This window comes from Bradyrhizobium sp. WSM4873, from assembly GCF_055811355.1.
This window is the reverse complement of sequence record NZ_JBVVPS010000039.1, coordinates 1-56,352: the sequence shown is the minus strand read 5'-3', so window position 1 is coordinate 56,352 and position 56,352 is coordinate 1. Positions and strand designations below refer to the sequence as shown.

The window sequence follows — 56,352 nt, the reverse complement described above, 5'->3', positions numbered from 1 at the left end:
TGCTCGTTCATCGAGTACAGGATGCGGCGATGCACCGGCTTCAGACCGTCGCGGGCGTCAGGCAGCGCCCGCGCCACGATCACACTCATGGCGTAGTCGAGATAGGACTTCTTCATCTCCTCGAAGATGGAGACGGGGCGAATATCCGAGGGTTGCGCCGGCTGGTCGCCGGGCTTGTCGTCGTCGTCAGCCAAGGGGAAATCCGGTGAGGTTTTATCTGGGAATCATATAGCGCATCGAGCCTCTGATAACCACCCTCGCGGGGTTCTTGGAAGCGCTTTTTCCGCCTATTTTTCCAACAACTTAAGCCCTTGCGAGCGATGTCTCGGACGGCCCCCGCATCGGCCTTGCAAAATCGCCCGCTGCGCGCGGAAAACCGCGCGACGGGCTTGCCCCGTCAGCGCGTTTGCCAAAGCCGCAATCCGAGCTCACCCCAAACATGAAGCGGGCCCGGAAACCCCGAGCCCGTCCTGCCGATTAGTGGGATTTTCTGACACGAGATGAGAAGCGCCGCTCATCCGGCCGGCGCCTCCGCATCGAGACGCCGCGTTCTCAGAACGCGGTCGCTCAGAACGGGATATCGTCGTCCATGTCGCTGTTGCGGCCACCGCCGCCAGCGGCAACGGGGCGCCGCGGCGCGCTGCTGACCGGACCGGAGGACCCGAAATCGCCACCCGGCTCGTCGCCGAAGCTGCCGCCTCCGCCACCGCCGCTACGACCGTCCAGCATCGTCAGGGTCGAGTTGAAGCCCTGCAGCACGACTTCGGTCGAGTACTTTTCGACACCGCTCTGGTCGGTCCATTTGCGGGTCTGGAGCGCACCCTCGACGTAAATCTTGGCGCCCTTCTTCAGATACTGTTCGGCGACCTTGCAGAGCCCTTCATTGAAGATCACGACGCGGTGCCACTCGGTCTTTTCCTTGCGCTCGCCGGTTGCCTTGTCGCGCCACGTCTCCGAGGTGGCGACGCTCAGATTGGCGATCGGACGCCCGTCCTGGGTGCGGCGGATTTCAGGATCCTTGCCGAGATTTCCAACCAGAATGACCTTGTTGACGCTTCCCGCCATCTCCGCTCTCCGCTCCGAATGCCATTGAATTCAAGAAGGCCGGTCCGCTCCCCGCGTTCCGCCGTGCCTGTTGAGGCGACCCTATACGCTCGCCGAACGCTTGCGGACGCCGATCAGTCCGTCACCCCTCCGGTTATCCCCACATATAGCATCGACCTCCGGCTCGTTCCAGATTTGTTCTTGGCGAACGACAGCACTGAAGGTGTGAGATCGATCGGCCGATGTGCTGCGGGAAGGCACGGGTAGATTGGAACCTTTGTAGGTTCCCTGAAACGGGAGAAAGAACTTAACATTCAGCAGGTTATGGGTACTCGCACTGCCCCGTTCTTGTTGCATTTCGGAGACGGACTCTGCCGCTCCGCAGAGTTACCGTTGCCTCGGACTTAGTTCATATGGGCCCTCGCGCCTGATCAGCCGCTTCGGGGACATAAGAAGCGGACGAACCTGGGGAGACTGGCAATGAATAAGCTTCTTATTGGTGCAATAGGTGCAGTGGCGATGGGCCTGTCGGCTCCCGCAAGCGCGGCGGATCTGGCTGCGCGTCCCTATACCAAGGCCCCCGCGCCGGCGATTGCCACCATCTACGATTGGAGCGGCTTCTACATCGGCATCAACGGCGGCGGGGGCTCGAGCCGCAATTGCTGGAGTTTCCTGGATGCGACCGGCGCGGTGACCGGGGTCCCAGGTGCTCTGGCCAGCGAAGGCTGTCACAATGCGACGGGGGGCACCGTCGGTGGCCAGATCGGCTATCGGTGGCAATCCACCAATTGGGTGTTCGGCCTTGAAGGCCAAGGCAACTGGGCCGACTTCCGGGGCGACAACGTGAGCACCCTCTTCCCTGGCACCGCTCTGGTGACGGGTGATCGCAACCGTTCTCGCATCGACGCTTTCGGCCTCATCACCGGGCAAGTCGGTTACGCCTGGAATAACGTGCTGTTCTACGTGAAGGGCGGCGCCGCCGTCGTCGGCGACAAGTACGACGTCTACGCTGCTGCGGGCACGCCCGGCGCGGGCACCCTGTTGGCTTCCGCCCGTGAAACTCGCTGGGGTGGCACGGTCGGGGCCGGTCTGGAGTTCGGCTTCGCACCAAACTGGTCGCTGGGCCTCGAGTACGACCACATCTTCCTCGGCAATCGCACGATCGGCTTCACAACGCCCGCGGGTGCGGTCTTCGGCAGTGACCGGATCGGCCAGGACGTCGACATGGGACTCGTCCGCTTGAACTATCGCTGGGGCGGTCCGGTCATCGCAAAGTACTGATCGAACTGACATTCATCAATCAAGGCCGGCCTCGTGCCGGCCTTTTTTGTTGCTGGTCCCATGGAGGACCATAGGTCAGTAACTGCGCCATTTTCAGGCCGCTGTGGCTTTCCAGTGACACAACTTGCAGCTTCAATGGTGTAAGTAAGGCCTCACTTGGGCAAGTGAGTCCGATGCCCTTCCCTATCGTGGAAGGCACAATCAAAAACTGGGACTGGGATTAGTTTAAAATGAAAAAGGTTTTGTTGGCTTCGGCCTGTTTGTTCGCTCTCGCTGCCCCGGCTTCGGCCGCTGATCTCGCGGCGCGCCCCTACACCAAGGCCCCGGTGGCCATGGCTTCGGTCTACAACTGGACCGGCTTCTACATCGGTGCAAACGCCGGTGGCGGCTCAAGCCACAATTGCTGGGATCTCACCGCGGTTGGCGTAGCCGCAATTCCCGTCACAGCCGAGGGTTGCCATAATGCGACCGGCGCGCTCGTCGGTGGCCAGATCGGCTATCGCTGGCAGTCCACCAACTGGGTGTTCGGACTCGAAGCCCAGGGCGATTGGGCTGATCTGAAGGGGTCGAACGTTAGCTCGCCCGCCGCGCTCAGCCCGCTGGTGAACAATACCAAGATCGACGCCCTCGGCCTCTTCACCGGCCAGGTGGGTTATGCCTGGAACAACGTGCTCTGGTACGTGAAGGGCGGCGCGGCCGTCACTCACAACAAGTACAGCGGCTCTTTCGCTGGCGTTACGATCGACACCGCGAACGAAACGCGTTGGGGCGGCGCCGTCGGCACCGGCATCGAATTCGGCTTCGCTCCGAATTGGTCGGTCAGCGTCGAATACAACCACCTGTTCATGGGCAAGCACACCGACACCTTCACCTTCCTCGGCGTTAACACCCGCACCGACAGCATCAAGCAGGACGTGGATATGGCCACGGTCCGCCTGAACTACACCTTCGGTGGCCCGGTGGTCGCTAAGTACTGAGTTCAGTACTTAGCTCCAACGCCATCCGCGTTACGAAAGGCCGGCCTTGCGCCGGCCTTTCTGTTTGACCGGCCGCTCCTGCGCAGTTCCGCAAGGCCCTGCTCCTGCCAGATGCCGCCAGCGCGCCAACAATCGGTTGACGATTCGCAAGTCCCACTGGAAATCTGTCCTCGTTCTTCCTACGTTCGCTCACAACCCCATCGGCGCCGATCCCGGTTCCGGGCGAAGCGCGCCTATTCAGTTGGCGCGATCGCGCGCTTTTGGATTCCCTGAGGACCACCAGGATGGATGAAGTGATCAAGGCGAAGCGCCAACAACAGAACGTGGGATCAAACCTGCGCGCAATTACGATCCGTGGCGCGCGCGAGCACAACCTCAAGAACGTCGACGTCGAGATTCCCCGCGACAAGCTGGTGGTGTTCACGGGGCTGTCAGGCTCCGGCAAGTCCTCGCTCGCCTTCGACACCATCTACGCCGAGGGCCAGCGCCGCTACGTCGAATCGCTGTCGGCCTATGCCCGCCAGTTCCTGGAGATGATGCAGAAGCCCGACGTCGACCAGATCGACGGCCTGTCGCCGGCGATCTCGATCGAGCAGAAGACGACGTCGAAGAACCCGCGCTCCACTGTCGGCACGGTAACCGAAATTTACGACTACATGCGCCTGCTGTGGGCGCGCGTCGGCGTGCCCTATTCGCCCGCCACCGGCCTGCCGATCGAGAGCCAGACCGTCTCGCAGATGGTCGATCGCGTGCTGGCGCTGCCGGAGGGCTCGCGGCTCTATCTGCTCGCGCCGGTCGTGCGCGGCCGCAAGGGCGAGTACCGCAAAGAGCTCGCCGAATGGCTCAAGAAGGGCTTTCAGCGCGTCAAGATCGACGGCGTCTTCCACGAGCTCGCGGAAGCCCCTGTGCTCGACAAGAAATTCCCGCATGACATCGACGTCGTCGTCGACCGCATCGTGGTGCGCGCCGACATCGGCCAGCGCCTCGCCGAAAGCTTCGAGACCGCGCTGAAGCTTGCCGAGGGCCTCGCCGTCATCGAATTCGCCGATGCGCCGGCTGCGACAGCACCCGCGGAAGAGAAAAAGAAGACCGCAAAGATCCACGACAAGAGCGGACCCGAGCGCATGCTGTTCTCGGAAAAGTTCGCCTGCCCGGTGTCCGGCTTCACCATCCCCGAGATCGAGCCCCGCCTGTTCTCGTTCAACAATCCCTATGGTGCCTGCCCCGCCTGCGGCGGCCTCGGCGTCGAGCAGCATGTTGACGAAGACCTCGTCATTCCCGACAAGGAGCTCGCCATCGGCAAGGGCGCGATCGCGCCCTGGGCCAAGTCCTCGTCGCCCTATTACATTCAGACGCTGACTGCGCTCGGCAAGCACTACAAGTTCACGCTGACCACCAAATGGAAGGATCTGCCGAAGAAGACGCAGAACGCGATCCTGCATGGCTCCGGCGAGGACGAGATCAAGTTCTCCTACGAGGACGGCGTCCGCTCCTACGACACCAAGAAGCCGTTCGAGGGAGTCATCACCAACATCAACCGCCGCTATCGCGAGACCGAGAGCGAGTGGGCGCGCGAGGAGCTTGCGAAGTATTTCCACGACGTGCCCTGCGAGGCGTGCCACGGCTTTCGGCTCAAGCCCGAGGCGCTCTGCGTCAAGATCGGCGGCAAGCATATCGGCGACATCTCAGAGATGTCCGTGAAAGGCGCCGGCGCGTGGTTCGAGACCGTCCCGGAGGCGCTGAACACCCAGCAGAACGAGATCGCCGGCCGCATCCTCAAGGAGATCCGCGAGCGCCTCACCTTCCTGCTCGACGTCGGCCTCAACTACCTCACGCTCTCCCGCTCCTCCGGCACGCTCTCCGGCGGCGAGAGCCAGCGCATCCGCCTGGCCTCGCAGATCGGCTCGGGGCTAACAGGCGTGCTCTATGTGCTCGACGAGCCCTCGATCGGCTTGCACCAGCGCGACAATGCGCGCCTGCTCGACACCCTCAAGAGACTTCGTGACCTCGGCAACACCGTGATCGTGGTCGAGCATGACGAGGACGCGATCCTGCTCGCCGACCACGTGCTCGACATCGGCCCCGGCGCCGGCATGCATGGCGGCAACATCATCGCCGAAGGCACGCCCGCCGAGATCATGCGCAACCCCAACTCGCTCACCGGCAAATATCTCACGGGCGAGCTCGAGGTCGAGGTGCCGGAGCGGCGCCCGCCGAACCATCGTCGCACCATCAAAGTGGTCAACGCGCGCGGCAATAATCTCAAGAACGTCACGGCCGAAATTCCGCTCGGCCTGTTCACCTGCGTCACCGGCGTCTCCGGCGGCGGCAAGTCGACGCTGCTGATCGACACGCTCTACAAGGCGATCGCCCGCAAGCTGAACAATGCCAGCGAGGGCGCCGCCCCGCACGACCGCATCGAGGGCCTCGAGCACATCGACAAGATCATCGACATCGACCAGTCGCCGATCGGCCGCACGCCACGTTCGAACCCCGCGACCTATACCGGCGCCTTTACGCCGATCCGCGAATGGTTCGCAGGCCTGCCGGAATCGAAGGCGCGCGGCTACGAGCCCGGCCGCTTCTCCTTCAACGTCAAGGGCGGCCGCTGCGAGGCCTGCCAGGGCGACGGCGTCATCAAGATCGAAATGCACTTTTTGCCCGACGTCTACGTCACCTGCGACGTCTGCAAGGGCAAGCGCTACAACCGCGAGACGCTCGAGGTGCTGTTCAAGGGCAAGAGCATCGCCGATGTGCTCGACATGACCGTCGAGGAAGCCGCCGAGTTCTTCAAGGCGGTCCCGCGCGTGCGCGAGACGTTCCAGACGCTGCATCGCGTCGGCCTCGACTACATCCATGTCGGCCAGCAGGCCACGACCCTGTCGGGCGGCGAAGCCCAGCGCGTCAAGCTGGCAAAGGAGCTGTCCAAGCGCGCTACCGGCCGCACGCTCTACATCCTGGACGAGCCGACCACCGGCCTGCATTTTCACGACGTCAAGAAGCTGCTTGAGGTGCTGCACGAGCTGGTCGCGCAGGGCAACACGGTCGTCGTCATCGAGCACAATCTCGAAGTCATCAAGACCGCCGACTGGGTCATCGACCTCGGCCCCGAAGGCGGCGACGGCGGCGGCGAAATCGTCGCCTGGGGCCCGCCCGAGGACATTGCGAAAGCGCCGCGGAGCTATACGGGCAAGTTCCTGGCGCCGGTGCTGGCGAAGGCGCGGAAGCCGAAGCGGCGACGCGCAGCGAGCGAGGCGGCGGAGTAGCCCACCTGGAATGAGCAGAAGCATTTGTCTGAGGGAGGATCGCGTTTGCCTGCAGGACTTGTGCAAACCTATCGTGCGTTCGCCCCTGGGCGAACCATCGGCTTCTCACCGCTTGCGCGACGCTGTCTCAGGCCGACTTCGAAGCCGCACGAACCGGCTTCTTTCCGAGCCTGCAGCGCACGCTCAACCACATCCGTGTCATAGACCTCTTCTATGTCGATGCGCTGGAGGGCGGGTGGCTGGGACCGGCGGCTTGGAAGAACGAAGTGCCGCATCCCTCCCTTGCCGCGCTGAAGGCTGCGCAGGCTGCGATCGACAAGCGCTTGATTGCCGTCTGCGATGCGCTGACGCCCGAGCTTCTCGACGGCATTGTGCGGATCAACCGCGACATGCGGGTCCAGACCGAACGCCGTGACCGGCTACTCATGCATCTGTTCCAGCATCAAATTCATCATCGCGGACAGGCCCACGCGATGCTGTCCGAAACGCACATTGCCCCGCCTCAGCCCGACGAATTCTTCGCCGAGGGAGAAGCACCGCTCCGGGCTACCGAGTTCGCCGATCTTGGTTGGACCGAGGGGACCGTGTGGAAATCCTAGTCAAGGTGGAGGCGCGCGTGCGCGAGACGCTGCATCGCGCCGGCCTCGACTACATTCATGTCGGCCAGCAGACCACGACCTGTCCGGCGGCGAAGCCCAGCGCGTCAAGCTGGCGAAAGAGCTATCCAAGCGCGCCACTGGCCGCACGCTCTACATCCTGGACGAGCCGACCACCGGCCTGCACTTCCACGACGTCGTCATCGAGCATAACCTCGAACTGATCAAGACCGCCTGGGTCATCGACCTCGGCTCCGAAGGCGGCGACGGCGGCGGGATCGTCGTCTGGGGCCCGCCGGAAGACATCGCGAAGGCGCCAAGGAGCTACACGGGGAAGTTTCTGGCGCCGGTGCCGGCGAAGGCGCGGAAGCCGAAGCGGAGGCGCGCGGCGAGCGAGGCGGCGGAGTGAGGGCCGCTTTCTCTGCTACAGTCCCATTGAAGTCTTTAAGGCTGCGACCGCGAGGCCTACCCCAATCTTTTCGGCTATCGCGAGTGCCCAATTCCCCGCCGTTTTAAGATGCTGCAGCGCAGCTGAGCCATCACCTTCCGCTGCCGCTTTTTCGGCAGCAGCAACGCCACCGATAGCCACATCATGATCAGCGGTCGAAGCTTCACCCTTGAGCGCAATTCGGAGCATCCCCAATTGTTTAGATAGCTCCTGCGGGTCAATCTGCCCCTTCGAGAGCTGAATCATCGTGACGTTGTTAGCGGTGGCACCCGGCCCCATCGCGGCCACCTGATTTCCCGTGAAGCTCGATTTACCCATAATCATCTCCCTTCTAACCTGCAGACATGCCACCACAGAGTGTGCAAACATTCAAGGTTGTCTGCATCGCCGAGGAGGGACCAATGGATGAGTCGTCGATCGACCTGGAACGCCGCGTTGCTCACTTTCGTGGAGACGTCTCACGCGAGGAACGCCCTGAAAGCGTTACAAGCTACTTAGATGATAATTTGGGGTTCAGGCCGGTGATTGCCGACCTTAATTCTACGGATATTGAAACTCGCACTCCAACTCCTACGGTATATTCCGAAAATCAATCACTTTGGACCGACCTAAACACCCGACGTGTCCGGGAGGGCCATCGATTGTTGTTATCAGAATTCTGTGTCACCGAGTGGAGCCCACTCGCTCCCGGCAGATACTTCACCCCTGAAGCAGCAACAGCCAGAGATCGTGCAGCCGAATTCTTCTCATGGACCAATAACGAATATTATCCCGCTGGAAAGGCAGAAATGGTTCTGGGTGGTATCGGCTGTGTCCGCCTCCAATCGTTCAGTATCGAACGACAAGTCTTTTACCTACTAGGGGCATCTTCGAACGGAATAGCTCATCAAGGCATCATTATTGCGCTCCCTGAATACCTGTATGATCGCATCGGTACAGAAATAGAGAGACGCGGCTCTTGTGTTGCGAGCATTGCTGGTCGCCTACGTGTTCCACCTAAGCACACTCAACTAATCATCAGCGATCGCTGTGTCCCAAAATACTATCTGTTCGCAGACGCAATATCTTTTATCGGGAGCCCATCCACCAAGTTGATCGCGACGGCATCCGTGATGTTTGCCGGAAGCTATTATAAAAACGAAGACAGCCGTGGAGCGAGAGGACCATCGAGAGTTTCATTAGATGGATACGAAACAGATCTTAGAAAGCAATGGACATTCTGCTCGTTCGACCCAAGTCGTGGGAGCGACGGATTGGCTGAGGCAACGGATTGGCTTGAAAACTATGCAGGGCGATATTCAGACAGCAAACGGCCGATTTTGACCGACTTCGATGAGCATATGAATCACTTTTCGAATCCTGTTGAATTCCCCCTCAAGCAAATAATGGGAGGAAACATTTCGATCGAGAGACTAAACATTTATGGTGATTTCTATGGTTTTCAAATTAACGCCCAAGCGATTTCAGTAGCCGGAGACAGCTATTCGGCGCGCCAAGCGGTAGCACTTGGCAAGGGCGCGACGGTGGAGCACGCGACCTTGACGCAAATCCAGACAATTGGGAAGCCACCAAAAAAGCGTCCACCGTCGAAAAGCAAGCGTCGATCTGAGGAGTGATTGCGTCGGCGCGTCGTAAGCCAGCTGCCGGAACGCCGGCGTTTCCAATCTCTCAAAATGATTTCCGCAACTGTGAGAGTTGCGGACGCCGCGGAATCCATGCCCTACTCCCTCGCCATCTTCGATCTCGACGGCACGCTGGCCGACAGCTTCCCGTGGTTCCTGCGGACCATCAACGATGTCGCCGACCGCTTCGGCTTTCGCCGTGTTGCGGATGAGGACGTCGAAGGGCTGCGGCATGCTTCGTCGCGCGAGATTCTCAGCCGGCTTGAGGTGCCCCTGTGGAAGCTGCCGGCGATCGCGCGGCATGCGCGGCGGCTGAAGGCGGAGGCGGCGGCGGAGATTGCGCTGTTCGCCGGGGTCGAAACGATGCTGCGGACGCTGGCGGAGAACGGCGTGCAGCTCGCGCTGGTGACGTCGGACAGCGAGGCCAATGCGCGCGAGAAGCTCGGCGATTGTGCGGCACTGTTCGCCCATTTCGATTGCGCGGCGTCGCTGTTCGGCAAGCCGTCAAAATTTCGACGGGTCATGCGGCGCGCCGGCGTGGCGCCGGGCAAGGTCATTGCGATCGGCGACGAGGTGCGTGACATCGAAGCGGCGCGGGCCGTGGGGATTGCCTGCGGCGCGGTGGGCTGGGGCTATGCGGCGCCGGCGGCGCTGCGGGCGCTGGCGCCAGATCACATGTTTGAACGGATGGACGAGATTGCGCGCGCATTGCGCCCGGCGTCGTAGCCCGGATGGAGCAACGCGCAATCCGGGAAAGTGTCCCCGCATTCCGCTTCGCTCCATGCAGGCTACAATCCCCTACTCCGTCCTGCGCAAGAACGCCCCGAACGCGCGCGGGCCGTCGCCGGTCTTGACCTCGCCGATCAGCTTCAGCTCGGCGGCATCGATGATGTCGAGCGTATTGCTTTCCCAGCAGGCGACGATGATGCGCTTGCCGTCGGCGGTCGCGGCGATGCCTTCGGGATAATCGCCGACATTGATGCGCTTGATCGGCTTCAAGGTCGCCAGATCGAACACGCTGACAGTGCCACCATACTGGTCGGTGACGAAGCCGCGGTCCTGAGCCAGCGCCACCGCATAAGGCCGCATCCCGACCGGCACGCGCCCGATCTCGCGCGCCTCTGCGATGTCGATCACCGAGACATCGTCGGAGCCGACATTGGCGGTGTAGGCGCGCTTGCCCTCGGCATCGATTGTGACGCCGAACGGACGGGTGCCGACCTTGATGGTCGCCCTGCGCTGGCGTGTCGCCGTGTCCACCACCGAGACGCTGTCGTCGTCGCGGTCGGCCGAGAGCAGCAGCTTGCCGTCCGGCGTCACCGCGAGGCCCGACGGCGAGGCGCCGACCGCAATGCTGGCCGTGACGCTGCGGCTCGCCGCGTCGATCACCCGCACGGCGGCTGCGTACCAGTCCGCGACATAGACGGTGCGGCCATCCGGCGCGACGGCAATGCCGAGCGGCCCGCCGCCGACCTCGATCCGTCCCGCAACCTGCCGCGTTGCCGCGTCCACCACCGTCACGGCCTTGGCATCCGGGCTCGTCACATAGGCAAAACGCCCGTCGGCGCTGACGGCGACGCCGGCCGGCTTGCCGCCGATCGGGATCGTCGCAACGCTGCGCGCGGTGGCGAGGTCCACGACCATCAGATCGTCGCTGAGCTGGTTGGTGACGAACGCCTCCTCAGCGGAGGCGTGCGCGATGCCGTCCAGGCAAAGGCTGACGGCGAGCGCCGCCAGGACCAGCGCCCGCACCGTCAGCTTCCGCTCTCGATCTTCTTCTTCAACGACTCGAGGCCGGCCTTGTAGAGCCCGCTCACCGCAGTCTTGGCCGCCTCGTCGCTCAGCTCCGGCGGCGGATCGTTGTTGGGAAAGCCGCGGTAGAACGCGCCTGCCCATTCCAGCGTCGCACCCTTGCCGTCGCCGTTCGGCGTCACCGTCAAGGTCGAGGAATAATTGGTCACCGGCAGCACCTTCACGTCCACATTGGTGATCCGGTAGGAATAGCTCATGGCGGCGGCGTCGAACTTGTAGAGCTCCTCGTCGACGGTCGCGCCTCCCGTCAGCGTCAGCTTCCGCGTGGCGCCGATCTCGTTGCCCTTCTCGCCCTCGGTCTTGGTAACCGGCGGCAGCCAGCTCATGTCCTGGAAATTGCCCATTGCGGCCCACACCTTGGCCGGAGCGGCGTTGATCTCGATGGATTCGCGCACCTTCTGCCGGGTCGGCCCGTGGGCCCAGGCCGACGTCAAAACCGGGCCAAACGCCGCCGTCAGAGCCGCCGCGCCCGCGGCCGTCAGCACCGCGGCCAGGACCGTGCGCCGTCCAATCGTCACCCTCATCTCGTTTCCTCATGCGTCTCATTGATCATGCGCGACTTGATGCGCGCTGGGATCATGGTAGCGCATTTTGCGGCCGGGGGGAGACCCGTTCGTGGCCGCGTTGCGGCGGCCGTCCGCGCGCCCCACAACCCCTTGCCGCCCGGCGGGGCAAAACACCCAAGCAGAGGGTCAATCATGGTGCGTAAAAATATTTCTCTTTATCCGTATTTCGGATTATCATATAGAGAGCCATCCCAACCCGGCCGAGGGGCAGATCGCGATCGTCACGAACGCGGGATGGGACGTGGTGGACGCAGGCGGCGTCGGCGCGAAGGGCTTTGCAGGGCGGGCAACCGTGAGCGAAGGCGTCGCGCACACGACCGGTGCAGCCCGCGTACGGCAAAATCGTGTGGTCCTGGCGCCCGGGGTCTGTGCGCCAAGTGTTGCGGTGATGTGGCGGCCCGACCGGGCAGGCGCATCAGCCATCCGCAAGGCGACGGGGGCAATAGTGCATCGCTCCCCGGGGAGAGCTCGGCATAAGCCGTCAAACCACTGCGCAGGGAAGGCCGTGTGTTGGGCTTCACCTGTATGCCGCTGTGCAGCCTCTTGTAGCGCAACCTTCGCACAGTGGACCGTGGGTGCCAGCCGGCACCCGGTCTTCCCTGCGCCCTCGGCATTTTTGAGGGCAAAGAATTCCGCAAAGCTCGGGCCGCACAGGCCGCGAGAATGCGAAACTGCGCGGACTCTGTGGATTGAAATGCGAAGATGGATTTTGCGCGCGTGCCCCGGACGCGGCGCAGCGCCCCTTCGGCGGGGCGCCGCAGAGCCGGGGCCCACGCAGCGGCAAATGCACGGTTTCTGGATCCCGGCTCTACGCCGCAACGCTTACGCGTTGCAGCTTGTCCGGGACACGAGCGTGGAACTCTATCTGGCGCGCTGGCGACAGCAACATGCCAAGTACGAAAGCCTCGCGAAAGCTGCATCTGGGAAACAGCTAGAAACAAACGGCAACAAAACCCGGTATCCGTCACTTGGACGCAAATTGTAACCTGAGAATGTGACCAGAATCGTCATGGGAAGACGCAGCTGAGATAGTTTCCTGGCATGAAGCCAGCCCCCACCTCGCGACCCCGCAATGATTGACGGACGTCCGGGACCGCAACAGCCGCGAGGAGTGCGCGATGGTATCAACGTATTTCAGTTACAGCTACATCACGCGCAATCTCAAGCAGTCCCTGACGCGGGTCGAACAGCAACAGGACGTGGCGCGAGAGGCCGCCTATTACAAGGCCCACATCGGCAAGGTAAAGTCCGTCGACGACTTCATGAAAGACTATCGCCTTTATCATTATGCAACGAAGGCATATGGCCTGGAAGACATGGCCTACGCCAAGGCCTTCATGAAAAAGGTGCTGGAGAGCGACCTCTCCGACGCAAACAGCTTCGTCAACAAGCTGGTCGACAAGCGCTATCGCGAGTTCGCCGCGGCATTTTCCTTCAATGGCAGCGCCACGCCGGTTGCGCAATCGGAGAACCAGACCGATGAGATGATCGGTCTGTACACGGCCACCAGGAAGAGCCAGGTCGATGCACTTGCCAGCGACTCGAATTACTACAGCGCCGAAATCGGCAACATCAGCAGTGCAGACCAGCTCCTGAACAACGACCGACTTCGCAATTATGTCTATTCAGCGTACGGGATCGATCAAGGCAAGTGGTCGCGTGACACGATAAGCCAGGTCTTGCGCAGCGATCCGTCCGATCCCAACAGCTACGTCAACACCACTTTCGCTTCTCAGTTGAGTGGCCTCAACGCCGACCTTGCCCAAGCCCGATCGGATGTCACCGCGGCCAATTCAAGGATAGCCGACTACACCACCCAATTATCGCAACCGGGCGCGAACGTGACCCAGTTGAACGTCCAGATCCTGGTCGAAAAGTATCACCTGGAATCATATGCGAGCAGCATTTCCAGCCTCAGCGACCAGATAGGGACGATTGGCGGCTTCGTCGACCTGGCCGGTGCGTTCGAGTTTTCCTCCGACGGGTCGCTTCCGTCAGGTGTGTCGGCGCAGACTGCAGCAAATGTCACGATCACGAAACAGAAGTTCGACGACAGCAAGTCCGACGTCTATTCGGCGGCAAGCCCGTTGAACGAAGCCTTTGCAATCAGGCAATTCAGAACAGCCATCCTCAAGATCGATTCAGTCGAGGCGTTCGTATCGACACCGGGCGTGTACAATTTTGCGCTGGGAGCCGTCGGCCTCGATCCCGCAAACGTCTCGCCGGCGGCTGTCAAGGCTGTGCTCGAAAGCGACCTCAACGACCCCAAGAGCTACGTCTATACCCTCAAGGACAATCGATATTTGGGACTGGCCCGCGCCTTCAACTTCGACGCAAAAGGCAATCTGACGACCCCCTTGGTAGCTCAGGACTCGGCTGAAGTCCTCCAGATCGCGAAGGACTACGTCATTGGAGCGGTGAAGAGCGCAAGCACGGCAACTCCCCAGCAACAGGCCGCGGTTCGGGCGCAGGCCACGAAGGATGCGTCGGAATATCAGCAAGCGATCGCCGGCATCGACGGCGTTTCCGATCTTCTCGCAAACAGGCCGATGGTCGATTTCATTCTCCTGGCCAAGGGTCTGGATCCCAAGAAGGTCAGCACCGAATTTCTCAAGAAGATCTTCAGCTCCGATCTGAACGATCCAAAGAGCTTCGCGAACACCCAGAGCGATCCTCGCTTTGCCGAAATCGTGGCGTCGTTCAATTTCGACAGCAAAGGCAACGTCGCGCGTCTTCCGATGATGGGTCCGCAGAAGCGGGATCAGTTTCGGGAGACACAAGCGAACTATGTCGAGCAAAGCCTGGAGCAGCAGCAAGGGAATGCGAATCCCGGCGTGCGCCTGGCGCTCTATTTCCAGCGAAAGGCGGGGGACATCACGTCCGCGTACGACATCCTTGCCGACAAGGCTCTTTCGGAGGTGTTCAGGACCACCTTCGATCTGCCTGACTCGATGGCGGCGATGCCGATCGATCAGCAGGCCAAGTTCGTGGACAGATTCATGAAGATCAAGGATCTGTCGGATCCCGCGAAGGTTACGAAGCTTTTGAACCGTTTCTCCGCCATGTATGACATCAGAAACAGTCAGAGCACCGGCCAGGGTCAATCCCCCCTGCTCAACCTGTTTCAGGGATCCGGTTCGGGGATCAGCGACTCCACATACTTGGCCATTGCCAAGCTACGCACCCACTGATGATCGCTCGCCGGGACTAGTCCAACACCTCGAGCACCAGCTCCATGGTCATCAGCACGGGATTGTCGCCACGGATCAGGCGGCCCTCCGCTATGCCGCCGGTGTAGTCGATCAGGGCGACGTCGAGCGCGGCTTCGAGCGCGCCGGAGGAGCCGGCCGCAATCGTGCCGCCGGTTACCGCAAGCTCAGTCGCGAAGGGCTCGGTCACGCCGCCATCGGTGAAGCGCGCCCCAATGGTCGAACCGACGCCGCCATGGATCCTGGCGCGCGCGATGCCGTGCGCGCGGCAGAAGTCTTCGAGACAGAAGGCGAAATCCTGATTGGGGCGCAGCCGCAACGCGAAAGCGCGGCTGATCGTGCGTGCGCCGGTGCTCGCAGCCGCCATCGGCCCGAACAGCTTGAAATTGGTCTCGGGATCTGGCTCCGCGGCAAACATCGCTCCATCAATACCGAAGGCCTCGACCTCGAACGGCTCGGCGACATCAGTCTCGTCCGGCAGCATGTGGCCGCCACTGGTGCGGCCATCGGCCTCCGTCCACAGTCCATGGCAATGAAAGAACGGCGCGCCATCGCGCATGCCCAAAGTCATGCTGCCGAGCCTGGTGCGCGTCACGCCGCTGGGCCGGAATGTGTCGCTATAGAACGCGGCGTTCTCACTCGTTTTCGACAGCGCCGGCATGACATAGCCGAACGGCCCGAGCGCGCCGTGCCCGAAGCTGAGCACACCGCCGGCAAATCCCTCCGCGGCAAAACCGCGGCGCGCGGCTTCCAGCAGCGGCAGACCTGCTTGAAGCGTGAAGGAGAAGGCGCGTCCCCTCGCCTCCACCCATTGGATGCGTTCGGCGACCGGCGCGCCGGGCTGCTTGATGCTGCGCATGACCTTCGCTCAGCCTGCCCGTGTCTTGTCGAGATCGAGCAGCCCGCGCGCCTCGAGCTCGTCGCGAACCATCCGCTTGGGAACCTTGCCGTAGCCGGATTTCGGCAAGGCCTCCCAGAAGAAGAACCGCTTCGGCATCTTGTAGCGCGGCACCTTGGGGCTGAGGAACGCCGCCATCTCCGCTTCGCTCACCGGCTTGGCGCCCTCGCGCGCGACGCAGACGGCAACCCCGACCTCGCCCCAGGTCGCATCGGGGACGCCGAGCACCGCGACCTCGCCGACGCAAGGATGGGTCAATATTTTCTCCTCGATCTCGCGCGGATAGATGTTGGAGCCGCCGGAGATGTACATGTCGGAGGCTCGTCCCGTGATGTAGACGAACCCCTCCTCGTCCATGTGGCCGAGATCGCCAGTGCGGAACCAGCCATTGCGGAACGCCTTCGCATTGGCTTCGGGATTGTCGTAGTAGCCGGCAAGCACGGCGGGGCCGATCACGCAGATCTCGCCGCTCTGGTTGGCGCCGAGTTCGCGGCCCTCGTCGTCCTGGATCGAGACCTGCATGCCGGTACGCTCGAAGCCACAGGTGCCGATCTTCGCGTGCGGCCCGTCCTCGGGATCATGCAGCGCCGCCGGCAGCACGGTGATGTTGCCGGTCACCTCGCCGAGGCCGAAATACTGCACGATGACCTTGCCGAGCTTCCTGAGCGCAGCCTTCTGGTCCTCGCGATACATCGGCGCACCCGCATAGATCACCTGGCGCAGCGAGGAATGATCGTATTTGTCGGCGGCGGGATGCTCAACCATCATCTTCAGAATGGTCGGCACTACGAAGAGATTGCTGACCCGATGCGCCTCGATCAGGCGGAACGCCTCGTCGATGTCGAATTTCTCCGTCGGCAGCAGCACCGTGCGCACGCCGCGCGCGGTCTGAACCAGCTGATGCACGCCGGCGCCATGCGAAAGCGGCGCCACCACCAGCGAGGCATCCGCTTCGGTGACGCCGGGGGTGAGATCGGCGAGATGGTTGGTGACGACAAAACCCATCTGGCCGTGGGTGAGCACCGCAGCCTTGGACCGGCCGGTGGTCCCCGACGTGAAAAAGAACCAGCAGGGATCGTCGTGCTCGACCGCGACGTTGTCGACCACCGTGCCGGCACGCGACGCGACGGAATCCGCAACCGACGTCTCAGCAAAGGGCGCCCGACCGTCGATGCTCCAGGTGAATTCCAGCGCTCCACCCGTCACGGCCGCGGCGTGCTCGGGAAAATCGGCATGGCATAGAAAGGCCTTCGCGCCGGAGGCCTGTGCGAGATAGGCGACCTCGTCCGGCATCAGTCGGAAATTGGTCGGTACCCAGACCGCGCCGAGCCGAAACGCGGCGAACATCGAGAAGAACATCTCGTCGCCGTTCTTGGAATGGACGAGGATGCGGTCGCCCTTCGCGATGCCGCGCGCGGCCAGTGCTGCCGCCAGCGCCGAGACCTGCGCATCGATCTCCCGCCAGGTCCAGGATCTATCGCCCCAGACGAAACCGGGACGCGCCCCATGCCGCCGCGCATTCTGGGTCAGCATGTGAGCGAGATTCATGACGCGACGGGACATGCGCAAGGGCTGCATCGGGCTTCCTCTTCGGCGGCGGACGGCACGCGAGCCCCCCGCTCATTGCAGCCCATTTATCGCCATCGCCAGTGCCCCTGCAAGGCCACCGCCCGCGAAGCTGCCCTAAGGCTGCTTGAACGCGAACGGCGCCACCGAGATGGCCCTCTCCTTGACGCAGGCCTGCGCACCAAAGCCGCCGCAATAGCTGCCATGCAGATCGAAACGGATGGTGCGCCCCGCACCCCGCTTCGTTGGCTTCGGCTTGATCTCGTAGCTGCGGACATGGCCATCGAAGACGGGTTGCACACTGCCGTCCGGCAACGTGACCAGGATGTTCATGATGCAGCCGCCGGTTCCGCAATAGGTCGTCTCGCGATCGCCGCATCTGGTGTCGCTGAAATCGACGATGTAGTCGTCGCGACCGTCGCCGGTCAGATCGATCCTGCGCACCGTATCGGGCGCAAAAGTCACCGCGCCACCGCCCTGGCTCTCGCATTCCTCGTTCGCGTAGCGCACGGCCTTCTGCACGCCGGGCGGATAGTCGGCGGGATTGAACGGCTTTGCGTTCTCGGCGCGCGCAGCGGTTGCGAACAGGACGAGCAGGAGGATCAGATATCGCATTGGCATTGGTCGTCAGCGCAGCCGCGATCGTTCAGGAAATTTTAAACATGATCGGCGCAACCTTCGTCAGTTGTCGCGTACAGAGTGCCGCATCATGGTCAAAGCGCCCGCCCTCCTCGTCTTGTCGCTGGCGCTTGCCGGATGCGCCGCGGGCCCACAAGCGCACCTCGCCTCCGATCCCGCCTTCACGCCTGCGCGCTATGCCTGGGACGGCGCCGGCGAGAATCCCAATCACCCGCGCGCTGGCTCAGAATCAACACGGACCGTCGCGCGATCCGAGCGCAACAGGTCGCAAGCCGGGCTTCAGCCCTATTCGAAGGAATGGTGGCAGGCGCAGGACGGAATCGAGGCTGAACAGGACGCCAGGGTCAACCGTTCCCTCGTCATCTGCCAGGGATGCCTGCGCCCGCAGGCGCAGCCGGAGGATTCCAGGCTCGCCAAGGCGACCGATTGAAGTATCCGGCCTATCAGGACCTGGAGGAAGTCCAACCCCGTCGTCGCGAGAAGCAACCGAGAGCTACAGCGCCCCGAGCTTCCGCAATGACTCCTGTGCTGTCTGGAGGCCCGGCTTCAATTCCAGCGCCTTCCTGAAATCGGCAATCGCGCCCTGTTTGTCGCCGAGCCGCAGCTTAGCCTGTCCGCGGTTGTTCCACGAGAACACGTCGGAGGGATCGTATTGCAGCGCCTTGTCGTAATCGGAAACGCCGCCCTTGCTGTCGCCCTGATAGAGCCGGATCATGCCGCGATTGCGCCAACCGCGCGCGTCGGTCGGCGCAACACGGATCGCCTCGCCATAATCGGCGGCGGCGCGATCGAGCTGCTCGCTGTCGCGATACACGTTGCCGCGGTCGATATAGGCGAGCAGATCTGGCGCAAGCTTGATCCGCGTGGTGTAATCGGCGATGGCGTGCGCCATGTCGTGCCTGCGGTAATACACCAACGCGCGATTGGCGTAGGCCATCGCGTATTTGGGATCGCGCTTGATCGCCGCGTCAAAGTCGGCAAACGCACCGTCGAGATCGCCCTTGTTGAAACGCGACTCGCCGCGATTGCTGTAGGCCAGCGCCAGCGACGGATCGAGCTTGATGGCCTTGTCGTAATCGGCGATGGCGCGATCATAGTCGCGCTTGAAACTGTAGACACGGCCGCGATTGTTGTAGGCGCAGGCATAACCGGGGTCGAGCCTGACCGCCTCGTCGAGATCGGACAACGCCGCCTCGAGCTCGCGCTTCTCGGTGAGGCCATGACCGCGATTGCAATAAGCGCCGGCGAGCCGAGGTCCGCTCTCGCTTTTCGTTTCGATCACGGTCGAGCAAGCCTTGATCCGCTCGTCCGGCGTGCTGGTCAATCCGACGCAAGCCTCCCAAGCCGGACCGCCTGCCGCCGCAGCCGGCGCCGGCGCCGGCGAGATCAGCGCGGCGAGCAGCGCCAGGCGGCTGAGCGGGACACGCATTTTCCGGATATCTCCCCTGCGGCAACCTCTCTTGGTCGCACCTTGGCAAGGGCTGGTTCAGGCGCCTAGATCAGAGGCAAGCAGTACGTCGGAAGGATTTTGCATGGCGCCATCGGTACGGGACAACAAGGACAGAAGCCGCTTCGAGCTCGATGTCGGCAGCGAGATCGCCTTCGCCAATTACCGGCTGACGCCGTCGGCGGTGATCATCACCCACACCGAGACGCCGCGTGCGCTGCGCGGCCGGGGCATCGGCTCCGAGCTGGTCAAGGGCGCGCTGGAATTGATCCGTCGCGACGGCAGGAAGGTGATCGCCGGTTGCGGCTTCGTCGTCGACTATCTCGACAGACATCCGGAAGATGCGGATCTCGTCGCCTGAATGCAAAAGGGCCCGCCCGATCGCGGGCCCTTGGATTGCGAGCGGGCGATCGGTCAGTGCTTGATCTCCGGCGGCAGCTTGCCGCCATTCGCCGCGAGCTTGGACATCACCTGCTTGTGCAGCCAGACGTTCATGCTTGCGGAATCGTTGGTGTCGCCGCTGTAGCCGAGCTCTTTGGCGAGGTCCTTGCGCGCGGCGAGGCTGGAATCGATGTCGAGCGCCTTCATGAGGTCGACGATCGAGGTGCGCCATTCCAGCTTTTCGCCCTTGTGCGCGGCGACCGCGGCGTCGACGATTGAGGCAACGTCCACCGTCGCCGCAGGCGCCGATCCGCCCGGCGCGGCCCCTGCGGGCGCGCTGCCCGACGGTGCGCTGCCTGCGGGCGCGGCGGAAGCTGGATGGCTACCGAAGATCGCGCCCATAATTTTCCCGAAAATGCTCATGTCTGCTCCCCGAAAAGGACCCGTGGAAGGGCCTTGAGTGGCCCTTATAGACCAAGATGCGTCGTTGCGCCCGCGAAGTTCCGCGAACCAACACGCAGCATCAGCTTATCTGCGGCGGAATGACGACCGAATGACATCGTCGAGGTTGCGCTGCGGCATCGAATCTCACCCAAGCGTGAGGGACAGGACTCGCAAATGGGCGTACGCTTGATGTTCAGTTCGCGACGCCATCCGGAATTCGCGTCTGGTCGGGATCGCGAAACTCAGAATAGCGGCCACTTGCGCCGTTGCTGGCGCCAGATGCGGCCGCATGGCAAGGGAGCTAGCGACCATGGCCACACTCTACCAGGGCAATGTCCCAACTATGGGCCAGACCGCCGAAGCGGCTGGACCGGTGATCCGAACCATCCAACTCTCCGATCTGCACGATGCGCTCAAGCGCGGCTGGGACGATTTCAAGGCGGTGCCGAGCCACGCCATCATCCTCTGCGTGATCTATCCCGTGCTGGGCCTCGTGCTCGCCCGCGTGGTGATGGGCTATTCAGTGCTGCCGTTGTTGTTTCCGTTGGCCGCTGGCTTCGCCCTGATCGGCCCGTTCGCCGCTCTCGGTCTCTACGAGCTCTCCAGCCGGCGGGAGCGTTATGAAGAGGCCAGCGCCTGGGATGCCATGGAGGTGCTGCGTTCGCCCTCCTTCGGCGCCATGCTCGGCCTCGGCGCGCTGCTGCTGGCCCTGTTCGTGACCTGGGTTGCGACCGCGCAGGCGATCTACGTCGCTGCTTTCGGCTATGAAGGCGCGTCCGGGATCTCGGATTTTCTGACGCGCGTGCTCACGAGCCGGCAAGGCTGGTGGCTGATCGTGGTCGGCTGCGGCACCGGCTTCCTGTTCGCCCTTGCGGCGCTCTGCATCAGCGCCGTCTCGTTCCCGCTGATGCTCGACCGCCATGCCGGCGCGTTCGAGGCCATGGTGACGTCGTTGCGCGTCGTCGCGAAGAACCCGGTGCCGATGGCCGCCTGGGGCCTGATCGTGGCCGTCCTGCTGGCGCTGGGCACGATTCCCGCCTTCCTCGGGCTTGCCGTGGTGGTCCCCGTGCTCGGCCATGCCACCTGGCATCTCTACCGGAAAGTGATCGCCGCCGATCCGGGCGCGCGTCCGGTGCCGCCTCCGCCGCATCGTCCACGCAAGCCGGCCGCCGACTTCCCCGTCAACCTCTTCCCCTGGCGCAATCGGACCGACGCCTGACGATATCGTGAGATGCGATCCTGCCCCGGTGCGGGCAGGATCGCTGACTGTCATACGCCTTGCTTTGGCCGCGGTTTCCATCGAGATTGCGTGCGCTGGTCAGATCACTTCACGGAATTTATTTGCTCGAATGACCCCGACGATTTCTCGTCTCGCCCTCGCCGCCTTAGCCATCACCGCATCCATCCTATCCGCTCAGCCCGCGCTCGCCGCGGTTGCCTGCGGCTCGGGCAATTTCGACGCGTGGCTTGCAGACTTCAAAACCGACGCCGCGGCCAAAGGCGTCTCGCAACAGGCCATTTCCGCCGGGCTCGCCGGTGTGACGCTCGATCAGAACGTGCTCAACCGCGACCGCTCGCAGAAGGTCTTCAGCCAGACCTTCGAGGAGTTTTCCGGCCGCATGGTGCCGCCGCGCCTGACGCGCGGCTCCAACATGATGAAGCAATACGGCTCGGTGCTGTCGCGCATCGAGCAGACCTACGGCGTGCCCGGCGAGGTGCTGGTCGCGATCTGGGGTCTCGAGACCGATTTCGGCGTCAATACCGGCAAGTTCGCGACCATCCGCTCGCTGGCGACGCTGGCCTATGACTGCCGGCGCTCCGAGCAGTTTCGCGCCGAGCTGTTGGATGCGCTCCGCATCGTCCAGCGCGGCGACCTCGCACCGGCCGACATGAAGGGCGCCTGGGCCGGCGAGCTCGGACAGACCCAGTTCATGCCGTCGTCATGGATGAAATACGCCGTCGATTTCGACGGCAATGGCAAGCGCGATCTCCTGCACAACGCCCCCGACGTGCTCGCTTCCACGGCGAACTATCTTGCCGGTTATGGCTGGCAGAAGGGCAAGGATTGGCAGCCGGGCAGCCCGAACTTCGCGGTGCTGCAGCAGTGGAACAAGAGCGAGGTCTACTCCAAGACCATCGCTTATTTCGCCACCCAGCTCGCGCGCGCCCCCTAGCAGCCCCATAGTTCGGCGTGTGTGCCACTGCACCAGCGTCCTCGTCATGTCGATCCGCGGGTCCAATCGCACCGCTGCCTACAGCTGGCAAAGGGTACGCGACTGCCGGTAATTGAATTATGATTCAGTTCTATTACTCCGCTATCATGCGATTCGCGCATGCAAGACTTGGGTATAGAGGCTAGTCAACCAGCTTGCTGACGACCGAAAAGCAGCCTATTCGCATGCGAATGGAACCGGCTGATCTGCGATAAATCCGTGAATTGACGGGCATTTCCAGCACCTTTTTTCCCATTCCGCCCACCCTTTGGGCGGGAGTGCTCCTGGGTTAATCGTCCGTTACCGATGCCATGCATCCAACGCTTAGCTGCATCGCAACATCGGAACTTTCGCACTGCACCACTCTCATCTATATTCATTTCAACGATGAGGCTCGGGCAAGAGCTGAATCGAACTACAGGAGACTACCAATGCTGCTCTCGCTCATCCGCATGATCCAGGCTTTCCGGGACTATCAGCGCAATGTTGCCGAGCTGTCCCAGCTCAGCGATCGCGAGCTGGCCGATATCGGCCTCGATCGCTCGGACATCCCGCGCGTTGCCGCCGGTCAGTATCAGGGCTGATATCGTTCAGCCCTTAACCGGACGAACCGATAGCGCCCGCCTCGTGCGGGCGTTGTCGCATCCGGAGGCAGAAAACTCGATCTCGGCGATTCCACTGACCGCCGAAAAGCGCTACCTGTCCGCCCATGACAGGACCCCAATCAAATACTGTGCACGTGATCGGCGCAGGCCTTGCCGGCTCCGAAGCCGCCTGGCAGGTGGCCAAATCCGGCGTGCCCGTGGTGCTCCACGAAATGCGGCCGACCCGCATGACCGAGGCACACCGCACCGATGGGCTTGCCGAGCTCGTCTGCTCCAATTCGTTCCGCTCGGACGATGCCGCCAACAACGCCGTCGGCCTGCTGCATGCCGAGATGCGGCGCCTCGATTCGCTGATCATGCGCGCAGCCGACGCCAACCAGGTGCCCGCCGGCGGCGCGCTTGCGGTAGACCGCGACGGCTTCTCAGCGGCCGTCACCAAGGCGCTGAACGATCATCCCCTGATCGAGATCGCCCGCGGCGAGGTCGCAGGCCTGCCGCCGGCCGAGTGGAGTAACGTCATCGTTGCGACCGGCCCCCTCACTTCGGCGCCGCTGGCCGACGCGATCCGCGAGCTGACCGACGAGAACGCCCTCGCCTTCTTCGACGCGATCGCACCGATCGTGCACCGCGAAACCATCGACATGTCGGTGGCCTGGTTCCAGTCGCGCTACGACAAGGTCGGTCCCGGCGGCACCGGTGCCGACTACATCAACTGCCCGATGACGAAGGAGCAGTATGACGGCTTCGTCGCAGCGCTGGTTGCCGGCGAGAAGACCGAGTTCAAGGAATGGGAGACCAACACGCCCTATTTCGACGGCTGCCTGCCGATCGAGGTCATGGCGGAACGCGGCCCCGAGACTCTCCGCCACGGGCCGATGAAGCCGGTCGGCCTCACCAATCCGCACGATCCCACCACAAAGGCCTACGCGATCGTGCAGCTGCGCCAGGACAACAAGCTCGGCACGCTCTACAACATCGTCGGCTTCCAGACGAAGCTGAAATACGGCGAGCAGCAACGCATTTTCCGCACCATTCCGGGGCTGGAGAAGGCCGAATTTGCCCGCCTCGGCGGCCTGCATCGCAACACCTTCCTCAACTCGCCAAAGCTGCTCGACGGCCAGTTGCGCCTGCGCGCACAACCACGACTGCGCTTTGCCGGCCAGATGACGGGCTGTGAGGGCTATGTGGAATCCGCCAGCGTCGGCCTGATTGCCGGCCTCTATGCGGCAGCGGACGTGCGCGGCGAGACGCTTGCGAGTCCGCCGGGCACGACCGCGCTCGGATCCCTGCTCGGCCACATCACCGGCGGCCATATCGAGACCATCGAGCCCGGCACGCGCTCGTTCCAGCCGATGAACATCAATTTCGGCCTGTTCCCGCCGCTCGCCAGCGCACCGACGAAAAAGCCCGACGGAAGCCGGCTGCGCGGCAACGAGAAGACGGTGGCCAAGAAGCAGGCGATGAGCGCCCTGGCGCTCGCCGATCTCGATCGCTGGATCGCCGATCACCTGCGCATTGCCGCCGCGGCGTGAGTTTTCGATGAACCTTCCCAAAGACGACGCCGCAACACTCTCGGCGCGCTGGATCGAGGGCGTGCTGCTCAAGCGCGACGTGTTCTCGACCGTCGAGCGCGGCCGCTTCCGCGACGACGACGGCGAGGTCGACGCGGTGCTGCGCCGCCTCGACGAGGTGCCGTGGTGGTCATTCCTTTTGGCCCGCCATCTGTTCGCCCGCGAAAAGCATGCGCTGGTGCTCGCCAAAGGCCTCGATGTCGGCCCCGAGCTGCTGTGGGCCGGACGCCGCGCACTGGTGCGTGGCTTTGTCGACGGCGTCGCGCTGCATCTGGCGAAGCCGCATGGGGACCTCGCCTATTTTCGCTCGGCCAAGGCCGCGCTGCGCCGGCTGCGCCGCGCCGGCATCTGCCACAACGACCTTGCCAAGGAACAGAACTGGCTGGTCGGCCGCGACGGGCTCGCCTACGTGACCGACTTCCAGCTCGCGGCTTGCTTCAACCGACGCGGCCGGCTCTATCGCACCCTCGCCTATGAAGACTTGCGGCATCTGCTCAAGCACAAGCGCTCCTACGCGCCTGAAGCGCTGACGCCGCGTGAGCGCAAGATCCTGGCGAAGAAGTCCTTCGCCGCCAACCTGTGGCTCGCGACCGGCAAGAAGGTCTATCGGGCAATCACCCGCGGCTTGTTCAACTTCACCGACCGTGAAGGCGGCGGCCGCCGGCTCGTCAACGACGCGCCGGTGCTGGCGGAACTGATCCGCAAGAACCCCGCCGTGCGCGACACCGCCATCGTCGCCTTTGCCGACCGCCGCTCCGGTGTCGGGCTCTATGCCTTCGTCGAAGCCGATCAGGCCGCGCTCGAAGGCCAATTGCGGAACGAGCTTGGCGCCGCTAAGGGGCCGAAGCCGCCGGAACACATCCAGGTCGTGCACGCACTGCCACGCAACGCCGACGGCAAGCCGCGCACAGAGATCCTGCAACTGGTCGCCATGAACCAGCTCGACCTGATCGAGCCGATGATGAAGAACGACCAGGACCGCGCTTTCCTCAAGGACATCCTGGAGCAGCGCAAGAACCTGCGCGACCGCTTCAATTTCGAGGCCGATCTGCCGGCGGGCTAGCGTGGATCACGCCTTGAAGCGTCCACATTGGCGATAGAGAAGCGATCCGGTATTCGAGCTTGGCGGAGGGACTTGGCGGGGTCATGGGCACTCGGGGGACGATGATGCACCGTGTGGTTGGCGGCCTGATCGCCGGCCTTCTGCTGCTCGCCACCACGTCCGCGATGGCCGAGTCCCCGGCCGAGCTGATCTCGAGCTTCCGCCTCAAGCATGGTGAAGTCCGCGTCGTCCGCGATTCAACCCTCGACCGCATCGCCATGGACCAGGCGCGCGCGATGGCGACAAAGGACGACCTCAGTCACGACGCACTCGGCCCGTTCAACCGCCGCGTCGCACCGGCAGGCGCAGGCCGCGCCGCCGAGAACATCGCCTACGGCTACGACAATTTCGAGAAGACCCTGGGACAGTGGATCGACTCGTCGGGACACCGCAAGAACCTGCTGCTGCACAACGCTTCCCGCGTCGGGATCGCGAGCGCGAAAAACGCCAGCGGCAAACGCACCTATTGGGCAATGGTGATCGCCGGCGACTACGAGCCGAAGGGCAAAGGCAAAGGCAGGAAAGACGGGGAACCTCTGGTTGCCGTGAAGCGCGAGGCCGCGCCCGCGAGCAAGCCGAAATCCAGCGGTTGCCACATCAAGCTGCTCGGCCTCTGCATCTGAGACGAGATCAGATGTTGCAGCTGGCCTCTTGTCCGCATTCCTCGGCGGTCTAATCTATTCGGGACGATCGCGAGAGCAAAGGCGGCGCACTTGATCAACATCGGGCGAATACGTGCCGACACGCCAGCCACCTCCCGGCTTGCGTACCTGCACAACGCGGGTGCGGCTCTCATGCCCGTTCCTGTCGTCGAAGCCATGAAGCAGCATATCGATCTGGAGAGCGAGATCGGAGGCTATGCGGCCGCCGACCACGAGGCCCGCCGGCTTGATTCAGTCTACGGCGCCGTGGCGCGCCTGCTGAATGCCGCGCCCGATGAGATCGCCCTGATGGAGAACGCGACGGTTGCCTGGCAGATGGCGTTCTACGCGCTTCCGTTTCGCGATGGCGACCGGATCCTGACTGCCGAAGCAGAGTACGCGGCCAACTATGTCGCCTTTCTTCAGGTCGCGAAGCGAACAGGCGTCGCGATCGACATCGTGCCGAGCGATGCCAGCGGCGAGCTCGAGGTCGACGCGCTCGAACGCATGATCGACGAGCGCGTAAAGCTGATTGCGATCACCTGGGTTCCGACCAATGGCGGGCTGGTCAATCCGGCTGCGGCCGTCGGGAAGATCGCGCGAGCGCGAGGCATTCCTTATCTCCTCGACGCCTGCCAGGCGGTCGGACAGATGGTGGTCGACGTCGAGGCCATCGGCTGTGACATGCTGTCGGCGACCGGTCGCAAATTCCTCCGCGGCCCGCGCGGCACCGGCTTTCTCTACGTCCGCCGCCCGACGCTGCAGGCGCTCGAACCGCCGATGATCGACCACTTCGCCGCACCCTGGGTCTCGCGAGACGCTTATCGGCTGCGTGACGATGCGCGCCGTTTCGAGACCTGGGAGAACAACTACGCAGCCCGGCTTGGGCTCGGCGCGGCTGTCGATTATGCCCTCGATATCGGGATCGGCCCCATCGAGCAGCGTTGCCGCATGCTGGCGGACCGCCTCCGGGGCGGCCTTGCGTCCATTCGCGGCATCAGAATTCGCGACCTCGGACGCGCTCCGGGAGCCATCGTCAGCTTCACGGTGGAAGGCTACGAGGCGGAAGCCGTCGTCAGCGACGCGGCCGCAGCCGGCATCACGATCGGTGCCTCAGATCCGTCGAGCACGCGCATCGATGCCGAAATTCGCTCGCTGCCGCCGGTGGTGCGCGCCTCCCCGCATTACTACAATACGGAAGCCGAGATCGATCGGCTGATCGCCCATTTGGCGGGTTTGACGCCGCGATAGCGGCGATCATGCACCGCTCAGGTACAGCGCGCACTCAATCCGGATGCGCCAAGCTTCGCCATGACCTCGTCGAGATGGGCGCTGTCGCGGGTCTCGATCACCAGCTGCAGCAGCGTCGCCTTGGCCGGAAGATCCGAGAAGGTGCGCTGGTGCGAGACCTCGATGATGTTGGCGCCGGCCTCGGCCAGCAGTGCCGCAACCGCAGCCAGTTGGCCGGGCCTGTCGGGGATGTCGAGCGACAGCTGGGTGAGCCGCCCCTCGCGCGCCAACTCGCGGGTCAGGACCGATGCGATCAGCCGTGTGTCGATATTGCCGCCGCTCAGCACCAGCCCGACCTTCTGGCCGGCGAAACGGGACGGGTCGGACATCAGCGCGGCGAGACCGGCGGCGCCGGCGCCTTCGACGACCGTCTTCTCGATCGAGATCAGGGTCGCCACCGCGCGCTCGAGCTCGGCTTCGTTGACGAGCGCAATGTCGTCGACGAGGCGGCGGACGATTTCGGTGGTGAGCTTGCCGGGCGATTTCACCGCGATGCCTTCGGCGAGCGTGTCGCCGCGCGCCGGCAGATTGCCGTCGTGGATGGCGTTGTACATCGAGGGGTAGAGCCAGGCCTCGACGCCGAGGATCCGCAGCGACGGCTTGATCGATTTCGCGGCAATGGCGATCCCGCTGATCAGGCCACCGCCGCCGATCGGGACGACCAGCGTATCGAGCTCCGGCACGGCCTTGAGTATTTCCAGCCCGACAGTGCCCTGCCCCGCGATGACAAGCGGATCGTCATAGGGATGGACGAAGATCATGCCACGGGCTTCGCCGTGGTTGCGCGCATACGCGGCCGCCTCCTCCAGCGTGGCGCCCGTCACGACCACCTCGGCACCGTGATGCCTGGTGTTCTCGACCTTCACCATGGGCGTGCCGACCGGCATGACGATGGTGGCGGGAATGCCGAGCCGCTTGGCGTGATAGGCGACGCCCTGCGCGTGGTTACCCGCCGACATCGCGACGACGCCCCGGGCGCGCTCCTCCGGCATCAGCGCCTTGAGGCGGTTGAGCGCGCCGCGCTCCTTGAACGAGGACGTGAACTGGAGGTTCTCGAATTTCAGCCAGATGTCGCAGCCGCAGATATTGCTCAGCGTGCGGCTGTAGCTACAGGGTGTCTCGACGACGGCGCCGCGGATCGTCTCGGCGGCGGCATGGATGTCGGCCGGTGCGACCGGAAGGCCGCTGAGATCACAGGAGATGCTTTGCGACAACTCAGCCATAGGACAGCATAGGGCATTTGACAGTTTGAGGCTATAAGCCAACCGCTATTTGGTAAATTCCCGCGAACGTGAAGCCCGCCAAAGCGTCCACAGCGTACGCAGCCGCGATGACGGTTGCGGCGTAAACGGATTGCGCCCGGGCTGCGACAGGCGCTTGAGGTCGGCCCTTACCTGGCTCAGCGGCAGAAACGCCGGCCGTGCCGACACCGACACCTCCGGCAACAGCGACAAGGCCGTGGTCAAATGCTGCCCGGCCTCGTCCACGAGTTGGTCCAGGACGGCGCGCAAATTCGCCGTCTCCTTGCCGGCGAATACGTCCTCCATGTTGCAATTGTGGCTCGCCAGGACCTGCTGCGGCAGGAACAATTGCCGGTGCGCCGCATCACGGGGCAAGTTCGCGATGACCTGTACGATGCCCTGCGCCAGCCCGGCGTGGCGGGCGAGATGCTCGGCCGCTTCCGACGGTGGTCCCATGATCCGGGCGGCGAGATCGAACAGCGCCGATGAGGTCGCCGCGAGGTAGCCCTCCAGCGCCGCCATGGTCGGCATTGGATCGTTGTAGAGATCGAATTGATGCTCGTCGACGAGCAGCGACAGCGGTTCGATCGGCAGGTCGAAATCACGGATCGCGCGGAGCAGCTCCGCCGCGACCGGATTGCCCTCGGCGCTGCCATGGACCTGGCCCGACAGCATGTCCGTCCACCATTGCAGGCGGATTTCACCGGGCAAGGGCTGGCTCACCTGGTCGCGGACGCGGACGATCTCGACATTGAAGGCATAGAGCGCCAGCAGCGCGCGGCGCTCGGCGGCAGGCGCGAACAGGGTCGCGGCATAGCGCGGAAAGTCGTGGCTGCGCACGAGGTCCGCACAGAACGCAGCAGAATCCGGCGGCGGCGCGGAGCCACTCATGGCACGGCGATCAGCGCGGCCGCGACGCGCCGCCGTTCGCCGATCATGATGTTGTAGGTACGCACGGCGGGACCGGTCTGCATCGTATCCAGAACCACCCTCGCCGCTTTAAGTGCCTGGCGCAGTTCCGCCGACGGCAGCCAGACTCCGGTTCCGGTGCCGATCAGGAGCGTGTCGATGCTGTTGGCGGACTTGAAGACTCGATCCAGCGAATAGCGGTCGATCTTCGCGGGGTCCGTTATATCCCAAGCCCAGATCGCGTCGGGCAGGCAAAGCAGCGATCCCCGATGCGACATGCCGGCAAAGGCAAAGCCGCCCTTGCCATAGGCTTCGATCGGCGCCGAGCGGGGGAAATGCGGTGCGTTGGGATCGCCGGCCATGAGCTTCGTCCGAATGAGCTTACTGCCCTCGCAAACTCCTGCGAGGGCACGCGGTTCGGATCATGCCCTGCTTTTCTTCGCGGGCGTAGCCTTATCGGCCGCATCTTCGCGATGCTCGCCGACGCCGAGATAGATCAGGATCGGGGCCGCAATGAAGATCGAGGTATAGGTGCCGACCAGCACCACGCCAAACATCATCACCGCGGTGAAGCTGTGGATGGCATGGCCACCGAACAGCAGCAGAGCCAGCAGCGCCAGCGTCACCGTGAAGTGGGTGATGATCGAGCGCGACAGCGTCGAGTTGATCGATTCATTGAGGAGCTGCGGCATCGGCATCTTCTTGTAGCGCCGCAGCATCTCACGGATACGGTCGTAGATGACGACGGTGTCGTTGAGCGAATAGCCCAAAATGGTCAGAAGCGCCGCGATACTGGTCAGGTCGAAATCGACCTGGCTGATCGACATGAAGCCGATCGTCAGCACGATGTCGTGCACGTTGGCGATCATGGCGCCGAGCGCGAACTGCCACTCGAAGCGGAACCAGAGGTAGACCAGGATCGAGACGATCGCCAGCATCAGGCCGAGCATGCCGTAGGCGAGCAATTCGCCCGATACGCGCGGTCCCACGACCTCGACGCGGCGATAGTCGACCGAATCGCCAAGCGCGGTGCGGACCTTCTGCACTGCCTCCTGCTGGGCGGCGTCGCCGCCCGGCTGCTCCGCGACGCGGATCAGGACGTCCGCGGGGCCGCCGAATTGCTGCAACTGGACTTCGCCGAGACGCAGGCCATCCAACCTCGTACGCATCGCCGCGATATCGGCTGTGCCGGACTTGGCCTGCACCTCCAGCAGCGTGCCGCCGCGGAAGTCGATGCCGAAATTCAGTCCATGGGTGAAGAACAGCGTGATCGCGACGATCGACAGCGCCGCCGAGATCGGGAAGCTGACCCGGCGAAACCGCGTGAAATCGAAATGGGTATCGTCGGGAACGATGCGCAGCGACGGCAGCCAGCCGAATGCCGCAACCACGGTGAGAATGGCAATGAGGACGCCGAGCCCGATGAGAACGGTGTGATTCACGATCAGGCTCCTAGATCGGCACGCTCTGCGGCCGCTTCCACCGCACCCACCAGGCCACGATCAGCCGGGTCAGGGTGAAGGCGGTGAACACCGTGGTGATGATGCCGATTCCGAGCGTCACGGCGAAGCCGCGCACCGGACCGGTGCCGATGTAGAACAGCACCGCGGCGGCAATGAAAGTGGTGATGTTGGAATCGAGGATGGTCGCAAGCGCCCGCTTGAAGCCGGCGTCAATCGCCGAGATCGCGTTGCGGCCGCCGCGCAATTCCTCGCGGATGCGCTCGTAGATCAGCACGTTGGAATCGACCGCGATGCCGACGGTGAGCACGATGCCGGCGATACCGGGCAGCGTCAGCGTGGCGTTGAGCAGCGACAGGAGGCCGAAGATCATGGCGACGTTGATGGCCACCGCAATATTGGCGAACACGCCGAACAGCCGGTAGGTCAAGAGCATGAAGATGATGACCAGGATCGAGCCGACATAGGCGGCGAGCTCGCCCTTCTCGATCGAGTCCTGGCCGAGGCCCGGACCGACGGTGCGCTCCTCGACCACCGTGAGCGGTGCCGGCAGCGCGCCGGCGCGCAGCAGGATCGCGAGATCGTTGGCCGACTGCACGGTGAAATTGCCCGAGATCTGGCCCTGTCCGCCGGTGATGGGCTCGCGGATCACGGGAGCCGAGATGACCTTGTTGTCGAGCACGATTGCGAAAGGCAACCCGACGTTCTCCTGCGTGGCCTGCGAGAATTTGCGCGCGCCTGACGTATTGAACTTGAAGCTGACGACGGGTTCGCTCGTGCGCTGGTCGAAGCTCGCCTGGGCATCGGTCAGATCGCCGCCGGCAACCAGCACCTGCTTCTTGACCACATAGGGCGTGGGCGGTGGCGACGCGCTCATCAGAAGCTCGGATTCCGGCGGCAAACGTCCCTGCTGCGCCTGATCGGGCGGCACCGACGTATCGACCATGCGGAATTCCATCTTCGCGGTCTTGCCCAGCAATTCCTTCAGACGGGTCGGGTCCTGGAGGCCGGGGACCTGCACCAGGATGCGATCGTTGCCCTGGCGCTGGATGACGGGCTCGACGGTGCCGAGCTCGTTGACGCGGCGTTCGACGATCTGGATCGACTGCTCGATGGTCTTGCGCATGCGGTCGAGCATCGCGGCCTGCGGGATGGTGAGGCGGATCACGCCGCCGCCGGCGTCAGTCACCTCCAGGTCGCGCTGACCGCTGGATCCGACCAGTCCACCCAGCGGCTGGGACAGCTCGCGCAGCTTGGCGAGCGCAGGCTGCAGGTCGGATTCCTTGGTGATCCGAACCTCGGCCGCGTCGTTGCGCACGATGACGCCGCCGGTGAAGCCGATCTTGGCATCGCGCAGCGTCCGGCGAACGTCGTCGCGGACCTGGTCGAGCCTTTCCTTCTTCACATAGTTGCCGTCGACCTCGAGCAGCAGATAGGAGCCGCCTTGGAGATCGAGGCCGAGCACGAGCCGACGCTGCGCCCAGGCGGGCCAGGTCTTGACCTGCGCTTCGGGAAAGAAGTTCGGGACCGCGCAGAGGCACACGATCAGCGCCGTCAGGATAATCCCGAGCGCCTTCCACCGCGTGAAATACAACATCGACTGGACCTGTCAGATCAGGAGATTTGCAGGAAAACTTGAGAGACTCGCGGAAGCACTCACTTCGACGCGGCGTCTTCCTTAGCGCTTTCCTTGGATTCCTTGGCCGGCTCACCCTTGGCGCGCACGCCGGAGACCATCGAGCGCATCTGCCGCACGCGCACGCCATCGGCGATCTCGAACTCGATCTGATCGTCGTCGACGACCTTGGTGACCTTGCCGACGAGACCGCCCGAGGTCACGACGGTGTCGCCGCGGCGGATGTTCTTCACGAGGTCGGCGTGGTCACGGACCTTCTTCTGCTGCGGACGCAGAATCAGGAAGTACATGATCACGAAGATCAGGGCGAACGGCAGCAGCGACATCAACATGCCGCTAGTGTCGCCGGCGCCCGCAGCCTGGGCATACGCAGGGGTAATCAACATTCGGACGATCCTCGTGAGAACGGGGGAGAACCGGTCAGGCCCAATGGCGACCGGCTCGGTCAAATTCGCGCGGACTATAGCGGCCATTGCTCCAATTGCAACGCTGCCACACCGCCCTTTTAGCCACCTTGCGGCGCGCGCTCAGGCCCGATAAGGCTGCATTCTCAGGAACTTCGGACATGCCCCAAAAACCAAGCAAAAGCCCGGCCGGCAAAGGCCCCCGGACCCCTGCCGCGAAGCCAGCCCGCGTCGCGGCAAAACGTCCCAAGGCGGCCCCCAAAGCGGCTTCCAAGACGACTTCCAAGGTGAGCTCCACGGCCAAGGCCACGTCCAAGGCCAACCAAAGCGTCTCCCAGGAGCGCATCGTTCGCGCGCTCGAGACGATTGCGGCGCACCTCTCCGCTCAAGGCAAGCCCGCCGTCGAACGCGAGTCGTTCAAGCAGGCGGATGCTTTCGTCTGGCACCCGGACGGCCGCCTTGCGGCGGTGCCGCGCGTCAGCCGCGTCGAATTGTTCCTGCTCAAGGGCGTCGACCGGATGCGCGACATCCTGATGGAGAACACCGAGCGCTTCGCCAACGGATTGCCCGCCAACAACGCATTGCTCTGGGGCGCGCGCGGCATGGGCAAGTCGTCGCTGGTGAAGGCGGCGCATGCCAGCATCAACGCGGAGCGCAAACCGGCCGACAGACTGAAGCTGATCGAGATCCATCGCGAGGACATCGAGAGCCTGCCCGCCCTCATGGAGCAGCTTCGCGCCTCGTCCTTCCGCTTCATCGTGTTCTGCGACGACCTCTCCTTCGACGGCAATGATGCGTCCTACAAATCGCTCAAGGCGGTGCTCGAAGGCGGCATCGAAGGGCGGCCGGAGAACGTCATCCTCTACGCCACCTCCAACCGCCGCCATCTGCTGGCGCGCGAGATGATCGAGAACGAGCGCTCGACCGCGATCAATCCCGGCGAAGCCGTCGAGGAGAAGGTCTCGCTGTCGGATCGCTTCGGTCTCTGGCTCGGCTTCCACCGCTGCAGCCAGGACGAATATCTCGCCATGGTGCGGGGCTATTGCAGCCATTTCGGCGTCAAGGTCGACGATGACGCGCTGGAGCGCGAGGCCCTTGAATGGTCGACGACGCGCGGCTCGCGCTCGGGCCGCGTCGCCTGGCAGTTCGTGCAGGAGCTTGCGGGACGGCTCGGCGTGAAGCTGACGGCGACGTAGCGGAATCTGTAGCCGCACTCGCACCTGTCATTCCCCGCGCAGGCGGGGAATCCAGTATTCCAGCGACGGTTTTGATCGATCGAGACGCCGCGGCGTGCTGGGTCGCCCGGTCAAGCCGTGCGACGACACCGCGTTTGTGGCGATGGCGCGCCCGACTTCAGGCTCAAGCCCCGTTCAGGAATTGAAGCGGGTCAACCGGGCTCGATCCCTTACGGATCTCGAAGTGGAGCTGCGGCGACGCCACCTCCCCGGATTGACCCGACTTGGCAATGACCTGGCCGCGCTTGATGGTATCGCCGCGCTTCACCATCAGCTCACTCGCATGGGCATATGCGGTGACGTAGCCGTTGGAGTGCCGAACCAGGACGAGATTGCCATAACCTTTCAGCTCGTTGCCGGAATACGCAACGACACCGTCTTCAGCCGCCTTGACCGGGGTTCCCTCAGGCACCGCGAGATTGATGCCGTCGTTGGACTTGCCATTGGTCTTGGCGCCGTAGCTCGTGACCACCTTGCCGCGCACCGGCCAGCGGAAAGTCGGCAGCGCGCTGGTGGTCTCCGCAGCTTTCGCCGGAGTTTCCGCGGTCTTCTCTTCAACATTGGCGGTGGCCTGGGCCAAGCGCGCGCTTTGCGCCGGCGCGACGGCCGCCATTTTGGTGGCGGGCGCAGGCGCCGCGGCAACGGGCTGCAGCGTGCTCGCGACGGGAGCGGCTCCGACCGGAGGCGCGGCAAGCGGTGCTGCGACGGCCGCGGTCTTGGCGCCGGGCACGGCCAGCCTGGCGCCAAGCTTGAGCTTTGCAGAGGGATTGAGGCCGTTGGCACGCGCCAGTTCAGCCGCCGAGATATGGTTCTTGCGGGCAATGCTGGCGAGCGTGTCGCCGTGGTTCACGAAGTGCGTGCTTGACGGCGCGGCAACGGCCGCAACCGGCCTCGCAGCAGGCGCCGGCGCAGCGGCAACGGGGGCCATGAGCGGCGCGGGCGCAGCGGCCGTGGCCTGGTGCGGAATGATCAGTTGCTGGCCGGGCGAGAGCGCGCGCGGCCCCTTGTACCCGTTGGCGGCGAGAATCGCCTGCGGCGTGACGCGGTAGCGCTTGGCAAGCAGGTCGAGCGTATCGCTGGTGCCGACGATGATCTTGGTTCCACCGACCGGCTGGGCGGCTGCAACCGAGCGCGGCGGCACGGTGGCCGTGGTCTCGAGATGCGGCTGCGCCGGGGGTGTGTACGAGCCGACACCGCGGCCGCCTCCGGACACACCGCCTGCTGCAACGGGGTAGGATTGCGGCGTGGACACCGCCGGCGGCAAAGGCTGCGACTGATAATAACCGGGCTGCGTCTGCGGCCGCGAATATTGCGGCAGCTCACGCTGCGGCGGCGCCTGTTGCACCGAACCGGTCGATTCCTGCGCGAAGGGATTGGAGAAGTTCGACTGGGACATGCGCGACGACATGTCGGCGCTGCACCCTGCGAAGCTGAAGGAGATCAGCGCCAGCACCGCGACCTGCGGCACACGGCGCGAGTAAAGCAACTCGGCGGCAACGGACATGGTTACTCACTCGTACGCAACAGAACTGGTGTTTTAAGTAAACACGCGCCGAGTAAATAACGGCTTAACCCTCCCAATAAGATGTTGGCAGCACAGCCAATCCGGAATTCTACAGCTCCCGCGCCACCCCGGGCAGCGCCGGCACGAACCGGACCTCGACGAGTTCCTTGCGCTCGATCCCGGCTTCGGTCCGGCTCAAGCGGATCAGCGTCTGCACGCCCTGATGCGGGCCGACGGGCGCGATCAGGATGCCGCCCACCTCCAGCCGCTCGACCAGGTTCTCCGGAAGCTGCTCCATCGCGGCCGTGACGATGATGCGGTCGAACGGGCCGATATTGGGGGGCAGATTGAGTCCGTCGCCCAGCATCACCTCGACGTTGTGATAGTTTAGCTTTTCAAGCCTGATACGTGCGGCATCCGCAAGCTTGCGGTAGCGCTCGACCGTCAACACCTGGCCGGCGAGCCGCGACAGCACCGCCGCCTGGTAGCCCGAGCCGGCGCCGATCTCCAGCACGCGGTGCTTCTTCTGAAGCTGGAGCTGCTCGGTCATGTAGGCGACCACGAAGGGCTGGCTGATGGTCTGCCCGCAGGCGATCGGCAGCGCGCTGTCGCGATAGGCGCCGTCGCGATCGGCGTCGTCGACGAACTGATCGCGCGGTACCTCCTCCATGGCCCGCAGGACCGCCTGGTCGCTGATGCCCCGACGCCTCAGCGTGAGCTGAAACATCATCTTTTCCGGCGGGTGCTGATGGGAGGTCATTGCCTGCGTGCTGTCTTTTGGGGTCCGGGGCGCCAACCCGGGGGGCGCGAGATTCTTGTTCCAGCTCCGGGAACCCATGATAGGCTTCGGATGGCGTAGTTGACCACAAATTGGCTTGCAACGGGCGAGCCGCGATGGCCATTTTCAAGCATCCGTTCGTCGAAACGCACATTGCGTCGATTCATGTTATCTGCGAACGTTTTTGGTGATGGGCAAGGACTCGACCATGACTGCGACGGGGCTTACCGGCCGCTCTGTATTCCTCGTCGAAGACGAGGTGATGATCAGGATGATGGTCGCGGATATGCTCGAAGAGCTTGGCTACAAGATCGCGGCCGAGGCTGGCGACATCACCGAAGCCATGCGGCTCGCCCAGGCAACCGAGTTCGACATCGCCATTCTCGACGTCAACGTCAACGGCAAGGTCATCTCGCCGGTCGCCGATGTCATCAAGGCGAAGGGCTGCCCGTTCATCTTCGCCACCGGATACGGTTCCTCCGGCCTGCCCGAGCAGTACCGCGATCGGCCGGCGCTTCAAAAACCATTTCAGCTCGACGCCCTCGGCAAGACCATCGAAGCCGCGCTTCGCGGCGGCTAGACTAGGCCCCGTTCCAGGTCAGACTTACTTCAGCGTCGCACTTAGCGCGTCGGAAAACGACTCGTTGGTCCGGTCGAGCCTGAGCGGCGTGACGGAGACGTAGCGCTCGCGGAGCGCCGCGAGATCGGTGCCGTCGGCGGGCGTATCCATCATCGCGGTGCGCTCAAAGCCGATCCAGAAATAGGGATTGCCACGGCCGTCCTTGCGCTCGTCGATCCTGAGGAAGCCGAGGTTGCGCTTGCCTTGCCGCGTCACGCGAATGCCCAGCACATCCTCCGGCGCGCAGGCCGGGAAATTGACGTTGATGACGGTGTCCTTCGGGATGCCGGCGGCGATCACCTTGCGCAGGATGTCGGGCCCGAATTTGCGCGCAGTGTCCCACAGCGGCCGGTCGCGGGTCTCGACGCTGAACTCCTGCGACAGGGCGAAAGACGGTAGTCCCAGGATGGTTCCCTCCAGCGCGCCGGCGATGGTGCCGGAATAGACCACGTCCTCGGCGACGTTGCGGCCCTTGTTGACGCCGGACAGCACGACATCGGGCAGCTTGGCGCCGAGGATGTGGCGCGCGCCCATGATGACGCAGTCGGTCGGCGTGCCGCGCACCGCAAAGTGCCGCGGACCGACCTCGCGCAGGCGCAGCGGATCGTTCAGCGACAGCGAATGCGACACGCCGGACTGGTCGAGCTCAGGCGCGACCACCCAGACGTCATCGGACAATGCGCGCGCGATCTCCTCCAGGACCTTGAGGCCGGGGGCATGGATGCCGTCGTCATTGGTGCAAAGAATGCGCATGGGAAAGGTCGATTCCTGAAGCGGGTCTGAGCCGTCTTATCCGGCCGAGGCCCATCAGGCAAACCGGCCGACTGGGGCCGGCACCCGGTTGCCGGCTTGGGCCGGCTACCGGCGAACGCGCCATTGCGGCAGGAAGCGCGCCAGCCGGCCCTCGGCATGCAATTTCATCGCCGGCACGACCGGGCTCACGATCGGAGCCTCGATGACGCCGAGCGCCTCCAACTGTGCAACGAACGGGTCCGCTAGCGGCGCCTGCGGAAAGCGTTCGCGTGCCAGCGTCAGTGCCTGGTCGAAATCCGCGGCATTCACACCGGGCTTGGCCCGCCGGCTCTGGACGAGATGATCGTCCCAGAGCCGCGTGATCTCGATGTCGAGTACGCCACGCAGCCGCTGATCGACAGCCTGGATGCCGGCACCCGTCACCGCCCATTGTCTGCCGACCCAGAAGATGTCGCGGTGCAAGGCCATGAACGATCGGTTCGCGTTGTCGGGTGGCCGGCAGGATAACCGGCCGCCCGATCTTCGCAACCAAACGTTTCTCCGTTTCAGGTTGGCAGCACGCCTAGTGGCGCGCGACCACCTTCAGCCCGCCCATATAGGGCTGGAGCACGCTGGGGACCGCAATCGAGCCGTCCTCTTGCTGATAGGTCTCCATCACGGCGATCAACGCGCGGCCGAGCGCTGTGCCGGAGCCGTTGAGCGTGTGCACGAACCGCGGCTTGCCATCGGGGCCGCGCGAGCGCGCGTCCATCCGGCGGGCCTGGAAATCGCCGCACACCGAGCAGCTCGATATCTCGCGGAATGCCCCGCCGTCGCCCTGGCCCGGCATCCAGACCTCGATGTCATAGGTTTTTTGCGACGAGAAACCCATATCCCCGGTGCACAGCGTCATCACGCGGTAATGCAGGTCGAGCCGCCGCAGCACTTCCTCGGCACAGGCGAGCATGCGCTCGTGCTCGTCCTTGCTCGTCTCCGGCGTCGTGATCGAGACCAGTTCGACCTTGGTGAACTGGTGCTGCCGGATCATGCCTCGCGTGTCGCGCCCAGCGGCGCCCGCCTCCGCGCGAAAACACGGCGTCAGCGCAGTCAGCCGCATCGGCAGCTGCTTTTCGTCGAGGATGGATTCACGGACGAGATTGGTGAGCGCCACTTCCGCGGTCGGAATGATCCCGAGACGCTCGGTCTGGAGCCGCTCATGGTCGGGCTCAGCGAGCAATTCGCCCTTGATCGCCCAGAACTGGTCGTCCTCGAATTTCGGCAATTGTCCGGTGCCGAACATGATCTCGTTGCGCACGAGCAGCGGCGGATTGATCTCGGTATAGCCGTGCTCATCGACGTGTAGATTCAGCATGAACTGGCCGAGCGCGCGTTCGAGCCGCGCCAGTCCCTTCTTCAGTACGACGAAGCGCGCGCCGGAGAGCTTCGCCGCGGTCTCGAAATCCATATCACCAAGCTCGGCGCCGAGATCGTCATGGGGTTTTGGCACGAACGCGTAGTTGCGCCTGTTGCCGAAGACATGGCGCTGAACATTGCCGTGCTCGTCGACACCATCGGGCACCTCGCCGAGCGGCAGATTGGGGATCGCCGCCAGCTCCCTGGCGAGCTCCTCGTCGGCAGCCTTCGCGGTCGCCTCGAGCTCCGGCATCGTGGTCTTGAGCTCGGCGACCTCCGCCATCAGCTTCGCCGCGCGCGCCTCGTCCTTCGCCTTCTTGGCATCGCCAATTTCCTTGGAGGCCGCATTGCGCCGCGCCTGCGCCTGCTCGGAAGCCAGGATCGCCGCACGCCGGGTCTCGTCGATCGCAAGCAGCGACGCCGACATCGGCTTCAGGCCGCGTCGTGCCAGGCCGGCGTCGAAGGCTTGCGGGTTGTCGCGGATCGATTTGATGTCGTGCATGGCCGAGGTCCTGGGGGCAGCGCGTAAACACACAACGGCAAACGTTGTCAGTTCACATCAGCGCGTCTCCTAGCACGGCTGTCATCATCCGCGAAGGCGGATGATCCAGTATTCCAGAGACGTCCGTGATTCCCCGAGAGGCCGCGGCGTACTGGATTCTCCGGCTGCGCGGGGGATGACAGCGGGGGTGTCGCCCTACTCCGCCGGATTGGCCGGCGTCGATACGTCAGTGCCGCTAGAGGCTTGCGAAGCTGCCGCCTTCTTCTCCACAATTCCCACCGCGATGATCGAGCCCTCGTAGAGCGCGAGCAAGGGGATCGCGAGCGAGCACTGGCTGAGCACGTCGGGCGGGGTCAGAACAGCCGCGATGACGAAGGCAACGACGATGAAATAGCGGCGCTTCTCGCGCAGCATTTTTGACGTGACGATGCCGATGCGCCCGAGCAGCGTCAGGATCACCGGAAGCTGGAAGGCGATGCCGAAGGCGAAGATCAGCGACATCATCAGCGACAGATATTCGCCGACCTTCGGCAGCAGCTGGATTTGCGCGGTGTCGTCGCTGCCGGCCTGCTGCATGCCGAGCGAGAAGCGGACCAGCATCGGCAGCACGACGAAATAGACCAGTGCGGCGCCCAGCACGAAGAAGAACGGGGTCGCGACCAGATACGGCAGAAAGGCCTGCTTCTCGTGCTTGTAGAGGCCCGGAGCGACGAACTTGTAGATCTGCGTCGCGACGATCGGGAACGAGATGAAGCCGGCGCCGAACAGCGCGAGCTTGAGCTGGGTGATGAAATATTCCAGCAGCGCGGTGTAGATGAATTTCGAGTTCTCGGGACCCGCGACCCACACGAACGGCCAGACCAGCACGTTGTAGATCTGCTTGGCGAAGAAGAAGCAGAAGATGAAGGCAATGCCGAAGCCGAGCAGCGCCTTGATCAGCCGCGAACGCAGCTCGATCAAATGGTCCATCAAGGGGGCTTTGCTGGCTTCGATGTCGGCGGCGCTCATGACGCTTTGGCGTCCTTGATCGCCTCGGCCGGCGCAGTGTCCTGGATGACCGAATCCTGCGTGACCGAACCTTGCGTGACCTGCGCCTGCTCGACCTCACGGGTGATGGCGAGCGGCTCGTTTGCGGCCGCATGTGCCTCGGCCTCCACGAAGGTCTCTGGCGTCGGCGCTTCCGGCGTGGTGGGCGTCGCCGGCGCTTCGCTTGCGGTCGTCAGCGGTTCGACAACGGCGGTGGTCGAGGTCTCGGCCGGCTTGTCCAGCGCATCGACGCGGAGTGCGTCGCTGACGTCCTTTTGGAGCGAGGTCATCAGATTGTTGCCGGCGAAGCCGGAAGCCGCTTCCTTGACCTCGTCGAAGCTCTTCTTGAGGTCGGCCATTTCGGCCTCGCGCATCGCTTCCTGGAATTGGCCCTGGAATTCGGCGGCCATCTTGCGCGCCTTGCCCATCCACTGCCCGACCATGCGCAGCACGCCCGGCAGCTCTTTCGGGCCGATGGCGATCAGGGCCACGACCCCGATCAGGACCAGTTCACTCCACCCGATATCGAACATGAGGTCTTCCGTTCACGCCAGCAGCAAGCCGGCCCAATCCCTCGCGCGCAGGATCGGGTCCGCTACCCGCGTCTCGCGTGCTCTCTGGCTTAGACGGCCTTGCTGCCGACGTCGGACCGTGCCGCGGTCGGCGCGGCATTGTTGTGCTCGATGGACTTGGCCGGCTCGGGCTTGTCGGCGACCTTGTCGTCGTCCTGCATGCCCTTCTTGAATGCCTTGATGCCCTGCGCCACGTCGCCCATCAGATCCGAAATCTTGCCGCGACCGAACAGCAGCAGGACCACTGCGATCACCAGGACCCAGTGCCAAATGCTGAGTGAACCCATCCTGCAACCCTCCAAACGCGCATGGCCGGGGACCGGCCGATCTTCACCGAAACCTAGGCTTGGCAGGTGTCAAAAACAAGGACCAAGGCAGCGCCAATTCGCTGTTGGCGCTACGTAATTTTGCTAGTGTTAACTGGTCGCAGGTGGCCGGTAGAAGGCCGGGACGTCAGTCCTCGCTGCCGCCCTCGCCACCCTCCTGGCCGCCTTCCGGCGGCGTCTCGGGCTCGACCGCAGGCGCCAGCGCGAGATCAAGGTCCTCTCCCGGTTCCAGCGGATCCTCGTCCTCCCGCAAAGTCGGGTCATCCGACGGCGTCGGCACGCTGAATCCGGTCGGCAGGCGCGAATCCAGGAGCCCCGTGCCCTTCAGCTCCTCTAGGCCCGGCAGATCGCCAAGCTGTTCCAGAGTGAACTGCGACAGGAAGTCCTCGGTGGTTCCGAAGGTCAAGGGACGGCCCGGCGTCTTGCGACGTCCCCGCGGCTTGATCCAGCCGGTTTCCAGCAGCACGTCCAGCGTGCCCTTCGAGGTGACGACGCCACGGATCTCCTCGATCTCGGCGCGGGTCACCGGCTGGTGATAGGCGATGATCGCCAGCACCTCGATCGCGGCGCGCGACAGGCGGCGGGTCTCGGTGCTCTCGCGGGTCATCAGCCAGGCGAGATCGCCCGCGGTGCGGAAGGTCCATTTGTTGGCGACCCGCACGAGATTCACGCCGCGCAGGGAATAGTCGGCCTGCAACTGCTCGAGCGCAGCCTTCACGTCCACGCCCTCGGGCATGCGCTTGGCCAGCGTCGCCGTGTCCAGCGGTTCATTCGAAGCAAACAGCAGCGCTTCCAGCAGCCGCAATTCTTCGGGACGTGCCTGGGACTCGTTCTCCATCGGCTCGGCCTCTTCTACCCGCACTTCAGCCAGGCTTGCCATGGCAGATTCTCCTTGTTGCACTTAAGCGACCGGCGCATCGGGCGCAGGAGCTGCGTCCATGACCGGCTTGGGGCGCCCCTTCCGGAAATAGATGGGCGCAAACGCCTCTTTCTGATTCAGCTCGAGCTGACCTTCGCGCACCAGCTCGAGCGCAGCCGCGAAACTCGAGGCGAGCACCGTCGCGCGCTGCGTCGGATCGGCGACATGCTGAAGCAGAAAATCGTCGAGAACGCCCCAATCGTCCTGCTCGCTGATGCTGCCGACCAGCCGCTCCAGCGTGGCGCGCGCCTCGGCGAGCGACCACACCGTGCGCTTGGCCAGATGCACGTTCGCCAGCACGCGCGACTGGCGCTGCGCGGCATAAGCGGTGAGCAGGTCATAGAGCGTTGCGGTGTATTTCGGATGCTTGATCTCGGCGATCTGCTCGGGCTCGCCGCGCGGGAAGATGTCGCGCAGCAATTGCTGCCGGTTCATCAGCCGGTTGGCGGCTTCGCGAATGGCCTCCAGCCGGCGCAGGCGATTGGCGAGCGCCGTCGCCATCTGCTCGGCGCTCGGGCCTTCCGCACTCGGCGGCTCCGGCAGCAACAGGCGCGATTTCAGGAAGGCGAGCCAGGCCGCCATCACGAGATAGTCGGCGGCAAGCTCGAGGCGGATCTTTCGCGCGGCCTCGATGAAGTGGAGATACTGGTCGGCGAGCGCCAGGATCGAGATCTTGGCGAGATCGACCTTCTGCTGCCGCGCCAGTGCGAGCAGCAGGTCGAGCGGACCTTCATAGCCCTCGACGTCGACCACCAACGCCGGCTCACCCTCGGCGAGCTCTGCGGGCCGCCCGGTTTCAAACGATAGGATTTCTGCGGTCATGCCGATGCCGTGTTTGCCCGTGCGATCAATGCGTCCAGTTCGGCGCGTGCGGCCGCGCGATCGAACGGCTGCGGTCCCTTGCGCGCCGCGAGCGCGGCGTCCGCCCGCTCCAGCGCCCTGCCCGCCAGTTCGGGTGTCTGGCCGGCGACCTCACGCATCTCCTCGATGTTGCCGTTGCAATGCAGGGCCATGTCGCAACCGGCCGCAAAAATCGCGCGGGTCCGCTCGGCGATATTGCCCGACAGCGCATTCATCGACACGTCATCACTCATTAACAAACCCTGGAACCCGATAGTGCCGCGAATCACCTCAGCGATCATTGTCGCAGATGTCGTCGCCGGATGGGCGGGATCGACCGCGCTAAACACAACATGTGCAGTCATGGCCATCGGCAAATCCGCCAAAGGCTTGAATGCCGCGAAGTCCGTGCGATCCAGTTCGTCTCGCGGCGTGTCGACCGTCGGCAGATTGAAATGGGTATCGGCCGTAGCGCGGCCATGGCCGGGGATGTGCTTGAGCACCGGCAACACGCCGCCCTGTTCCAGGCCCTCGGTGACCGCGCGGGCGATCGCGGCGACTTTTCCCGGTTCGGTGCCGTAGGCCCTGTTCCCGATGACGGCGTTGGCGCCAGCCACCGGCACGTCGGCCAGCGGCAGGCAATCCACGGTAATGCCGAGATCTGCGAGATCGACCGCGATCAGCCGTGCGCTGAGGCGCGCCGCGGCCAGCCCGAGCGCCGAATCAGTATCGTAGAGATCCGCGAAAACAGCGCCCGGCGGATAGACCGGCCAATGCGGCGGACCTAGGCGCTGCACCCGTCCACCCTCCTGGTCGATCAGGACAGGGGCATCAGCGAAACCCGCGACCGCCCGCAATTCCGCAACGAGTGCAGCAACTTGAGCCGGCGTCTCGACGTTGCGCTTGAAGAGGATGAAACCCCATGGGCGTTCGCTGCGGATAAACTCCCGCTCGGCGGCGGTTAGTTCCGTTCCGGAAACGCCGGTAATGAAGGCCCGCGTGCTCATACGGCCGATTAACCCTGACCCGCGAGAGGGTCAAGGAAACGGCTGTTAATTCCTCTGGACGAAGCAGGCAGACAGGCCAGCGGATTTCAAACTGTTGCAGGCTTGGTTCGCCTCTTCGAGCGAGCCGTAGGGCCCAGCGAAGGCGCGGTAGACGATTCCCTTGCCCTTGTCGGTGAGGTCGACCCGCTTGACCACCGGTGCGCGGGAGCCCAGCACGCTGCCGTACTTGCTCTGAAGCACCCGGTAGGAGGCGTGGGCGCTATCCTCGGTCTGCTGCGATGAGACCTGCACGACGTAGCCGCCGCCACTGCTGCTCGGGGGCGCAATTTGCGTCGGATTGGTCGCAGCCATCCGCTGCGGCGGCTCCGCAGCCGGCGCCGATTGCGGCGCCAGCGAGAGCGGCTGATTCGCACTGGCATTGGCCGAGGTCGGCGGCGTGCGTGGTGCAGCCGGTGCCGCAACGGGCTTCGGGAGAGCTGCCGGTTTCGCGACCGTGGCGGCTTGCGACGCGGTGGCGTCGGTCTGATCGCCCTTCACGGCCACGGTCCTGATCGCGCGCGGCGAATTGTTCGGCAGCGTGCCGTTGCTCGGATTCGGGCCCGCACTCGACAGCGGAATGCTGGACGGCGACACGCTCGCCACCGGCGGCGGGTTCGCGTTCTGGTTCAGCGGTGGGAACACGACGCGGGGACCTCCCGCCTTGGCGTTGACGTCGACAGGCGCCTCCTCGCGCGGCACGATCTTCTCGGTGCCATCACCGGTGACCATACGGTCCGGCACCTTGGCCGAGGAATCCGACGGCGCCGGCACGATTTTGGTCGGCGTGTTGTCCGCCTTGATGATGGGCGGCTCGCCGCTGCGGGGCGAGCCCACATAGGTCTTGTAGGCGAACGCAGCGCCGGTCCCGACAACGGCAAGCGCCAGGATCGCCGCGACCGTCATCATGCCGCCACGCTGCTTCTTCGGCTCGTCGAGATCGGCCTCGGGATAGTCGCTCTGGAATGCGTAAGGATCGTCAGGATAGGCGGGATCGCGCTGGTAGTCCTGCTCGCCTGCCTCCAGCCGTCCGTAGAGCGCATCGTCGTAGCGCGCCGAATCGGGCTGCTGATAGGCTTGCTGCTGATAGGCTTGCTCTTGGTAAGCCTGATCATGCTGCTGGTAGGCCTGATCCTGATAGGCAGGAGGTTGATAAGCAGGAGGTTGATAGGCCTGATCCGGATAGGCCTGCGGCTGACGAAAATCAGGTTCGGGCTCGGGCGCAGTCGGCTGGGCTGAATAACGATGCAGTGGATGAACCGGGCTTACGGAAGCGGGATAGGAAGGCTCAGCTGGCGCCGTCTGCGGCTGCACATTGGCGCGCCGCATCCATGAGGGCGGTCCGGGCGGCGGCGGAGGAGCCTGCTCAGCATAGTCCTGCTGATCATCGTCCTGCCGATAGTCGTCGTCCCGATAGCTCTGAACAGGCGCAGGCGCTGCTGGCGGGTGCGCGCCGGGCCGTCCTTGCGCTGCGAACGGATCGGTCTGCCCGATCAAACGGGCAAGTTCGGCCAAGGGATCGCCGCTCGCATGCTGATCGCCACCGCGACCATAGTCATCGGAAGGAAACGGTCTGTCCTGATATCGTTCGGCCATCGTGATGATGCGTCCCTTCGGGAAAGCCGCGCGCCCCTCGACCAAGGCACGGCTTTCGACCCACAAGGCTTTCAACCAAGTCTAAGCGATCCGGCTTCTGCCGGTTACCCCCGAAATCCCTTAAGTAGTTCGCCCCAAACTACCGCATCTCGTCCGGAGCATGGACGCCGAGGATGGCGAGGCCCGATGCCAGGACAGAGACGACGCCCTGGACCATCGCCAGCCGCGCCTTCGTTAGATCTGCATCATTATTGATAATGAAGCGTAAATAGGGCAAATCGCGCCCCTTCGTCCAAAGTGCGTGAAATTCGCTCGCTAAGTCATAGAGATAGAAGGCAATTCGGTGCGGCTCGTGGGCGCTTGCCGCCGCTTCCAGCATGCGCGGAAAAATTGCGAGCCGCTTAAGAAGGTCGAGTTCAGCCGGGTCTGACAGCCGTTCCACCGCCGACTCACCGAGCCAGGCGATGCGCTGTTCCGTATCCACCGGGAGTTCCGGGAACACCTCGGCCCGGGCGTTGCGGAAGATCGAATGGCCGCGGGCGTGGCCGTACTGGACATAGAAGACAGGGTTGTCGCGCGACTGTTCCATGACCTTGGCGAGATCGAAGTCGAGGACCGCGTCGTTCTTGCGGTAGAGCATCATGAAGCGGACGGCGTCCTGGCCGACTTCATCCACCACCTCACGCAAGGTGACGAAGTCCCCGCTCCGCTTGGACATTTTCACCGGCTCGCCGTTGCGCAGCAACTTCACGAGCTGGACGATCTTGACGTCGAGCGCCCCCTTGCCGGAGGTCGTCGCCTTCACCGCCGCCTGCATGCGCTTGATGTAGCCGCCATGGTCGGCGCCCCAGACGTCGATCATCTCCGCGAAACCACGATCGAACTTATTCTTGTGGTAGGCGATGTCAGCGGCGAAGTAGGTGTAGGAATTATCCGACTTGATCAGCGGGCGATCGACGTCGTCGCCGTAAGCGGTCGCCTTGAACAGCAACTGCTCGCGATCTTCCCAGTCCTCGGCCGGGGCCCCCTTTGGCGGCGGCAGACGGCCCTGGTAGACGTCGCCCTTGGCGCGCAGGAAATCGATGGTCTCGGCGACCTTATTGTTGCCGGCGTCCTGCAGCGAGCGCTCGGAGAAGAACACATCATGGCGGATGTTGAGCGCGGCGAGATCGTCCTTGATCTCGTCCATCATCATCGCGATTGCCTTGGCACGTACCGTCGGCAGCCACGCGCCCTCGCTCATGGCGAGGAGCTTGTCGCCGTGTTCCTGTGCCAGCGCCTGCCCGACCGGCTTCAGATAGTCGCCGGGGTAAAGGCCTTCCGGAATCGCGCCGATGTCCTCGCCGAGCGCCTCGCGATATCTGAGGAAAGCGGAGCGGGCGAGCACGTCGACCTGCGCGCCGGCGTCGTTGATGTAATATTCGCGCGTGACGTCACGGCCTGCGAACTCGAGCAGGCTCGCCAGCGCGTCGCCGAACACGGCGCCGCGGCAATGGCCGACATGCATCGGTCCGGTCGGGTTGGCGGAGACATATTCGACGTTGACCTTGGAGCCGCCGCGGACACGGCCGTAATCGGCGCCCTCGCCCAACACGGTCCGTAGCGCCTCGGCCCATGCGGCCGGCTTCAGCGTCAGGTTGATGAAGCCGGGACCGGCGACGTCGACCTTGGTGATCAGCGGGTCCGCGCGCAGCCGTTCGGCGATCTGCTCGGCGAGATCGCGCGGCTTTGCCTTTGCCTCTTTCGCAAGCACCATGGCGGCATTGGTCGCCATGTCGCCGTGGGAAGCATCGCGCGGCGGTTCGACCACCACGCGCGAGAAATCGATGCCCTCGGGCCAGTTGGCTTCCGCCGCGAGCGCGCGGCAGACGGCGTGCACGCGTGCGAGCACGTCGGCGAACAGGTGCAGTGCTGAGGATGTGTCGGGCATGGGCGCCGCCTAACGCAAATCCGGGGTCGAGTCAAAGAGCCGCTGGTGCTCGGTCAGGGCGAAACGGTCGGTCATTCCGGCAATGAAATTCCCGATCCGGCGAGCCCGGTCGCCCTCATTGTCCGCCTCCGCCCCGACCAGCCATTCCGGCGGCAGCTCGCCGGGCGATGTGAGGTATTTCGCGAACAGGTCGAACAGGATCTGTTCCGCCTCGCCCATCACCCGCATGACCCGCTTGTGGCGGTACATGTGCTGATAGAGAAAGCGCTTGATGGCGGCCTCCTCCTCGGCGACCGCGGCGGGGAACGCGATCAGTGCCCGGCTCTGCTGGCGCACGTCCTGGGCGGATTGCGGTTTCACGGCGGCAAGGTTTGTCTGCGCCTCGGCGAACACGGCACCGATCAGGTGCGAGATCAGCTCACGCACCAGCTCGGCGCCGCGCCTGACGTCTTCGAGATGAGGGTAATGCGCAGACGTCTCGGCGATGATCTCCGCGGTCAGCGGCATCACCTTGAGGTCGTCGAGGTGAAACAGACCCGCGCGCAGGCCGTCGTCGATGTCGTGGGCATCATAGGCGATGTCGTCGGCGATCGCGGCGACCTGTGCCTCCAGCGAGGCGAAACTCCACAATTCGAGATCGTAGGTCTTGATGTAGTCGGCGATGCCGACGGGAATGCCGTGCTCGCGATAACGCCCGACCGGCGCACCGCTGCGATCGGTCAGCGGGCCGTTGTGCTTGACGATGCCTTCTAGCGACTCCCACGTCAGGTTGAGCCCGTCGAATTCGGGATAGCGGTGTTCCAGCGCCACAACGACGCGGAGGGTCTGGGCGTTGTGGTCGAAGCCGCCAAAATCCTTCAGGCAGGCGTCCAGCGCCCGCTCGCCGGCGTGCCCGAACGGCGGATGGCCGAGGTCGTGGGCGAGCGCAAGGGTTTCCGTGAGGTCCTCGTCCAGCCCCAGCTGCCGCGCCAGCGCCCGGGCGATCTGCGCCACCTCCAGCGAATGGGTCAGTCGGGTGCGGTAGTGGTCGCCCTCGTGGAACACGAACACCTGGGTCTTGTACTTCAGCCGGCGGAACGCGGTGGAATGGATGACCCGGTCGCAATCCCGCCGGAACGGGCTGCGGGTCCGGCTCGGCGGTTCCGCAACCAACCGGCCGCGACTGCGCTCGGGATCGCAGGCATAGGGCGCGTGGGGGGCAGCCATTCCGACGGACACGGCGAATTTAGTCCCTATCCATTTGATTCTGCGTATGGTGGCACTTAACTATGCCGGACGCGGGATACCAACTGAATTGGGCAAGCGACCCTCAGGTGACCTTGGTGTGACCGCGGGGCTATCGGAGACGAACGATGACGACTGACGTGACCATCAGTGACAAGGCCGCACGCCGGATTGGGGAGATCCTCAAGGGCGAAGGGTCTGGCGCGATGCTGCGGATCTCGGTCGAGGGCGGCGGCTGCTCCGGCTTCCAGTACAAGTTCGACATTGACCGTGCCCGCACCGACGACGATCTCGTGATCGAGCAGGACAATGCGGTGGTGCTGGTCGATTCCGCCTCGCAGCCGTTTTTGGCGGGGTCGCAGGTCGATTTCGTCGACGACCTGATTGGCGCCTCGTTCCGGGTCAACAATCCCAACGCCACCGCGTCCTGCGGCTGCGGGACCAGCTTCTCGATCTGACGCCGCCGGCTAAGCGCCGGTGATCTGCCTTTCCTCGTCCGTCCAGTCCGCCTCGACCGGCATCTGCTCTGGCTGAAGCGGTGCGTCCTCCGACACCCGTTGGCCGTCCAGCGCACGAAGCAGCGCCGTGACCAGCGCAGGCTTACGCAGCGGTTTGGCGAGGAAGTCGGACATCCCCGCATCGCGACAGATCCTGACGTCCTCGGGGAAGGCATTGGCGGTCAGCGCGATGATCGGCAAGGCCGCGAACCGTCCGCCCTCGGCGCGGATAGCGCGGGTCGCGGCGAGGCCGTCCATCTCGGGCATGCGCACGTCCATCAGCACGATGTCGTAATCGCCTTCGGACACGGCCGCGACGGCCTCGACACCGTCGGTTACGGCGCGCAGTTCGACATCGAAGGCACCGAGCATCTTGCTCACGACCATGCGGTTGACGGCGTCGTCCTCGGCGACCAGCACCTTCAGCGGTCGGTCGAGGCCTGCGATGCGCGCCTTGAGATCGTCGGCTTCCTCGCGGCCTGCGTCGTGATCGGACGTTTGCACCTGACTCCACGGCAACACCAGCGTGAAGCGGAAGGTCGAGCCTTCGCCCGGCGTCGAGGTGACGCCGATGGTGCCGCCCATCTGCTCGATGATGCGCCGGGAGATCGCAAGCCCAAGCCCGGTGCCGCCGAAGCGGCGGCTGATCGAGGCGTCGGCCTGGGCGAAGTCGGAGAAGAGCTGCCCGAGCTTCTCGGCGGCGATGCCGATACCGCTGTCGGTCACGCTCCATTCGACGGTGGCGAGCAGATCGCGGCGGGCCTGACAGACAGCTGCGATTGTGACTTCGCCTGCGTCGGTGAACTTTACCGCGTTGGCGGCGAGATTGAGCAGGACCTGGCGGATACGTGCGACATCGCCGCGCAGCGTCGGCGGCAGGTTGGGATCGAGCTCGATCTTGACGGCGAGCCCCTTGCTCTTGGCGCCCGCGCGCACGACGGTCGCCACGGCTTCGACCAGCGCCTGCGGCGCGAAGTCGATCACCTCGAACGCGAAGCGTCCGGCCTCGAGCTTCGAGAGGTCCAGGATGTCGTTGAGGATGCGCTGGAGATTGTCGCCGGACTCGCGGATCGTGGTGACGGCTTCGTGCTGCTCCGGATCGAGTTTTGTCTCCAGCAGCATGCTGGCAAGCCCGAGCACGCCGTTCATCGGCGTACGGATCTCGTGGCTCATCACCGCGAGGAAATCCGATTTTGCACGGCTCTCGGCCTCGGCCTTTTCCGCGCGCCAGCGCTCGGTCAGGTCGCGGCCGAAGCCGCGATAGCCGAGGAACTGACCGTCGCGGTCGTAGGCCGGCTTTGCAGTAAGCGACCACAGCCGCGCCTCGCCGCCGGCGACCACCTTGAGGTTCAGCTCGTGCAGCGGTTCGGCGTGCTCCATCAGGCCGACGACGTTGTAGGCCGCGCTCTTGTCTTCGGGGCACAGCATGTCGAGCACGTCGGCGAAATGCGAGCCCTTCAGCAGCGGCAGCGGCAGCTGTGCGACCGCGGCGAAGCGCTCGGGCACGTCGACCAGATGCCCTTCGGCGTCGGTCTGCCACAGCCAATCGCTGGCGTTCTCCTGAAAATCCTTGAGCAGCAGCGAGATGATCTCGGTCTGGCGCTCGAGCTCGAGCTGGGCCTTGAGATTGCCGAGGAACAGATTGCCTTGCGAGACGATGTTGCGCGCCATGAAGAACGCGAACAGCAGCAGAAACACCGCGGTCACGAGATACGGCCCGGCGCCGCACGACAGCAACGCCGCGACGCAGGCGATCGTCGTCGTCGCGAGATAGACAAGGCCCGCGCGCGGGAAGGTCGAGAGCGTGAAGGCGCCGCCGGACATCATGCCGACCATCAGGCAGGCCAGGACGAGCTGGCTGGTCGGCTCGATGCGGCTGAACAGCGCGACCGGCAGCGTGCCCCAGATCGCGGCGAGGAAAAACGCCTGCCGCAACATCTGCCGCGCGGCGCGGGGCGAGTCTTCCTGCGGCGGGCTCTGGTGAGAGCGCCGCCACGCGCGCACCGCGAGTGAGGCGGCGGTCGCGAGGGTCATGCCCCAGATCGCGAGAAAGTCGTTCCAGCCCCTGCCCCAGAACAGGATCAGCACAACGGCGACGTTGAGCATGGTGACGGCCATCGTCACGGGGATCAGTCGTATCACCGCGTCGATCTGCTTGGCGCGGATGCGGCTCAGCTCGCGCTCGCTGAGACCGGCGGTCAGGCCGTCCTCGATCTCGTAGCCGCCGAGCCAGTACAGGAACGCGCCGATCAATCCGTCGCGGGTCTCGGTTCGCTTCATGGATTTGTCCGGCCGTCCCATTCGAAAAACCTTTTCACGATCAATGGCCGAGGCCCGACTTAAGCCGGGTTAATTTTGTGGGAGATTTCGCAGCGTCCTTGACGGGCGCGTTTGCATTTTGTTCTAACCAATGCCCCCGCCCGGAGCCCGTCGAAATGCCCATCAGAATTGCCACCTGGAACGTGAACTCGGTCCGGCAGCGGATCGACCTCCTCCTGACCTGGCTGAAGGAGTGCCAGCCGGACATCGTCTGCCTCCAGGAGATCAAATGCGTGGACGAGGCCTTCCCGCGGCTGGAGATCGAGGCGCTCGGCTACAACGTGGTCACCCACGGGCAGAAGACGTTCAACGGTGTCGCCCTGCTCTCCAAGCTCCCGTTCGACGAGACCAAGTCGGGGCTGGCCGGCGACGACGAGGATGCGCATGCGCGCTTCCTCGAAGGCGTGGTGACGCTCAAGCGCGGAGTGCTGCGCATCGCCTGCCTCTATCTGCCCAACGGCAATCCGGTCGGGACCGAGAAATATCCCTACAAGCTCAAATGGATGTCGCGGCTTCTTGAATATTCGAAGGAGCGTCTCAAGACCGAGGAGCCGCTGATCCTCGCAGGCGACTTCAACGTCATCCCGCATGCCCGGGACGTCCATAATCCCGCCGCCTGGAGCGAGGACGCCCTGTTCAAGGCCGAGACGCGGGAGAGTTTTCAGTCCCTGCTCGGCCTTGGCCTGACCGATGCGCTTCGGGCCGTCACCGACGAGCCCGGGCTCTACACCTTCTGGGACTACCAGGCCGGCGCCTGGCAGAAGAACCACGGCCTGCGGATCGACCATCTGCTGCTGTCGCCACAGGCCAGCGACCGGCTCGCCAATGTCGGTATCGACAGCTATGTACGCAGCTGGGAGAAGCCATCGGACCACGTGCCGGTGTGGGCGGATCTCGATCTTGAGGCGGCGTGAGGCCGCCTCAACCACTTACTCCCGGCGGCCCTGCACCCATTGCTCCAGCATTTGCAGGCACATGGCGCGATCGTCGTCGGAGGCCTTTGCGAAGGCGCGGTTGTAGTTTTCCTTGATCCAGGTCTCGTCGCTGCCCGCGCTGTCACGTGCCAGCGTCAACCACATCAGGCCGCGCGCGGCCTGCCGCGGCAGGCGGTCGCCGTTGAACAGCATCTGGCCGAGCAGCGCCTGGGCCTCGTGCTGCCCCTTTTGCGCGGCGAGCCCAAGCCAGCGTGCGCCGTAGCGGAAATCCTCGCGCGAAGCGTCTGGTGTCTTGAGGTACAGGCGGGCGAGATCGTATTGCGCATCCGCATTGCCGAAATAGGACGCGGCATAGGAAAACATCTCCCGCGCCCGCTCCTGGTCCGGCTTGACCTTCGAATTCGGGATGCCGCTGAGATAATAGCGGCCGAGCGCCACAAAGGCGTTGGCGACGATCTGCGCCTGCGGCGCCGACGGGCTATCCTCGGCATGCGCGTTGGCGATGCGGGTGAAATACTCGAACGCACGCACATCGTCCTGGACGACGCCGTCGCCATTGGCGTACATGCGGCCGAGCTTCCACTGCGCGATGGGGTGGCCACCCTCCGCGGCATATTGCAGGGCGCTGAGCGAGGTTTCCTGGGGCACGACTGGCGGTACATTGCGCACCTTGCCCGCTGCGCCCGGCAAGGTCGTGACCACCGGAATGGTCGCATCCTTCTGGCTGACGGGTGCGCCGTCAAAGGCGAGCGCCGGCGCGGCCAGCGCGGTAGCCCCCAACACAAACGCAACGATGGTACGCCTAGATGTCCGCATAGCACTGTTTCTCGTGCGCGCCGCCCGGATGGGTCACTGCCCCACCGACCGCTGGTCCAACCTGCTGAGCATATTTCCAGAGCGCGCCCGTCGTGTGGTTAGTCGCGCGAGCGGTCCATTTGGTCTTGCGCTGGGCAAGCTCCTGGTCGCTCAATTTTACGTTAAGGGTACCGGCGACCGCGTCGATCTCTATGACATCGCCGTCCTCGAGCAGCCCGATCGGGCCGCCGATGGCGGCTTCCGGCCCGACATGGCCGATGCAGAAGCCGCGGGTGGCGCCGGAGAAGCGGCCGTCGGTGATGAGCGCGATCTTGCCGCCCATGCCCTGGCCGGTCAGCGCCGCGGTGGTCTGGAGCATTTCCCGCATCCCGGGACCGCCCTTGGGCCCCTCGTAGCGGATCACGATGACTTCGCCTTCGCGGTAGGTGCGCTTCTGGACGGCCTCGAAAGCATCCTCCTCACGGTCGAAGCACCTGGCCGGACCGGTGAACCTGAGGTTGGACATTCCCGCGACTTTCACGATCGCACCTTCTGGCGCCAGATTGCCCTTCAGACCGACCACACCGCCGGTGACGGTGATGGGCTTGTCTGCCGGGTGCACCACGTCCTGGTGCGGATTCCACTTCACGCTTTTGAGGTTTTCGGCGATCGTTCGACCGGTAACGGTGAGGCAGTCACCGTGGAGAAATCCGTTGTCGAGCAGCGTCTTCATCAGAAGCGGTATGCCACCTACTTCAAACATGTCTTTGGCGACATAACGGCCGCCCGGCTTCAAATCCGCGACGTACGGTGTCTTTTTGAAGATTTCGGCGACGTCGAACAGGTCGAACTTGATGCCGGCCTCGTGCGCGATCGCCGGCAGGTGCAGTGCAGCATTGGTCGAGCCCCCGGATGCGGCGACCACGGCGGCGGCATTCTCCAGCGCCTTGAGGGTGACGATGTCGCGCGGCCGGATGTTTTGGTCGATCAGCTCCATGACCTGCTCGCCCGCGGTCATGCAGAAGGCGTCGCGAATTTCATAGGGTGCCGGAGCACCGGCCGAGTACGGCAGCGCCAGCCCGATCGCCTCGGAGACGGTCGCCATGGTGTTGGCGGTGAACTGCGCGCCGCAGGCACCCGCCGAGGGGCACGCCACGCGCTCGATCTCGTCGAGATCCTCGTCCGACATCGCACCGACCGAGTGCTTGCCGACGGCCTCGAACATGTCCTGCACGGTCACTTGCTGGCCGCGGAAATTGCCGGGCAGGATCGAGCCGCCATAGATGAAGATCGAGGGCACGTTGAGGCGGACCATCGCCATCATCATGCCCGGCAGCGACTTGTCGCAGCCGGCCAGGCCAACGAGGGCGTCATAGGCGTGGCCGCGGATCGTCAGCTCGACGGAATCGGCGATGCATTCGCGCGACGGCAGCGAGGAGCGCATGCCGTCATGGCCCATGGCGATGCCGTCGGTCACGGTGATGGTGCAAAACTCGCGCGGCGTGCCGCCGGCGGATGCAACACCCTTCTTCACCGCCTGCGCCTGGCGCATCAGGGAGATGTTGCAGGGCGCGGCCTCGTTCCAGCACGAGGCGACGCCGACGAAGGGCTGGTGGATCTGGTCGGTGGTCAGACCCATGGCGTAGAGGTAGGACCGATGGGGCGCGCGCGCAGGGCCTTCCGTCACGTGACGGCTCGGCAGCCTCTGCTTGATGTTGCTCTTCGCGTCCATCGCCAACCAGTTTCCCCGGCCAACCCTTTCAGACCCGAAAAATCAGAGCCAAGATTTGAATCGACCTTTTGGATCGACCTTGGGGATTTCCGTCGCCTTCCAGGACCACCGCTGCCGCTAAAACATTCGAGTGATTTTATTCATGTTCAGGTGTGGCCAAAAAGCGGCGTTCATGCGAACGGACAGAGATGATGGTTAAATCCATGACGGGTGTTGCATGGACGGCACAATCGTGGCCTGGAGGACACGGGCGAGCTTACTGCAATACCCCCGGCGGGAGGACAATCCACAACTTCAGGTTTCCAGTACGTGCCTGCGCAGCAACTTCGGCGCGACGCCAAGGCGCAGCCAGGGGTGAGTCGGCGCATCATCCCCCCCGCGCGTGCCCCTACGTGCTGCAAAGGCCTCTGCGCTGCGCATCGGAGACGCAAGGGTGGAGTGGTGCGCACACTCTCTCAAAGCGTCTTTGCGAGTATGAGGTGACGGCTTCGTCCTCCCAGCACCACTGTCATTCCCCGCGAGAGCGGGGAATCCAGTACGCCGCGGC

The 56,352-nt window shown here is 64.1% G+C and carries 52 protein-coding genes and 2 pseudogenes (1 of these 54 only partly in view); 21 read left to right on the top strand and 33 right to left on the bottom strand.

Annotated elements, in window-relative coordinates:
• Both gyrA and AC0L21_RS33045 read right to left on the bottom strand, forming a co-directional pair.
• On the bottom strand, positions 1-194 hold the 5' end (the start) of the coding sequence (gene gyrA / locus AC0L21_RS33050) for a DNA gyrase subunit A (protein ID WP_473265852.1). The gene continues 2,551 nt to the left of window position 1, outside the view; only the first 194 of its 2,745 coding nucleotides appear in the window; the start codon lies at positions 192-194; the stop codon falls past the left edge of the window.
• A 373-nt stretch (positions 195-567) separates the two neighbouring features.
• Entirely contained in the window at positions 568-1,065 is a 498-nt protein-coding gene (locus AC0L21_RS33045) for a single-stranded DNA-binding protein (RefSeq protein WP_007590726.1), read from the bottom strand.
• 459 nt (positions 1,066-1,524) lie between these two features.
• Here AC0L21_RS33045 and AC0L21_RS33040 point away from each other — a divergent pair, with 459 nt between their 5' ends.
• From AC0L21_RS33040 to AC0L21_RS33020, 5 genes and pseudogenes are all read left to right on the top strand, one after another.
• The gene (locus AC0L21_RS33040) at positions 1,525-2,325 is read left to right on the top strand and encodes an outer membrane protein (protein ID WP_473265851.1); all 801 of its coding nucleotides are present in this window, start codon (positions 1,525-1,527) and stop codon (positions 2,323-2,325) included.
• A 230-nt stretch (positions 2,326-2,555) separates the two neighbouring features.
• A complete protein-coding gene (locus AC0L21_RS33035) occupies positions 2,556-3,302 on the top strand; it encodes an outer membrane protein (protein ID WP_473265850.1) in 747 nt (248 codons plus the stop codon).
• Between the two features lie 284 nt (positions 3,303-3,586).
• Positions 3,587-6,568: an excinuclease ABC subunit UvrA gene (gene uvrA / locus AC0L21_RS33030; RefSeq protein WP_473265849.1), complete on the top strand. Its 2,982-nt coding sequence runs from the start codon at positions 3,587-3,589 to the stop codon at positions 6,566-6,568.
• Positions 6,569-6,613: 45 nt separating this feature from the next.
• Positions 6,614-7,167 (top strand): annotated as a pseudogene (locus AC0L21_RS33025) (DinB family protein).
• Positions 7,168-7,169: 2 nt separating this feature from the next.
• A pseudogene (locus AC0L21_RS33020) lies at positions 7,170-7,573 on the top strand (ATP-binding cassette domain-containing protein); the annotation flags it as partial.
• 15 nt (positions 7,574-7,588) lie between these two features.
• Here AC0L21_RS33020 and AC0L21_RS33015 read toward each other — a convergent pair.
• Positions 7,589-7,930 carry a hypothetical protein gene (locus AC0L21_RS33015; RefSeq protein ID WP_473265848.1) on the bottom strand — a complete coding sequence of 114 codons (342 nt, stop codon included), beginning with the start codon at positions 7,928-7,930 and terminating at the stop codon, positions 7,589-7,591.
• An 83-nt stretch (positions 7,931-8,013) separates the two neighbouring features.
• On the opposite strand from AC0L21_RS33015, the gene AC0L21_RS33010 reads away from it, so the two are divergent.
• Together AC0L21_RS33010 and AC0L21_RS33005 are read left to right on the top strand one after the other, a co-directional pair.
• Positions 8,014-9,228 (top strand): hypothetical protein, encoded by a 1,215-nt coding sequence (locus AC0L21_RS33010; protein WP_473265847.1) that lies wholly within the window; start codon positions 8,014-8,016, stop codon positions 9,226-9,228.
• 99 nt (positions 9,229-9,327) lie between these two features.
• Positions 9,328-9,960: an HAD-IA family hydrolase gene (locus tag AC0L21_RS33005; protein WP_473265846.1), complete on the top strand. Its 633-nt coding sequence runs from the start codon at positions 9,328-9,330 to the stop codon at positions 9,958-9,960.
• A gap of 72 nt (positions 9,961-10,032) precedes the next feature.
• Here AC0L21_RS33005 and AC0L21_RS33000 read toward each other — a convergent pair whose 3' ends face one another.
• On the bottom strand, positions 10,033-10,986 hold the full coding sequence (locus AC0L21_RS33000; protein ID WP_473265845.1) for a YVTN family beta-propeller repeat protein: 954 nt from the start codon (positions 10,984-10,986) through the stop codon (positions 10,033-10,035).
• 2 nt (positions 10,987-10,988) lie between these two features.
• Positions 10,989-11,570, bottom strand: a complete 582-nt coding sequence (locus AC0L21_RS32995) for an SRPBCC family protein (RefSeq protein ID WP_473265844.1) — start codon at positions 11,568-11,570, stop codon at positions 10,989-10,991.
• A gap of 1,160 nt (positions 11,571-12,730) precedes the next feature.
• Between AC0L21_RS32995 and AC0L21_RS32990 the strand changes: the two genes are divergently transcribed.
• A complete protein-coding gene (locus AC0L21_RS32990) occupies positions 12,731-14,803 on the top strand; it encodes a DUF1217 domain-containing protein (protein WP_473265854.1) in 2,073 nt (690 codons plus the stop codon).
• A gap of 16 nt (positions 14,804-14,819) precedes the next feature.
• Here the strand turns inward: AC0L21_RS32990 and AC0L21_RS32985 are convergent, their stop codons facing one another.
• From AC0L21_RS32985 to AC0L21_RS32975, 3 genes are all read right to left on the bottom strand, one after another.
• Positions 14,820-15,680, bottom strand: coding sequence for a PCC domain-containing protein (locus tag AC0L21_RS32985; protein ID WP_473265843.1), 861 nt, complete (start codon positions 15,678-15,680; stop codon positions 14,820-14,822).
• A 9-nt stretch (positions 15,681-15,689) separates the two neighbouring features.
• On the bottom strand, positions 15,690-17,297 hold the full coding sequence (locus AC0L21_RS32980) for an acyl-CoA synthetase (RefSeq protein ID WP_473265842.1): 1,608 nt from the start codon (positions 17,295-17,297) through the stop codon (positions 15,690-15,692).
• A 105-nt stretch (positions 17,298-17,402) separates the two neighbouring features.
• Complete coding sequence (locus AC0L21_RS32975; RefSeq protein ID WP_473265841.1) at positions 17,403-17,900, bottom strand: hypothetical protein; 498 nt, start codon at positions 17,898-17,900, stop codon at positions 17,403-17,405.
• A gap of 94 nt (positions 17,901-17,994) precedes the next feature.
• Here AC0L21_RS32975 and AC0L21_RS32970 point away from each other — a divergent pair, with 94 nt between their 5' ends.
• Positions 17,995-18,354, top strand: a complete 360-nt coding sequence (locus tag AC0L21_RS32970; protein ID WP_473265840.1) for a hypothetical protein — start codon at positions 17,995-17,997, stop codon at positions 18,352-18,354.
• Positions 18,355-18,417: 63 nt separating this feature from the next.
• On the opposite strand, the gene AC0L21_RS32965 is transcribed toward AC0L21_RS32970, so the two are convergent.
• Positions 18,418-19,353, bottom strand: coding sequence for a tetratricopeptide repeat protein (locus tag AC0L21_RS32965; RefSeq protein WP_473265839.1), 936 nt, complete (start codon positions 19,351-19,353; stop codon positions 18,418-18,420).
• 103 nt (positions 19,354-19,456) lie between these two features.
• On the opposite strand from AC0L21_RS32965, the gene AC0L21_RS32960 reads away from it, so the two are divergent.
• Positions 19,457-19,732 carry a GNAT family N-acetyltransferase gene (locus AC0L21_RS32960; protein WP_018458006.1) on the top strand — a complete coding sequence of 92 codons (276 nt, stop codon included), beginning with the start codon at positions 19,457-19,459 and terminating at the stop codon, positions 19,730-19,732.
• Positions 19,733-19,785: 53 nt separating this feature from the next.
• On the opposite strand, the gene AC0L21_RS32955 is transcribed toward AC0L21_RS32960, so the two are convergent.
• Entirely contained in the window at positions 19,786-20,175 is a 390-nt protein-coding gene (locus tag AC0L21_RS32955; protein WP_473265838.1) for a DUF3597 domain-containing protein, read from the bottom strand.
• A 331-nt stretch (positions 20,176-20,506) separates the two neighbouring features.
• On the opposite strand from AC0L21_RS32955, the gene AC0L21_RS32950 reads away from it, so the two are divergent.
• The 7 genes from AC0L21_RS32950 to AC0L21_RS32920 all read left to right on the top strand — a co-directional run bounded on the left by AC0L21_RS32950 (position 20,507) and on the right by AC0L21_RS32920 (position 27,579).
• Positions 20,507-21,415: a DUF2189 domain-containing protein gene (locus AC0L21_RS32950; protein ID WP_473265837.1), complete on the top strand. Its 909-nt coding sequence runs from the start codon at positions 20,507-20,509 to the stop codon at positions 21,413-21,415.
• A gap of 130 nt (positions 21,416-21,545) precedes the next feature.
• A complete protein-coding gene (locus tag AC0L21_RS32945) occupies positions 21,546-22,370 on the top strand; it encodes a lytic murein transglycosylase (RefSeq protein WP_473265836.1) in 825 nt (274 codons plus the stop codon).
• Positions 22,371-22,840: 470 nt separating this feature from the next.
• Positions 22,841-22,993 (top strand): DUF1127 domain-containing protein, encoded by a 153-nt coding sequence (locus AC0L21_RS32940; protein WP_007590701.1) that lies wholly within the window; start codon positions 22,841-22,843, stop codon positions 22,991-22,993.
• Positions 22,994-23,118: 125 nt separating this feature from the next.
• Positions 23,119-24,546, top strand: a complete 1,428-nt coding sequence (trmFO, locus tag AC0L21_RS32935; RefSeq protein WP_473265835.1) for a methylenetetrahydrofolate--tRNA-(uracil(54)-C(5))-methyltransferase (FADH(2)-oxidizing) TrmFO — start codon at positions 23,119-23,121, stop codon at positions 24,544-24,546.
• Between the two features lie 7 nt (positions 24,547-24,553).
• A complete protein-coding gene (locus AC0L21_RS32930; protein WP_473265834.1) occupies positions 24,554-25,648 on the top strand; it encodes an AMP-binding enzyme in 1,095 nt (364 codons plus the stop codon).
• Between the two features lie 104 nt (positions 25,649-25,752).
• The gene (locus AC0L21_RS32925; protein WP_473265833.1) at positions 25,753-26,310 is read left to right on the top strand and encodes a CAP domain-containing protein; all 558 of its coding nucleotides are present in this window, start codon (positions 25,753-25,755) and stop codon (positions 26,308-26,310) included.
• Positions 26,311-26,400: 90 nt separating this feature from the next.
• A complete protein-coding gene (locus AC0L21_RS32920; protein ID WP_473265832.1) occupies positions 26,401-27,579 on the top strand; it encodes an aminotransferase class V-fold PLP-dependent enzyme in 1,179 nt (392 codons plus the stop codon).
• 17 nt (positions 27,580-27,596) lie between these two features.
• Here AC0L21_RS32920 and AC0L21_RS32915 read toward each other — a convergent pair whose 3' ends face one another.
• Genes AC0L21_RS32915 through yajC form a run of 6 tightly spaced genes read right to left on the bottom strand, consistent with a single transcriptional unit; the run spans position 27,597 to position 33,250 of the window.
• Entirely contained in the window at positions 27,597-28,841 is a 1,245-nt protein-coding gene (locus tag AC0L21_RS32915; RefSeq protein WP_473265831.1) for a threonine ammonia-lyase, read from the bottom strand.
• Between the two features lie 45 nt (positions 28,842-28,886).
• Positions 28,887-29,750, bottom strand: a complete 864-nt coding sequence (locus AC0L21_RS32910) for a phytoene/squalene synthase family protein (RefSeq protein ID WP_473265830.1) — start codon at positions 29,748-29,750, stop codon at positions 28,887-28,889.
• Positions 29,747-30,130 (bottom strand): Mth938-like domain-containing protein, encoded by a 384-nt coding sequence (locus tag AC0L21_RS32905; protein ID WP_473265829.1) that lies wholly within the window; start codon positions 30,128-30,130, stop codon positions 29,747-29,749. Before AC0L21_RS32905 ends, AC0L21_RS32910 begins: the two co-directional genes overlap by 4 nt.
• A 60-nt stretch (positions 30,131-30,190) precedes the next feature.
• Positions 30,191-31,210, bottom strand: a complete 1,020-nt coding sequence (gene secF / locus AC0L21_RS32900) for a protein translocase subunit SecF (protein ID WP_473265828.1) — start codon at positions 31,208-31,210, stop codon at positions 30,191-30,193.
• A 10-nt stretch (positions 31,211-31,220) separates the two neighbouring features.
• A complete protein-coding gene (secD, locus tag AC0L21_RS32895; protein ID WP_473265827.1) occupies positions 31,221-32,825 on the bottom strand; it encodes a protein translocase subunit SecD in 1,605 nt (534 codons plus the stop codon).
• Positions 32,826-32,884: 59 nt separating this feature from the next.
• A complete protein-coding gene (gene yajC / locus AC0L21_RS32890) occupies positions 32,885-33,250 on the bottom strand; it encodes a preprotein translocase subunit YajC (RefSeq protein WP_007610701.1) in 366 nt (121 codons plus the stop codon).
• Between the two features lie 179 nt (positions 33,251-33,429).
• Here yajC and AC0L21_RS32885 point away from each other — a divergent pair, with 179 nt between their 5' ends.
• A complete protein-coding gene (locus AC0L21_RS32885; RefSeq protein WP_473265826.1) occupies positions 33,430-34,464 on the top strand; it encodes an ATP-binding protein in 1,035 nt (344 codons plus the stop codon).
• 163 nt (positions 34,465-34,627) lie between these two features.
• Here AC0L21_RS32885 and AC0L21_RS32880 read toward each other — a convergent pair whose 3' ends face one another.
• Both AC0L21_RS32880 and AC0L21_RS32875 read right to left on the bottom strand, forming a co-directional pair.
• Complete coding sequence (locus AC0L21_RS32880; RefSeq protein WP_473265825.1) at positions 34,628-36,007, bottom strand: peptidoglycan DD-metalloendopeptidase family protein; 1,380 nt, start codon at positions 36,005-36,007, stop codon at positions 34,628-34,630.
• Positions 36,008-36,116: 109 nt separating this feature from the next.
• Complete coding sequence (locus AC0L21_RS32875) at positions 36,117-36,767, bottom strand: protein-L-isoaspartate(D-aspartate) O-methyltransferase (RefSeq protein ID WP_473265824.1); 651 nt, start codon at positions 36,765-36,767, stop codon at positions 36,117-36,119.
• Between the two features lie 226 nt (positions 36,768-36,993).
• Between AC0L21_RS32875 and AC0L21_RS32870 the strand changes: the two genes are divergently transcribed.
• A complete protein-coding gene (locus AC0L21_RS32870) occupies positions 36,994-37,365 on the top strand; it encodes a response regulator (protein ID WP_007590670.1) in 372 nt (123 codons plus the stop codon).
• Between the two features lie 24 nt (positions 37,366-37,389).
• On the opposite strand, the gene surE is transcribed toward AC0L21_RS32870, so the two are convergent.
• The 12 genes from surE to AC0L21_RS32810 form a co-directional block, all read right to left on the bottom strand.
• Positions 37,390-38,157 (bottom strand): 5'/3'-nucleotidase SurE, encoded by a 768-nt coding sequence (gene surE, locus AC0L21_RS32865; RefSeq protein WP_473265823.1) that lies wholly within the window; start codon positions 38,155-38,157, stop codon positions 37,390-37,392.
• A 105-nt stretch (positions 38,158-38,262) separates the two neighbouring features.
• Positions 38,263-38,625, bottom strand: a complete 363-nt coding sequence (locus AC0L21_RS32860; RefSeq protein WP_473265822.1) for a hypothetical protein — start codon at positions 38,623-38,625, stop codon at positions 38,263-38,265.
• 94 nt (positions 38,626-38,719) lie between these two features.
• Positions 38,720-40,051 (bottom strand): serine--tRNA ligase, encoded by a 1,332-nt coding sequence (gene serS / locus AC0L21_RS32855; protein ID WP_473265821.1) that lies wholly within the window; start codon positions 40,049-40,051, stop codon positions 38,720-38,722.
• Between the two features lie 195 nt (positions 40,052-40,246).
• Positions 40,247-41,059, bottom strand: a complete 813-nt coding sequence (gene tatC / locus AC0L21_RS32850; protein WP_473265820.1) for a twin-arginine translocase subunit TatC — start codon at positions 41,057-41,059, stop codon at positions 40,247-40,249.
• Complete coding sequence (gene tatB, locus AC0L21_RS32845; protein WP_473265819.1) at positions 41,056-41,610, bottom strand: Sec-independent protein translocase protein TatB; 555 nt, start codon at positions 41,608-41,610, stop codon at positions 41,056-41,058. Before tatB ends, tatC begins: the two co-directional genes overlap by 4 nt.
• Positions 41,611-41,699: 89 nt before the next feature.
• Entirely contained in the window at positions 41,700-41,936 is a 237-nt protein-coding gene (locus AC0L21_RS32840) for a twin-arginine translocase TatA/TatE family subunit (RefSeq protein WP_007610722.1), read from the bottom strand.
• Positions 41,937-42,102: 166 nt separating this feature from the next.
• A complete protein-coding gene (gene scpB, locus AC0L21_RS32835) occupies positions 42,103-42,855 on the bottom strand; it encodes an SMC-Scp complex subunit ScpB (RefSeq protein ID WP_473265818.1) in 753 nt (250 codons plus the stop codon).
• A gap of 21 nt (positions 42,856-42,876) precedes the next feature.
• Complete coding sequence (locus AC0L21_RS32830) at positions 42,877-43,716, bottom strand: segregation and condensation protein A (RefSeq protein ID WP_473265817.1); 840 nt, start codon at positions 43,714-43,716, stop codon at positions 42,877-42,879.
• Positions 43,713-44,741, bottom strand: coding sequence for a beta-N-acetylhexosaminidase (gene nagZ / locus AC0L21_RS32825; RefSeq protein ID WP_473265816.1), 1,029 nt, complete (start codon positions 44,739-44,741; stop codon positions 43,713-43,715). The genes AC0L21_RS32830 and nagZ overlap by 4 nt, the downstream gene beginning before the upstream one ends.
• Before the next feature lie 45 nt (positions 44,742-44,786).
• Positions 44,787-46,373, bottom strand: a complete 1,587-nt coding sequence (locus AC0L21_RS32820) for an SPOR domain-containing protein (protein WP_473265853.1) — start codon at positions 46,371-46,373, stop codon at positions 44,787-44,789.
• A gap of 139 nt (positions 46,374-46,512) precedes the next feature.
• Entirely contained in the window at positions 46,513-48,303 is a 1,791-nt protein-coding gene (argS, locus tag AC0L21_RS32815; RefSeq protein ID WP_473265815.1) for an arginine--tRNA ligase, read from the bottom strand.
• A gap of 9 nt (positions 48,304-48,312) precedes the next feature.
• Entirely contained in the window at positions 48,313-49,521 is a 1,209-nt protein-coding gene (locus AC0L21_RS32810) for a deoxyguanosinetriphosphate triphosphohydrolase (RefSeq protein WP_473265814.1), read from the bottom strand.
• Positions 49,522-49,655: 134 nt separating this feature from the next.
• On the opposite strand from AC0L21_RS32810, the gene erpA reads away from it, so the two are divergent.
• Positions 49,656-49,985: an iron-sulfur cluster insertion protein ErpA gene (erpA, locus tag AC0L21_RS32805; protein ID WP_007610737.1), complete on the top strand. Its 330-nt coding sequence runs from the start codon at positions 49,656-49,658 to the stop codon at positions 49,983-49,985.
• Between the two features lie 9 nt (positions 49,986-49,994).
• Here the strand turns inward: erpA and AC0L21_RS32800 are convergent, their stop codons facing one another.
• Complete coding sequence (locus tag AC0L21_RS32800) at positions 49,995-52,325, bottom strand: ATP-binding protein (protein ID WP_473265813.1); 2,331 nt, start codon at positions 52,323-52,325, stop codon at positions 49,995-49,997.
• A gap of 134 nt (positions 52,326-52,459) precedes the next feature.
• Here AC0L21_RS32800 and xth point away from each other — a divergent pair, with 134 nt between their 5' ends.
• Positions 52,460-53,257, top strand: coding sequence for an exodeoxyribonuclease III (xth, locus tag AC0L21_RS32795; protein ID WP_473265812.1), 798 nt, complete (start codon positions 52,460-52,462; stop codon positions 53,255-53,257).
• 15 nt (positions 53,258-53,272) lie between these two features.
• Here xth and AC0L21_RS32790 read toward each other — a convergent pair whose 3' ends face one another.
• Positions 53,273-54,094 carry a tetratricopeptide repeat protein gene (locus tag AC0L21_RS32790; protein WP_473265811.1) on the bottom strand — a complete coding sequence of 274 codons (822 nt, stop codon included), beginning with the start codon at positions 54,092-54,094 and terminating at the stop codon, positions 53,273-53,275.
• Positions 54,081-55,805 carry a dihydroxy-acid dehydratase gene (gene ilvD / locus AC0L21_RS32785; protein ID WP_473265810.1) on the bottom strand — a complete coding sequence of 575 codons (1,725 nt, stop codon included), beginning with the start codon at positions 55,803-55,805 and terminating at the stop codon, positions 54,081-54,083. The genes AC0L21_RS32790 and ilvD overlap by 14 nt, the downstream gene beginning before the upstream one ends.
• Positions 55,806-56,352 lie beyond the last annotated feature (547 nt).

Excerpts from the sequence above, each read along its gene's own strand:
- AC0L21_RS33045 (WP_007590726.1), bottom strand. The coding sequence starts at position 1,065 with ATGGCGGGAAGCGTCAACAAGGTCATTCTGGTTGGAAATCTCGGCAAG.
- AC0L21_RS33040 (WP_473265851.1), top strand. The coding sequence starts at position 1,525 with ATGAATAAGCTTCTTATTGGTGCAATAGGTGCAGTGGCGATGGGCCTG.
- AC0L21_RS33035 (WP_473265850.1), top strand. The coding sequence starts at position 2,556 with ATGAAAAAGGTTTTGTTGGCTTCGGCCTGTTTGTTCGCTCTCGCTGCC.
- uvrA (WP_473265849.1), top strand. The coding sequence starts at position 3,587 with ATGGATGAAGTGATCAAGGCGAAGCGCCAACAACAGAACGTGGGATCA.
- AC0L21_RS33015 (WP_473265848.1), bottom strand. The coding sequence starts at position 7,930 with ATGGGTAAATCGAGCTTCACGGGAAATCAGGTGGCCGCGATGGGGCCG.
- AC0L21_RS33010 (WP_473265847.1), top strand. The coding sequence starts at position 8,014 with ATGGATGAGTCGTCGATCGACCTGGAACGCCGCGTTGCTCACTTTCGT.
- AC0L21_RS33005 (WP_473265846.1), top strand. The coding sequence starts at position 9,328 with ATGCCCTACTCCCTCGCCATCTTCGATCTCGACGGCACGCTGGCCGAC.
- AC0L21_RS32995 (WP_473265844.1), bottom strand. The coding sequence starts at position 11,570 with ATGAGGGTGACGATTGGACGGCGCACGGTCCTGGCCGCGGTGCTGACG.
- AC0L21_RS32990 (WP_473265854.1), top strand. The coding sequence starts at position 12,731 with ATGGTATCAACGTATTTCAGTTACAGCTACATCACGCGCAATCTCAAG.
- AC0L21_RS32985 (WP_473265843.1), bottom strand. The coding sequence starts at position 15,680 with ATGCGCAGCATCAAGCAGCCCGGCGCGCCGGTCGCCGAACGCATCCAA.
- AC0L21_RS32980 (WP_473265842.1), bottom strand. The coding sequence starts at position 17,297 with ATGCAGCCCTTGCGCATGTCCCGTCGCGTCATGAATCTCGCTCACATG.
- AC0L21_RS32975 (WP_473265841.1), bottom strand. The coding sequence starts at position 17,900 with ATGCGATATCTGATCCTCCTGCTCGTCCTGTTCGCAACCGCTGCGCGC.
- AC0L21_RS32970 (WP_473265840.1), top strand. The coding sequence starts at position 17,995 with ATGGTCAAAGCGCCCGCCCTCCTCGTCTTGTCGCTGGCGCTTGCCGGA.
- AC0L21_RS32965 (WP_473265839.1), bottom strand. The coding sequence starts at position 19,353 with ATGCGTGTCCCGCTCAGCCGCCTGGCGCTGCTCGCCGCGCTGATCTCG.
- AC0L21_RS32960 (WP_018458006.1), top strand. The coding sequence starts at position 19,457 with ATGGCGCCATCGGTACGGGACAACAAGGACAGAAGCCGCTTCGAGCTC.
- AC0L21_RS32955 (WP_473265838.1), bottom strand. The coding sequence starts at position 20,175 with ATGAGCATTTTCGGGAAAATTATGGGCGCGATCTTCGGTAGCCATCCA.
- AC0L21_RS32950 (WP_473265837.1), top strand. The coding sequence starts at position 20,507 with ATGGCCACACTCTACCAGGGCAATGTCCCAACTATGGGCCAGACCGCC.
- AC0L21_RS32945 (WP_473265836.1), top strand. The coding sequence starts at position 21,546 with ATGACCCCGACGATTTCTCGTCTCGCCCTCGCCGCCTTAGCCATCACC.
- AC0L21_RS32940 (WP_007590701.1), top strand. The coding sequence starts at position 22,841 with ATGCTGCTCTCGCTCATCCGCATGATCCAGGCTTTCCGGGACTATCAG.
- trmFO (WP_473265835.1), top strand. The coding sequence starts at position 23,119 with ATGACAGGACCCCAATCAAATACTGTGCACGTGATCGGCGCAGGCCTT.
- AC0L21_RS32930 (WP_473265834.1), top strand. The coding sequence starts at position 24,554 with ATGAACCTTCCCAAAGACGACGCCGCAACACTCTCGGCGCGCTGGATC.
- AC0L21_RS32925 (WP_473265833.1), top strand. The coding sequence starts at position 25,753 with ATGCACCGTGTGGTTGGCGGCCTGATCGCCGGCCTTCTGCTGCTCGCC.
- AC0L21_RS32915 (WP_473265831.1), bottom strand. The coding sequence starts at position 28,841 with ATGGCTGAGTTGTCGCAAAGCATCTCCTGTGATCTCAGCGGCCTTCCG.
- AC0L21_RS32910 (WP_473265830.1), bottom strand. The coding sequence starts at position 29,750 with ATGAGTGGCTCCGCGCCGCCGCCGGATTCTGCTGCGTTCTGTGCGGAC.
- AC0L21_RS32905 (WP_473265829.1), bottom strand. The coding sequence starts at position 30,130 with ATGGCCGGCGATCCCAACGCACCGCATTTCCCCCGCTCGGCGCCGATC.
- secD (WP_473265827.1), bottom strand. The coding sequence starts at position 32,825 with ATGTTGTATTTCACGCGGTGGAAGGCGCTCGGGATTATCCTGACGGCG.
- yajC (WP_007610701.1), bottom strand. The coding sequence starts at position 33,250 with ATGTTGATTACCCCTGCGTATGCCCAGGCTGCGGGCGCCGGCGACACT.
- AC0L21_RS32885 (WP_473265826.1), top strand. The coding sequence starts at position 33,430 with ATGCCCCAAAAACCAAGCAAAAGCCCGGCCGGCAAAGGCCCCCGGACC.
- AC0L21_RS32880 (WP_473265825.1), bottom strand. The coding sequence starts at position 36,007 with ATGTCCGTTGCCGCCGAGTTGCTTTACTCGCGCCGTGTGCCGCAGGTC.
- AC0L21_RS32875 (WP_473265824.1), bottom strand. The coding sequence starts at position 36,767 with ATGACCTCCCATCAGCACCCGCCGGAAAAGATGATGTTTCAGCTCACG.
- AC0L21_RS32870 (WP_007590670.1), top strand. The coding sequence starts at position 36,994 with ATGACTGCGACGGGGCTTACCGGCCGCTCTGTATTCCTCGTCGAAGAC.
- surE (WP_473265823.1), bottom strand. The coding sequence starts at position 38,157 with ATGCGCATTCTTTGCACCAATGACGACGGCATCCATGCCCCCGGCCTC.
- AC0L21_RS32860 (WP_473265822.1), bottom strand. The coding sequence starts at position 38,625 with ATGGCCTTGCACCGCGACATCTTCTGGGTCGGCAGACAATGGGCGGTG.
- serS (WP_473265821.1), bottom strand. The coding sequence starts at position 40,051 with ATGCACGACATCAAATCGATCCGCGACAACCCGCAAGCCTTCGACGCC.
- tatC (WP_473265820.1), bottom strand. The coding sequence starts at position 41,059 with ATGAGCGCCGCCGACATCGAAGCCAGCAAAGCCCCCTTGATGGACCAT.
- tatB (WP_473265819.1), bottom strand. The coding sequence starts at position 41,610 with ATGTTCGATATCGGGTGGAGTGAACTGGTCCTGATCGGGGTCGTGGCC.
- AC0L21_RS32840 (WP_007610722.1), bottom strand. The coding sequence starts at position 41,936 with ATGGGTTCACTCAGCATTTGGCACTGGGTCCTGGTGATCGCAGTGGTC.
- scpB (WP_473265818.1), bottom strand. The coding sequence starts at position 42,855 with ATGGCAAGCCTGGCTGAAGTGCGGGTAGAAGAGGCCGAGCCGATGGAG.
- AC0L21_RS32830 (WP_473265817.1), bottom strand. The coding sequence starts at position 43,716 with ATGACCGCAGAAATCCTATCGTTTGAAACCGGGCGGCCCGCAGAGCTC.
- nagZ (WP_473265816.1), bottom strand. The coding sequence starts at position 44,741 with ATGAGCACGCGGGCCTTCATTACCGGCGTTTCCGGAACGGAACTAACC.
- AC0L21_RS32820 (WP_473265853.1), bottom strand. The coding sequence starts at position 46,373 with ATGGCCGAACGATATCAGGACAGACCGTTTCCTTCCGATGACTATGGT.
- argS (WP_473265815.1), bottom strand. The coding sequence starts at position 48,303 with ATGCCCGACACATCCTCAGCACTGCACCTGTTCGCCGACGTGCTCGCA.
- erpA (WP_007610737.1), top strand. The coding sequence starts at position 49,656 with ATGACGACTGACGTGACCATCAGTGACAAGGCCGCACGCCGGATTGGG.
- AC0L21_RS32800 (WP_473265813.1), bottom strand. The coding sequence starts at position 52,325 with ATGGGACGGCCGGACAAATCCATGAAGCGAACCGAGACCCGCGACGGA.
- xth (WP_473265812.1), top strand. The coding sequence starts at position 52,460 with ATGCCCATCAGAATTGCCACCTGGAACGTGAACTCGGTCCGGCAGCGG.
- AC0L21_RS32790 (WP_473265811.1), bottom strand. The coding sequence starts at position 54,094 with ATGCGGACATCTAGGCGTACCATCGTTGCGTTTGTGTTGGGGGCTACC.
- ilvD (WP_473265810.1), bottom strand. The coding sequence starts at position 55,805 with ATGGACGCGAAGAGCAACATCAAGCAGAGGCTGCCGAGCCGTCACGTG.